Source organism: Streptomyces sp. NPDC045998 (assembly GCF_056430285.1).
The window spans coordinates 52062-106703 of sequence record NZ_JBWKLJ010000014.1 but is presented as its reverse complement, the minus strand read 5'-3'; the positions used below and the strand labels follow the sequence as shown (position 1 = coordinate 106703).

65 protein-coding genes and 1 tRNA gene (2 of these 66 running past the window's edge) are annotated in these 54642 nt (G+C 71.9%); 42 read left to right on the top strand and 24 right to left on the bottom strand.

Going from position 1 to position 54642, the window contains the following annotated elements; genetic code table 11:
* From AC07FJ_RS31765 to AC07FJ_RS31720, 10 genes are all read left to right on the top strand, one after another.
* A protein-coding gene (locus tag AC07FJ_RS31765; protein WP_479052661.1) for a phage tail tape measure protein crosses the window boundary here: on the top strand, positions 1-1317 show its 3' end. Its footprint begins 3870 nt before the window's first position; 1317 of the gene's 5187 nt are visible here — the last part of the coding sequence; its start codon lies beyond the left edge, outside the window; the stop codon is at positions 1315-1317.
* Complete coding sequence (locus AC07FJ_RS31760; protein WP_479052660.1) at positions 1314-2210, top strand: phage distal tail protein; 897 nt, start codon at positions 1314-1316, stop codon at positions 2208-2210. Before AC07FJ_RS31765 ends, AC07FJ_RS31760 begins: the two co-directional genes overlap by 4 nt.
* 12 nt (positions 2211-2222) lie before the next feature.
* Positions 2223-3155 carry a hypothetical protein gene (locus tag AC07FJ_RS31755; protein ID WP_479052659.1) on the top strand — a complete coding sequence of 311 codons (933 nt, stop codon included), beginning with the start codon at positions 2223-2225 and terminating at the stop codon, positions 3153-3155.
* Entirely contained in the window at positions 3155-4252 is a 1098-nt protein-coding gene (locus AC07FJ_RS31750) for a hypothetical protein (protein WP_479052658.1), read from the top strand. Before AC07FJ_RS31755 ends, AC07FJ_RS31750 begins: the two co-directional genes overlap by 1 nt.
* Positions 4249-7185, top strand: coding sequence for a hypothetical protein (locus tag AC07FJ_RS31745; RefSeq protein WP_479052657.1), 2937 nt, complete (start codon positions 4249-4251; stop codon positions 7183-7185). The genes AC07FJ_RS31750 and AC07FJ_RS31745 overlap by 4 nt, the downstream gene beginning before the upstream one ends.
* Before the next feature lie 190 nt (positions 7186-7375).
* On the top strand, positions 7376-8191 hold the full coding sequence (locus AC07FJ_RS31740; RefSeq protein ID WP_479052656.1) for a hypothetical protein: 816 nt from the start codon (positions 7376-7378) through the stop codon (positions 8189-8191).
* A gap of 11 nt (positions 8192-8202) precedes the next feature.
* Positions 8203-9411 carry a peptidoglycan-binding protein LysM gene (locus AC07FJ_RS31735; RefSeq protein ID WP_479052655.1) on the top strand — a complete coding sequence of 403 codons (1209 nt, stop codon included), beginning with the start codon at positions 8203-8205 and terminating at the stop codon, positions 9409-9411.
* 22 nt (positions 9412-9433) lie between these two features.
* Positions 9434-9691: a hypothetical protein gene (locus AC07FJ_RS31730; protein ID WP_479052654.1), complete on the top strand. Its 258-nt coding sequence runs from the start codon at positions 9434-9436 to the stop codon at positions 9689-9691.
* 19 nt (positions 9692-9710) lie between these two features.
* The gene (locus AC07FJ_RS31725) at positions 9711-9956 is read left to right on the top strand and encodes a hypothetical protein (RefSeq protein ID WP_479052653.1); all 246 of its coding nucleotides are present in this window, start codon (positions 9711-9713) and stop codon (positions 9954-9956) included.
* Positions 9957-9976: 20 nt separating this feature from the next.
* Positions 9977-10189 carry a hypothetical protein gene (locus AC07FJ_RS31720; protein WP_479052652.1) on the top strand — a complete coding sequence of 71 codons (213 nt, stop codon included), beginning with the start codon at positions 9977-9979 and terminating at the stop codon, positions 10187-10189.
* Positions 10190-10298: 109 nt separating this feature from the next.
* On the opposite strand, the gene AC07FJ_RS31715 is transcribed toward AC07FJ_RS31720, so the two are convergent.
* Both AC07FJ_RS31715 and AC07FJ_RS31710 read right to left on the bottom strand, forming a co-directional pair.
* Positions 10299-10964 carry a GntR family transcriptional regulator gene (locus tag AC07FJ_RS31715; RefSeq protein WP_479052651.1) on the bottom strand — a complete coding sequence of 222 codons (666 nt, stop codon included), beginning with the start codon at positions 10962-10964 and terminating at the stop codon, positions 10299-10301.
* A gap of 245 nt (positions 10965-11209) precedes the next feature.
* Positions 11210-12634, bottom strand: a complete 1425-nt coding sequence (locus AC07FJ_RS31710; RefSeq protein ID WP_479052650.1) for a transcriptional regulator — start codon at positions 12632-12634, stop codon at positions 11210-11212.
* Between the two features lie 565 nt (positions 12635-13199).
* On the opposite strand from AC07FJ_RS31710, the gene AC07FJ_RS31705 reads away from it, so the two are divergent.
* From AC07FJ_RS31705 to AC07FJ_RS31690, 4 genes are all read left to right on the top strand, one after another.
* On the top strand, positions 13200-14858 hold the full coding sequence (locus AC07FJ_RS31705) for an asparagine synthase-related protein (RefSeq protein WP_479052649.1): 1659 nt from the start codon (positions 13200-13202) through the stop codon (positions 14856-14858).
* The gene (locus tag AC07FJ_RS31700; RefSeq protein WP_479052648.1) at positions 14855-15583 is read left to right on the top strand and encodes a lasso peptide biosynthesis B2 protein; all 729 of its coding nucleotides are present in this window, start codon (positions 14855-14857) and stop codon (positions 15581-15583) included. The genes AC07FJ_RS31705 and AC07FJ_RS31700 overlap by 4 nt, the downstream gene beginning before the upstream one ends.
* A 107-nt stretch (positions 15584-15690) precedes the next feature.
* A complete protein-coding gene (locus AC07FJ_RS31695) occupies positions 15691-17583 on the top strand; it encodes an ABC transporter ATP-binding protein (protein WP_479052647.1) in 1893 nt (630 codons plus the stop codon).
* A gap of 1 nt (position 17584) precedes the next feature.
* On the top strand, positions 17585-18400 hold the full coding sequence (locus tag AC07FJ_RS31690; protein ID WP_479052646.1) for an SDR family oxidoreductase: 816 nt from the start codon (positions 17585-17587) through the stop codon (positions 18398-18400).
* 517 nt (positions 18401-18917) lie between these two features.
* On the opposite strand, the gene AC07FJ_RS31685 is transcribed toward AC07FJ_RS31690, so the two are convergent.
* Entirely contained in the window at positions 18918-19355 is a 438-nt protein-coding gene (locus tag AC07FJ_RS31685) for a hypothetical protein (protein WP_479052645.1), read from the bottom strand.
* A 398-nt stretch (positions 19356-19753) separates the two neighbouring features.
* On the opposite strand from AC07FJ_RS31685, the gene AC07FJ_RS31680 reads away from it, so the two are divergent.
* Entirely contained in the window at positions 19754-20659 is a 906-nt protein-coding gene (locus AC07FJ_RS31680; RefSeq protein ID WP_479052644.1) for a hypothetical protein, read from the top strand.
* Between the two features lie 110 nt (positions 20660-20769).
* The gene (locus tag AC07FJ_RS31675; protein WP_479052643.1) at positions 20770-21216 is read left to right on the top strand and encodes a hypothetical protein; all 447 of its coding nucleotides are present in this window, start codon (positions 20770-20772) and stop codon (positions 21214-21216) included.
* 27 nt (positions 21217-21243) lie between these two features.
* Here the strand turns inward: AC07FJ_RS31675 and AC07FJ_RS31670 are convergent, their stop codons facing one another.
* From AC07FJ_RS31670 to AC07FJ_RS31660, 3 genes are read right to left on the bottom strand one after another with little or no spacing between them, the layout of a single operon-like run.
* Entirely contained in the window at positions 21244-21432 is a 189-nt protein-coding gene (locus AC07FJ_RS31670; RefSeq protein WP_479052642.1) for a hypothetical protein, read from the bottom strand.
* Positions 21429-21818, bottom strand: a complete 390-nt coding sequence (locus tag AC07FJ_RS31665; RefSeq protein WP_479052641.1) for a DUF6415 family natural product biosynthesis protein — start codon at positions 21816-21818, stop codon at positions 21429-21431. The genes AC07FJ_RS31670 and AC07FJ_RS31665 overlap by 4 nt, the downstream gene beginning before the upstream one ends.
* The gene (locus AC07FJ_RS31660) at positions 21815-22333 is read right to left on the bottom strand and encodes a hypothetical protein (protein WP_479052640.1); all 519 of its coding nucleotides are present in this window, start codon (positions 22331-22333) and stop codon (positions 21815-21817) included. The genes AC07FJ_RS31665 and AC07FJ_RS31660 overlap by 4 nt, the downstream gene beginning before the upstream one ends.
* Positions 22334-22412: 79 nt before the next feature.
* Between AC07FJ_RS31660 and AC07FJ_RS31655 the strand changes: the two genes are divergently transcribed.
* Both AC07FJ_RS31655 and AC07FJ_RS31650 read left to right on the top strand, forming a co-directional pair.
* On the top strand, positions 22413-23654 hold the full coding sequence (locus AC07FJ_RS31655; RefSeq protein ID WP_479052639.1) for a helix-turn-helix domain-containing protein: 1242 nt from the start codon (positions 22413-22415) through the stop codon (positions 23652-23654).
* Positions 23651-24190 carry a flavoprotein gene (locus tag AC07FJ_RS31650; protein WP_479052638.1) on the top strand — a complete coding sequence of 180 codons (540 nt, stop codon included), beginning with the start codon at positions 23651-23653 and terminating at the stop codon, positions 24188-24190. The genes AC07FJ_RS31655 and AC07FJ_RS31650 overlap by 4 nt, the downstream gene beginning before the upstream one ends.
* A gap of 36 nt (positions 24191-24226) precedes the next feature.
* On the opposite strand, the gene AC07FJ_RS31645 is transcribed toward AC07FJ_RS31650, so the two are convergent.
* Positions 24227-24643 carry a MarR family transcriptional regulator gene (locus AC07FJ_RS31645; RefSeq protein WP_479052637.1) on the bottom strand — a complete coding sequence of 139 codons (417 nt, stop codon included), beginning with the start codon at positions 24641-24643 and terminating at the stop codon, positions 24227-24229.
* Complete coding sequence (locus AC07FJ_RS31640; protein ID WP_479052636.1) at positions 24640-25155, bottom strand: MarR family transcriptional regulator; 516 nt, start codon at positions 25153-25155, stop codon at positions 24640-24642. The genes AC07FJ_RS31645 and AC07FJ_RS31640 overlap by 4 nt, the downstream gene beginning before the upstream one ends.
* 887 nt (positions 25156-26042) lie before the next feature.
* Here AC07FJ_RS31640 and AC07FJ_RS31635 point away from each other — a divergent pair.
* On the top strand, positions 26043-26441 hold the full coding sequence (locus AC07FJ_RS31635; RefSeq protein WP_479052635.1) for an SPDY domain-containing protein: 399 nt from the start codon (positions 26043-26045) through the stop codon (positions 26439-26441).
* 309 nt (positions 26442-26750) lie between these two features.
* The gene (locus AC07FJ_RS31630) at positions 26751-27047 is read left to right on the top strand and encodes a hypothetical protein (RefSeq protein WP_479052634.1); all 297 of its coding nucleotides are present in this window, start codon (positions 26751-26753) and stop codon (positions 27045-27047) included.
* A gap of 8 nt (positions 27048-27055) precedes the next feature.
* Here AC07FJ_RS31630 and AC07FJ_RS31625 read toward each other — a convergent pair whose 3' ends face one another.
* Complete coding sequence (locus tag AC07FJ_RS31625; RefSeq protein ID WP_479052633.1) at positions 27056-27655, bottom strand: hypothetical protein; 600 nt, start codon at positions 27653-27655, stop codon at positions 27056-27058.
* 258 nt (positions 27656-27913) lie between these two features.
* The gene (gene lexA / locus AC07FJ_RS31620) at positions 27914-28576 is read right to left on the bottom strand and encodes a transcriptional repressor LexA (protein WP_479052632.1); all 663 of its coding nucleotides are present in this window, start codon (positions 28574-28576) and stop codon (positions 27914-27916) included.
* Between the two features lie 430 nt (positions 28577-29006).
* Here lexA and AC07FJ_RS31615 point away from each other — a divergent pair, with 430 nt between their 5' ends.
* The 10 genes from AC07FJ_RS31615 (at position 29007) to AC07FJ_RS31570 (ending at position 34418) form a co-directional block, all read left to right on the top strand.
* Positions 29007-29252 (top strand): hypothetical protein, encoded by a 246-nt coding sequence (locus AC07FJ_RS31615; protein ID WP_479052631.1) that lies wholly within the window; start codon positions 29007-29009, stop codon positions 29250-29252.
* Between the two features lie 277 nt (positions 29253-29529).
* Entirely contained in the window at positions 29530-29796 is a 267-nt protein-coding gene (locus AC07FJ_RS31610; protein WP_479052630.1) for a hypothetical protein, read from the top strand.
* Positions 29797-29883: 87 nt separating this feature from the next.
* Positions 29884-30216: a hypothetical protein gene (locus AC07FJ_RS31605; protein ID WP_479052629.1), complete on the top strand. Its 333-nt coding sequence runs from the start codon at positions 29884-29886 to the stop codon at positions 30214-30216.
* Between the two features lie 9 nt (positions 30217-30225).
* Positions 30226-30546, top strand: a complete 321-nt coding sequence (locus AC07FJ_RS31600) for a hypothetical protein (protein WP_479052628.1) — start codon at positions 30226-30228, stop codon at positions 30544-30546.
* Between the two features lie 104 nt (positions 30547-30650).
* On the top strand, positions 30651-31160 hold the full coding sequence (locus tag AC07FJ_RS31595; protein WP_479052627.1) for a hypothetical protein: 510 nt from the start codon (positions 30651-30653) through the stop codon (positions 31158-31160).
* A 128-nt stretch (positions 31161-31288) separates the two neighbouring features.
* A complete protein-coding gene (locus AC07FJ_RS31590) occupies positions 31289-31636 on the top strand; it encodes a hypothetical protein (RefSeq protein WP_479052626.1) in 348 nt (115 codons plus the stop codon).
* Entirely contained in the window at positions 31633-32346 is a 714-nt protein-coding gene (locus AC07FJ_RS31585; RefSeq protein ID WP_479052625.1) for a hypothetical protein, read from the top strand. Before AC07FJ_RS31590 ends, AC07FJ_RS31585 begins: the two co-directional genes overlap by 4 nt.
* A 137-nt stretch (positions 32347-32483) precedes the next feature.
* Positions 32484-33692, top strand: a complete 1209-nt coding sequence (locus AC07FJ_RS31580; RefSeq protein ID WP_479052624.1) for a site-specific integrase — start codon at positions 32484-32486, stop codon at positions 33690-33692.
* Positions 33689-33988, top strand: a complete 300-nt coding sequence (locus AC07FJ_RS31575; protein WP_479052623.1) for a hypothetical protein — start codon at positions 33689-33691, stop codon at positions 33986-33988. The genes AC07FJ_RS31580 and AC07FJ_RS31575 overlap by 4 nt, the downstream gene beginning before the upstream one ends.
* A gap of 175 nt (positions 33989-34163) precedes the next feature.
* Positions 34164-34418: a hypothetical protein gene (locus AC07FJ_RS31570; RefSeq protein WP_479052622.1), complete on the top strand. Its 255-nt coding sequence runs from the start codon at positions 34164-34166 to the stop codon at positions 34416-34418.
* 59 nt (positions 34419-34477) lie between these two features.
* Here the strand turns inward: AC07FJ_RS31570 and AC07FJ_RS31565 are convergent.
* The 4 genes from AC07FJ_RS31565 to AC07FJ_RS31550 form a co-directional block, all read right to left on the bottom strand.
* Positions 34478-34554, bottom strand: a tRNA-Met gene (locus tag AC07FJ_RS31565).
* 253 nt (positions 34555-34807) lie between these two features.
* Entirely contained in the window at positions 34808-36394 is a 1587-nt protein-coding gene (locus AC07FJ_RS31560; protein WP_479052621.1) for a 3'-5' exonuclease, read from the bottom strand.
* Between the two features lie 14 nt (positions 36395-36408).
* Positions 36409-36954: a hypothetical protein gene (locus tag AC07FJ_RS31555; RefSeq protein ID WP_479052620.1), complete on the bottom strand. Its 546-nt coding sequence runs from the start codon at positions 36952-36954 to the stop codon at positions 36409-36411.
* Positions 36951-37493: a hypothetical protein gene (locus tag AC07FJ_RS31550; protein ID WP_479052619.1), complete on the bottom strand. Its 543-nt coding sequence runs from the start codon at positions 37491-37493 to the stop codon at positions 36951-36953. Before AC07FJ_RS31550 ends, AC07FJ_RS31555 begins: the two co-directional genes overlap by 4 nt.
* A 302-nt stretch (positions 37494-37795) precedes the next feature.
* Here AC07FJ_RS31550 and AC07FJ_RS31545 point away from each other — a divergent pair, with 302 nt between their 5' ends.
* The 4 genes from AC07FJ_RS31545 (at position 37796) to AC07FJ_RS31530 (ending at position 42146) form a co-directional block, all read left to right on the top strand.
* Entirely contained in the window at positions 37796-39127 is a 1332-nt protein-coding gene (locus AC07FJ_RS31545; RefSeq protein WP_479052618.1) for an ATP synthase subunit B family protein, read from the top strand.
* Positions 39128-39158: 31 nt separating this feature from the next.
* Positions 39159-39713 carry a DUF6207 family protein gene (locus AC07FJ_RS31540; protein WP_479052617.1) on the top strand — a complete coding sequence of 185 codons (555 nt, stop codon included), beginning with the start codon at positions 39159-39161 and terminating at the stop codon, positions 39711-39713.
* Positions 39714-39796: 83 nt separating this feature from the next.
* Positions 39797-40435, top strand: coding sequence for a hypothetical protein (locus AC07FJ_RS31535; RefSeq protein ID WP_479052616.1), 639 nt, complete (start codon positions 39797-39799; stop codon positions 40433-40435).
* A 283-nt stretch (positions 40436-40718) separates the two neighbouring features.
* On the top strand, positions 40719-42146 hold the full coding sequence (locus AC07FJ_RS31530) for a hypothetical protein (protein WP_479052615.1): 1428 nt from the start codon (positions 40719-40721) through the stop codon (positions 42144-42146).
* Between the two features lie 46 nt (positions 42147-42192).
* Here AC07FJ_RS31530 and AC07FJ_RS31525 read toward each other — a convergent pair whose 3' ends face one another.
* The 10 genes from AC07FJ_RS31525 to AC07FJ_RS31480 all read right to left on the bottom strand — a co-directional run bounded on the left by AC07FJ_RS31525 (position 42193) and on the right by AC07FJ_RS31480 (position 47937).
* A complete protein-coding gene (locus AC07FJ_RS31525) occupies positions 42193-42816 on the bottom strand; it encodes a hypothetical protein (protein ID WP_479052614.1) in 624 nt (207 codons plus the stop codon).
* A gap of 207 nt (positions 42817-43023) precedes the next feature.
* Positions 43024-43242, bottom strand: coding sequence for a DUF6011 domain-containing protein (locus AC07FJ_RS31520; protein WP_479052613.1), 219 nt, complete (start codon positions 43240-43242; stop codon positions 43024-43026).
* A 72-nt stretch (positions 43243-43314) separates the two neighbouring features.
* Positions 43315-43821, bottom strand: a complete 507-nt coding sequence (locus AC07FJ_RS31515; protein ID WP_479052612.1) for a DUF6409 family protein — start codon at positions 43819-43821, stop codon at positions 43315-43317.
* A gap of 103 nt (positions 43822-43924) precedes the next feature.
* A complete protein-coding gene (locus AC07FJ_RS31510; RefSeq protein ID WP_479052611.1) occupies positions 43925-44320 on the bottom strand; it encodes a hypothetical protein in 396 nt (131 codons plus the stop codon).
* On the bottom strand, positions 44317-45186 hold the full coding sequence (locus tag AC07FJ_RS31505) for a hypothetical protein (protein ID WP_479052610.1): 870 nt from the start codon (positions 45184-45186) through the stop codon (positions 44317-44319). Before AC07FJ_RS31505 ends, AC07FJ_RS31510 begins: the two co-directional genes overlap by 4 nt.
* 2 nt (positions 45187-45188) lie before the next feature.
* Positions 45189-45824: a hypothetical protein gene (locus AC07FJ_RS31500; protein ID WP_479052609.1), complete on the bottom strand. Its 636-nt coding sequence runs from the start codon at positions 45822-45824 to the stop codon at positions 45189-45191.
* 77 nt (positions 45825-45901) lie between these two features.
* Positions 45902-46690: a hypothetical protein gene (locus tag AC07FJ_RS31495; protein ID WP_479052608.1), complete on the bottom strand. Its 789-nt coding sequence runs from the start codon at positions 46688-46690 to the stop codon at positions 45902-45904.
* A complete protein-coding gene (locus AC07FJ_RS31490; protein ID WP_479052607.1) occupies positions 46687-47025 on the bottom strand; it encodes a hypothetical protein in 339 nt (112 codons plus the stop codon). The genes AC07FJ_RS31495 and AC07FJ_RS31490 overlap by 4 nt, the downstream gene beginning before the upstream one ends.
* Positions 47026-47076: 51 nt before the next feature.
* Positions 47077-47544 carry a DUF4326 domain-containing protein gene (locus tag AC07FJ_RS31485; protein WP_479052606.1) on the bottom strand — a complete coding sequence of 156 codons (468 nt, stop codon included), beginning with the start codon at positions 47542-47544 and terminating at the stop codon, positions 47077-47079.
* Between the two features lie 159 nt (positions 47545-47703).
* Complete coding sequence (locus tag AC07FJ_RS31480; protein WP_479052605.1) at positions 47704-47937, bottom strand: hypothetical protein; 234 nt, start codon at positions 47935-47937, stop codon at positions 47704-47706.
* Positions 47938-48281: 344 nt separating this feature from the next.
* On the opposite strand from AC07FJ_RS31480, the gene AC07FJ_RS31475 reads away from it, so the two are divergent.
* The 8 genes from AC07FJ_RS31475 to AC07FJ_RS31440 form a co-directional block, all read left to right on the top strand.
* Positions 48282-48818: a hypothetical protein gene (locus tag AC07FJ_RS31475; protein ID WP_479052604.1), complete on the top strand. Its 537-nt coding sequence runs from the start codon at positions 48282-48284 to the stop codon at positions 48816-48818.
* Positions 48819-48904: 86 nt separating this feature from the next.
* Positions 48905-49876: an AAA family ATPase gene (locus tag AC07FJ_RS31470; protein WP_479052603.1), complete on the top strand. Its 972-nt coding sequence runs from the start codon at positions 48905-48907 to the stop codon at positions 49874-49876.
* Positions 49876-51138 carry a DNA cytosine methyltransferase gene (locus AC07FJ_RS31465; protein WP_479052602.1) on the top strand — a complete coding sequence of 421 codons (1263 nt, stop codon included), beginning with the start codon at positions 49876-49878 and terminating at the stop codon, positions 51136-51138. Before AC07FJ_RS31470 ends, AC07FJ_RS31465 begins: the two co-directional genes overlap by 1 nt.
* 57 nt (positions 51139-51195) lie before the next feature.
* Positions 51196-51405 carry a hypothetical protein gene (locus tag AC07FJ_RS31460; protein WP_479052601.1) on the top strand — a complete coding sequence of 70 codons (210 nt, stop codon included), beginning with the start codon at positions 51196-51198 and terminating at the stop codon, positions 51403-51405.
* Positions 51406-51416: 11 nt separating this feature from the next.
* On the top strand, positions 51417-52004 hold the full coding sequence (locus AC07FJ_RS31455) for a WhiB family transcriptional regulator (RefSeq protein ID WP_479052600.1): 588 nt from the start codon (positions 51417-51419) through the stop codon (positions 52002-52004).
* Positions 52001-52450, top strand: a complete 450-nt coding sequence (locus tag AC07FJ_RS31450) for a hypothetical protein (protein WP_479052599.1) — start codon at positions 52001-52003, stop codon at positions 52448-52450. The genes AC07FJ_RS31455 and AC07FJ_RS31450 overlap by 4 nt, the downstream gene beginning before the upstream one ends.
* Positions 52451-53236: 786 nt before the next feature.
* Entirely contained in the window at positions 53237-54592 is a 1356-nt protein-coding gene (locus AC07FJ_RS31445; RefSeq protein WP_479052598.1) for a hypothetical protein, read from the top strand.
* 22 nt (positions 54593-54614) lie between these two features.
* On the top strand, positions 54615-54642 hold the 5' portion of the coding sequence (locus AC07FJ_RS31440) for a hypothetical protein (RefSeq protein ID WP_479052597.1). The gene runs 257 nt beyond the window's last position; 28 of the gene's 285 nt are visible here — the first part of the coding sequence; its start codon is at positions 54615-54617; its stop codon lies off the right edge, out of view.

Sequence of the window (54642 nt, the reverse complement as noted above, 5' to 3'; positions counted from 1 at the left end):
GGCATCCGCAGCTTCGCCAACGGCTCCCCGGGCCGCAGCGAGAACCACATCGCGCAGATCGCCCCGGCCGGGAGCTGGAGGGTGTGGGGTGAGCCGGAGACTCAGGGCGAGGGCTACGTGCCTTTTGCCAGGTCGAAGCGCCCGCGCTCCCGGCGCATCACCGAGGAGATCGTGCGGCGCCTCGGCGGCGACCCCTCGGGCATCCAGTGGTACGCCGACGGCGGCCTGTCCGACTTCTCCTACACCCCGGCCTCGTACACGACGCTGTCGCAGATCGCGAGCGACTCGCAGAACAAGAAGGGCAAGTTCAGCCTCGACATCTTCGTCAAGAAGCTGCACCAGGCGTCCAAGGAGATGGCCCGGTGGCGGCGCGACCTGTCCACGGTCGCCCGGCGCGCCGGCACCGACGTGGCCAAGGCGCTCGAGGACATGGGCGAGGACGGCGTCGCCCTGACCCGGAAGATGGCCACCGGCTCCAGCAAGTACGTCCGCCAGATGACCAAGGAGCTCAAGGCCCTGGCGGAGGCGTCCAAGGCGAACCTGGGCGACTACACCGGCCAGCTCAAGAGCGCGGTGAAGGACCAGACGGCCTTCCAGCAGAACCTGGCCAAGCTCGCCGCGGCCGGCTACGGGGACCTCGCCGCGCGGCTGGCCGAGCAGGGCGACCAGGACGCCGCCGACCTCGCCGAGCAGGCGGTGAAGGACAAGAAGAAGGCCAAGGCCGCCAACGACGCCTCGAAGCAGGCCAAGGGCACGCTCTCCGACGAAGAGCTGGGCACGCTCGTGCAGATCATCAGCGCGACGAAGTCGGCGAAGACTGGCATCCACGACATCGCTGATGCGACCGGCCTAGACGAGGAAGAGATCATCACGGTGGCCGGCAAGGCCACCGCCCAGATCAAGAAGGCGCTCGGCTCGCGCGCCGATCGCCTGCTGTCCGACCTGTCGAAGGCCAAGAAGGGCCTGGCCTACGCCGACGGCGGCATCCGCGAGGGCATCTACGCGACCAGCAGCGGTCTGATCCGCTTCGCCGAGCCGAGCACCCAGGGCGAGGCGTACGTGCCGCTCGCGCTGAGCAAGCGCCCTCGGGCGACCGCCGTCCTCGCCGACGTCGCCGGCCGGTTCGGCTACGCCCTCACCGGCCTGCAGGACGCCGCGGCCGGCCGCGTGCAGGTCATCGTCGTCCAGCAGCCCGCACCGCTGATCGGCACTCAGACCATCCAGATCGACCGGCCCGGCGCCACCGAGCAGCAGATCGCCGCCGCGGTCGGCTACCAGCTGCGCCGGGCCCAGAGGGGCGGGGTGCAGCGCCGGTGAACGCCATCCTCAAGGACCACCAGCACGAACTGGGCGGCGTCGTCATCGGCGCCGGCACGCAGGTCGTCATCGCCAGCATCGAGGGCCTCGGCCGGGCGGAGGTGCGAACCGCCGACGTCGACCCGCCCAGCGGCGACGGCGTCTGGCTCGGCGCCGACTACTACGCCGGCCGCACCGTCCGCATCGACGCCGCGATCAAGACCCCTGGGGACCAGGCCACCGCGCTGGACGTCCTCGCCGCCCTGCAGCGCGCCCACGACGCCCCCGCACTGCGCCTGACCGGCGGCGCCACCACCCAGCTGCGGCTGAAGTTCCCCGGCCGGGACGTCCGCGTCCTCAACGGCCGCGTCCGCAAGATGGACGCGGATCTCGCCACGCTCGTGCACGGCTGGGTCCCGGTCGACATCGAATTCCTCGCCGCCGACCCCGTCTACTACGGCGACACCCTCCAGCACGCCACGCTTCCGCTCGACATGATCTCCGACGGCGGCTTCACCGCGCCGCTCGTCGCGCCCATCGTCGTCAACCCCGGCCCGAACGGATCCACCCGGCCCGGCTGGATCCACGTCGACGGCGCCCTGCCGACCTGGCCCGTCATCCGCGTCTACGGCCCCTGCGCCAACCCGCGCATCCTCCACGTCGAGACCGGGCGGGCCCTGCAGCTCAACACCGTCATCGACCCGGGTGACTGGATCGAGATCGACACCCGGCCCACCTGGCGATCGGTCCTGCGCCGCAACGGCGGCAACGCCGCCGCCGCGCTGACGGCGGCTTCCCGCATCGACACCTTCACCCTGCCGCCCGGCCTGAGCGAGCTGCGCTGGAGCGCCACCGACCCCACCAACACCGCCCGCCTGACCGTCACCTGGCGGCCGGCCTGGCCCACTCTGTAGAGGAGCGAGACCATGACGTTGGCCCAGGCGCCGCTGCTCACCAACGGCGCGACCCACTCCGCCCAGACCTTCCGCATGATGATCCGCGACCTGTCGCGCGGATCGGAGGGCGTGACCGAGGGCAACGACCTGAAGGTCACCCCGCTGACCGTCCCGGCCGGCGGAGTCCTGGTCGGCGACGGCTCCGGCATCATCCGCGGCCGGGCCGTGCCCTGGCAGGGCTACTACACCGCGTACAACATCGGCACCGAGCAGGTGCCGATCGCACCGACCGGCTCGACCCCGCGCACGGATATGGTCGTCCTGCGCGTCCTGGACCCGGAGTACGAGGGCAACCGCAACCCGGCCACCGACCGCATCGTGTTCTTCGACGTCATCTCCGGCGTCTCCAGCACGGCAACGACCCCGCCCGCCGGGTACTCCGCGATCCCGCTGGCCCGGGTGAGCCTGCCGGCGAACACCGGGACCGTCACGGCCGCGATGATCACGGACCTGCGGCGCATCGCCAACCCCCGGCGCGACCGGATCCTGCTGCCGTCCTTCCCGTCCGCCGCCAGCTCGCTGACGTACTCGGACAACAAGTGGCACACCTGGCCCGCCGCGGCGGCCTGGAACGTCGCCATCCCGTCCTGGGCCACCACCGCGAAGATCGTGCTCACGATCGCCGGGCTGCGCCTGACCAAGGCCGACGTGTTCGCGCAGATGCGGCAGAACCTCGGCAAGGACGTCGGGCAGGCCACCGTGATCGACGACGACCAGGGCAACAACACCCGCCGCAACACCGTCGTGCTGGGCGACACCATCAGCATCTCCGCCGACGCCCGCGGTACGACCCAGCGCCTGTACGTCGAGACGTACATGTACAAGTCCCCGACCGGAGACCTCACCGTCGACGGCGGCACCAGCATCTTCGCGGACATCGAGTTCAACGAGGGCGTCATCTGATGACGGCCTACCGCTACTTTGCCCAGCACGCCCTCACCGGCGAGATCATCGCGCCGGACGTGCCCCTGAGCGACGTCGAGTTCGGCCCCGAACTCAACGGCCCCGGCTCGCTGACCGCCAAGCTCGCACCCCGCTTCGCCCGTTCCCTGCCCGAGGTCGCCGACGAGGGCAACGTGCTGCTGTACGCCGAGCGCGACGGACACCTGCGCTGGGGCGGACTGCTGTGGCAGGCCACCCCCGAGAACCGCACGCTCTCCCTGGAGGCCGCCAGCTGGTCGTCGTACCTGCAGCGCCGCCACGACATCCACGGCGAACTCAACGGCCGCGGCCCGTACGTAAACGCCGACCCCTGCAAAGTCATCCGGGACATCTGGGCTTACGCCCAGTCCCTGCCCGACGGCGACCTCGGCGTGGTCGTCGACCCCACCACCTCCACCGCCAAGGTGGGCACCACAGCCGAGCCGCTGAAGTTCTCCTGGTGGGAGGAGCCCGTCCTCGGCGACGCTATCGACGACCTCGTCTCCGCGGACGACTCCCCGGACTACACCTGCGACACCTACTGGGGCCCGAACGGCACCATCGTGCGCCGCGTCCGCCTGGGCTACCCGCGCCTGGGCACCCGCCGCACGGACGTGACGTTCTCCAGCGGGGTCAACATCCTCGACGCCCCGCCCGTACCGCGCTCCGCCGACGAGTACGCCAACACCGTCATCGCCACCGGCGCAGGCGAGGGCCGCTCCAAGCGCCGGCACATCGACAGCGTCCGCGACGGTCGCCTGCGCATGGAGACCGTCCTGGCCCTGCCCGACGTCAAGGGCAAGGACATCCTCGCCAAGCGGGCCGCCGCCGAACGCAAGCGCCGCCAGGTCCGCGGCACCGTCGAGCAGATCCGCATCCGCCCCGACCACCCGGCCGCCCCGCTGGGCTCCTTCCAGGTCGGCGACGACATCTTCACCCGGGTCCACAACGACTGGACTTCCTACGCCGGCTGGATGCGCGTCACCGGCTGGACTGTCCGCCCGGGCGGCAACGACGGCGAGACCGTGACCGTGACCCTCGCCCGGGCCGACAGCTTCCACTACGGGGCCGCCGCATGAGCAGCTTCGACATCGGCGCGCGCCTGGCCCGCATCGAGCGGCAGCTCGTCAACCTGCAGCGGGCCAGCCGCCTGAGCAGCGCTTCCCTGGAAGACACCGCGCTGGAGGTGTACGACGGCGACGGCTCCCTGCGCGCCGTCATCGGCCAGCAGCCCGACGGCACCACCGCCGTCACTATCGTCAACGCGCCGCCCCCGCCCGCCCCCAGCCAGCCGACCGTCACACCGGTGCTCGGCGGGGTGGCCGCCGCGTGGGAGGGCACCTTCGCCGACGCGGTCGCCGCGCCGCTCGACTTCGCCCGCATCGAGGTCCACGCCTCCGCCCAGGCCAACTTCGAGCCCACCGCCGCGACCCTGCGCGGCACGCTCGAATCCCCGCGCGGCGGCACGCTCACCGTGCCGGCCGACCAGCCGCTCTACGTACGCCTGGTCGCCCGCAACACCTCCGGCGCCGCGTCCAGCCCCTCGGTGCAGAGCGGGCCGGTCGGTCCGGCCCCCGTCGTTGCGCAGGAGGTCCTCGACGGCATCATCGACGAGACGGCGCTCGCCGACGCCGCCGTGTCACAGGCGAAGCTGCAGATCGGTGCGGTCGGCCACAACCAGCTCGCCATCGGCACCGGCAACCTCATGCCGGACCCGAGCTTCGAGGGCCCCTTCACCGAGCAGCTCGTCGCCCAGAACCCCCAGTGGCGCCTGGTCGCGGGCAACGGTTCCCCGCGGGCCCTGCGCGTGGACGGCACCAGCCCCACGCCCATCTCCCCGAGCATGCTCGTCACCGAGCTGGCCGTCTCCCCCGGGGACCGGTACTTCCTCGCCTTCGACTACCGCGTCTCCGCCGACTGGGCGGGCAACTCGGTCCGCTTCTACCTGCGCTGGCAGGACGCCACAGGAGCCGTCCTCGGCTACGGCACGGTCATCGCCACGCCTACACCCGGCGCCGAGTGGGCCCGCGCCAGCACGCAGGTGCAGGCCCCGGCCGGCACGGTCGCCGCCACCGTGTGGCTGCAGAACTTCCAGGGCACCGCGGGCACCGCCGACTTCGACAACGCCCACATCCGCAGCGTGATCGCCGCCGGCATGGTGCTGGCCGAGTCCATCGGCACGTTGGAACTCGCCGCGGGCGCCGTGACGGCAGACAAAGTCACGGCGAAGACGCTCACCGCCCGCGAGGTCAAGGCGCTGTCCCTGACCGGCGACGAGATCGCCACCAACACGCTGGTCGCCCGGCACATCGCCGTCGGCGCGCTGAACGCCTCCCACCTGGCCATCGGCACGAACGGCAACCTGGTCGCGGATCCCTCGTACGAGACCGGCTACATCGCTGCGCTGCTGAACAATCCGGCGCTGGCCGCGGTCGAGGCGGGCGGCAACAACTCCGCGAAGTGCCTGCGCATCACCGCGACCGCGAGCCAGTACGTCTACGTCCAGCACGCCACCTCACCAGCGCTTCCCGGCGAGCGGCTGTGGCTGGCGGCCGACTACAAGGCCACCGCCGACCTGGTCGGCGGGAAGGTCCAGCTGTACGCGGGCTTCTACGACGAGGCGGGTACCCGGCTGTCCTCCGACGGCCTGTCGGTCACGACCCCCGTGGTCGACGGCACCTGGCAGCGCATCGCGAAGATCGTCACCATCCCGGCCGGGGCCTCCCGGGTCAACATCCGCGTCGGCTACGACGCCTCCGCCTCCACCACCGCGGCCGGCAACGTCTACTTCGACAACCTCGAACTGCGCCCCCTGCTGGCCGGCCCCGGCACCGGTGCGCGGGCCGAGCTGTCCCCGATGGGCCTGCGGCTGTACGACGAGGACGGCGAGGAAGCCGTCAGCCTCGTGACGGGGATGCCGAACTACCTGACGCTGCGCACCAACGGCACGTCGGTCGCCACCATCGACCAGGACGGAAACGCGGGATTCGCCGACCTGGCGGTGGCCGGCGATCTCACCATCGGCGGCGACCCGATCGACAAGTATTTCGGCAACGCGCCCCGCGGCCTGGTCGCCGTCGACTACCAGGCAACCACGGTCACCGCGGGCACCACCGACTACGGCTTCGTGGAGCTGTCCTTCACCGCCGACACCAGCCGTATGTACCGGGTGGTCCTCGACGTCTACTCCCAGGGCTCCGCCGCCGGCGGCGATCTCGTCCTCGCGCTGAGGGACGGCGGGGCCAACACCCCGGCCATCGGCTCGCCACAGATCCAGTCCGCCATCTACCCCATCACCAGTACCAGCCTGAAGCGCGTCCGACTGGAGACGATCCGCTCCGGGGCGTCGTTCGGCGCCGGCCTGCACCGGCTGCTGGTCACCTTCCGCTGCCAGGGCGGCCCCTCTGGGCAGACGGTGAAGCTGACCGGCGGGTCGTCGTACCCCGGCGTGATGTACATCGAGGACGTCGGCCCGTACATCGCCGAGACCGGCCAGTACAACACGGGTGGCGGGACGACGACGCCGCCCAAGCAGACGTACACCAAGACGTACTCGGCCAGCTGGTCGGGCAGCTACGCCAACCGCTCCGGATACAACTCGTACTACGGCAACCAGTGCCTGCAGGGCTACTACTCGAGCACCAACGGCATGCAAGCCGCCTTGATCGGTTTCCCGTCGTCGCTGGCCACGGACCTGTCCGGCGCCGTCATCCAGAAGGCGGAGGTGTACTTGTACTTTGCACACTGGTACTACAACGACGGCGGAAAGGCCGTGATCAAGGCCCACAAGCACACCTCGAGGCCCAGCACGTTCAGCTGCGACGCCGAGTCCCAGACCATCAGCTGGGGCAAGAACGTGGGTAAATGGGTTGATATCACCGCCGTTTTCGACTCCACGTCGTGGCGCGGGATCGCACTGGACCCGAACAACTCCGACAAGACGTACTACGGGCGGGCCATGGGCGTCGGCGAGACCTACCCGCCCAAGCTGCGCGTCACCTACGTCAAGTAGCCCGCCCTGCACGCGGGGCGGGCCCCCACCGGGCCCCACCTATCATTGATCACGGCACCTGCGGGCGACCCTCCGCCCGGACGCCACCGCTTCGCGGTCCGCACCACACCCCGAGGGATCTGCCCGAGCTCGCCGAACGCGAGCCGGGGGACACAGCCCACCAGGGCGCGGGGGAGAAGCGGAACAGTCGGTGCCCACCACGCACGGCGTTCTCGTACGCCACTACACCCCACACCCGGCGCTCGGCCGCCACCAGGTCCTCGACGCGCGCTCGCTCGCCTACCGGCGGCGTCACCGCGGCGAGGCGCTGCGCCCGGTGCACTGGCAGCCGGCCATTCCGGTGCTCAACCAGCAGGACCTCGCCGCGCAGGGCATCCGCACCTCCGCCGAGGTCCCCGGCGCACCCGACGTCGACGCCCTGGGCTCGTGCACCGCGAACGCCGCGGCGGCGGCCCTGTCCGTCCTGCTCGCCCCCGAGGCCCTGAAGCGGGCGGGCCTGCCCGTCGACGACGCGGCCGACGCTGAACGGTGGGCGATCCGCCTGTACTCCGAGGCCACCAAGGTCGACGAGTTCCTGCCCTACCAGTGGCCGCCCGCCGACAGCGGCAGCTCCGGCCTCGGCGTCGCCCGCGCCCTGAAGGCCCGCGGTCTGGTCCGCTCCTATTCCCACGCCCTGGACGCCGACGCGATCGCCGCGGCGCTGCAGGACGGGCCCCTCCTGCTCGGGCTGCCCTGGTTCAACGCCTGGTTCACCCCGGGCCCGGACGGCTTCGTCGACGCCGTCCCGTACTGGCGCACCTCCGGCCTGGCCGGCGGCCACGAGGTGTGCGCCATCGGCCTCGAGGAGGTCGCCCAGTACGCCAACGGCAGCGTCATCCCGGAACGCACCGTCCTGCGGGTGCGCAACTCCTGGGGCCCGGGCTGGGGCAGCGGCGGCGACTTCTTCCTGCGCCTTTCCACCTACGTCGCACTGCGCGAGCAGATCGACGCGATCCAACTCCACTGACGAGGAGCGTCATGACCACCTTCCACGCTGCCGTCGTCCACCCCGACCAGTCCGTCACCTACTGCGGTGAGGTCAGCCAGGAGCACGTCGACGAGGCCCGCGCCATCGCGGCCATCGAGAGCACCCCGCGCTTCGCCCGCGAGCACCCCAGCCGCCCCGGCTCGGTCTTCGTGCTGCGCGAAGACGGCGACCTGGACTGGTACGAGCCGGTGGGCGCCGAGCCGTTCACCGTGCGGGCCCCGGCGACCGAGCCCTCCATCGGGATCGGCTCCCTCACCTCCGACGACGTGCCCGCCGCCGACGAGCTGCCGCGCGGCGCCAGCGGCACCGTGTGGATCGCCGGCGCGATCCGGTTCGGCGACGGCGTCATCGGCGGCGCCATGGACACCCCCGGCAACCCGCCCCGGGTCGTGCACCACACCACCGAGTCCCCGGCCGGCGGCAAGTACCTGGAGTCGGTCGCCTCCTACCTGATGAAGGTGGCCTCCGAGCCGCAGCTCATCTACTGCCCGGTCACCGACCGGGTCGGGCAATTCGGGCCGCTGAACCAGAGCGCCCGGGCACTGCGCAACGACGGCAGCCGCCGCACCAACAGGGAGGGCCGCGTCTGCATCCAGATCGAGGTCCTCGGCCGCGCCGCGCAGCCCTGGACCGCTGGCTGGGACCCGGCGAAGAAGCCGGGCTGGCAGAAGATCCTGGCCGCCGCCCGCTCCTGGGGTGTCCCGGACGTCTTCCCGGCCGGACCGCCGCCGAAGTACCCGAGCGGCTTCTCGGCACGCTCGCGCAGCATCTGGCAGTCCAAGGGCGGCCACTTCGGGCACGTCGACGTCCCGGGCAACGACCACGGCGACCCCGGTTCCATCGACGTGGTCAAGGTGCTCTACAAGGCCACCACCCCGGCCCCCAAGCCCGACCCGGCCAAGCCGAAGGTCAGCGTCGCCCACCTGGTCGCCGCCGCGCGCAAGGACGTTCCGGCCGCGGACGGCCACACGACCTACCCGGGCGAGGTCCGCATCGTCGAGAACGCCCTGGTGGCCGAGGGGCTCCTCGCGCGCCGGTACGCCGACGGCTCCTTCGGCTCCAAGACCGTCGCCGCGTACGCCGCCTGGCAGCGCAGCAAGGCCGGCGGCTCCTACACCGGCGACGCCGCCGACGGCATCCCGGGCCTGTCCTCGCTGACCCGCCTGGCCGCCCGGCACGGCTTCACCGCAGCCCCCTGACAACCCCCACGGGAGATCACTCATGTCGCAGAAGTCCGCCACCGGCGCCCTCGCCGACGTCGCCGAGCGCACCGTCCTGACCTACGTCGAGGCGTTCCTCGGCCTGCTGCTGGCCGGCGCCACCACCGACATCGTCGACCTGTCGGTTCTGCAGTCCGCGGCCGTCGCCGCGATCCCGGCCGCGCTCACCGTCGTCAAGGGCGCCATCGGCACCCGCCTCGGCCAGATCGGCACCGCCTCCTGGCTGCCGGCCAAGTCCGACCCGACCATCCGCCTCTAGCCGAACAAGGAGTCCGCCCATGCCCGACGGAGAGGTGGCTCTCGCGCTGTCCGAACTGCGTCGCAGCCTCGAAGTCGGGCTGGCGGGCATCGACGGCCAACTGGCCCTCCTCGTCCAGCGTCACGACCAGACCGATAAGGACGTCGAGGACCTCCAGCAGCGCGTCGCCGCGCTGGAGCGGAACCGCTGGCCCCTGCCAACCCTCAGCGTCCTGATCGCCCTCGGCGCCCTCCTGGTAGGCGCCTGGGGAGCCTTCGGCCGCTGACCTCATCGCTAGGAGTCCTCGTGACCTGGGCCGATGCCATCTGGGGCGCGCTGCTGCTGGTCGGCGCCGTCTACGAGGCGTTTGCCATCGGCAACCGCCTCGACGGCGACACGCTCTCCGAGCGGCTGCGGGCGTGGCTGCGCACCCGGACCCGCACCGGCCGGGCGGTCTTCCTGGCCGTCTGGCTGGCGCTGGCCGTCTGGTTCCCCCTGCACATCACCGAAGTCATCTGACCCACACCCCCAGAGAGGCCCCGCTGCGTTTCCGTATCCGCCGCGCCGCCGCCGCGCTCGTCGCGTCCATCGCCCTGCTGCTCACCACCTCGGCTGACGGAGGCAGCAGTCAGGGTCGGTAGACCAGCGTGTAGCGCTCGGCGAGCACGATCGTCTCCAGCACGCGCGCCGGGCCCGCCTTCGGCCGCTCCACGCGGGTTGCCACGGTGACCGGCTGGCCGACCACGCCCTCGAGCGCACGGGCCTCCGCGTCCAACGCCGGCCGGGCGGTGATCTCCTCCTCTACCTCGGCGGCCTCTGCCTTCCCGCTCGGCAGCGCGTGCACGGTCAGCAGCTGGACCGCCGCCCCGTCGTGCCGGAACAACCGCACGGTGCGCCTGACCTTCCGGCCGGCCTTGATACCCAGCGCCCGGGCCACGGGCGCAGGCGCCGGGACGCTCGCCTCCGCCTCCACCTCGACGACGTCCGGGAACAGCCCCGACTCGCCGACCTCCAAGCGGAACACCGGCTGCTCCCGGCCCTCCGGCTCCTGGTGGACCAGTCGCTGCGGCTCCGGCCGCTCCCGAACGTACGTGCCGTCGCCGGTCCGGGCAATGAGCAGCCCCTCCGCGACCAGGACCTTGCGCGCCTCCAGGATCACGGTGTCCGAGACGCCGAACTCCTCCTGCAGCTCCGTCAACGACGGAATGCGGTCACCCGGCTGGAGCCGCCCGTCAGCGACACGGTCGCGCAGTTCCTGGGCGACGCGCCGGTAGGCCGTCGTGCGCCTGGCCACAGAGTCCCCTCGCTCATCTCACACGTCTCACGCAATCGCACAGGCTCTGGGGGTGGGCACCACCCCACACGAGGACGCGCCCACCCCCAGAGCCTGCGTGATTGCGCAGCACTGCGGGCACAGTGCCTGACGGACGGGTGTGTCCGGCCGTCATGTCGTCTTAATCATGGCACGGAGGCCGGGCGGCAGAGGCGCATCTACTGCGTGACCAGCCGGGTGCCCGAGGCGGACGTCGGGTCACGCGGTCACCCTGCGGTGGCCAGGTGCTCACGGATCTGCTCCCGCAGTTCTCGCCCAGGGGCTGCTCCGGAGAACGGCTCCGCCTCCTCGTACAGTTCGCCGAGGCGATCAGCGACACGGCGAGAGCGGACGGAACCGAGCATCTGCAGGCAGTGCGTGGTCTCCTCGCTGGCGCCGTCGACATCGCCGGCGGCGAGGTGGGTGCGTGCCAAACCAAGATGGTCGAACGCCCGGCTGCGCTGACGGTGTTCCGGCCGGGCGATGAGGGCCGCGCCCACGAGGTCCGTGGAGCGACGAACATGCCGGGTGCGGGCTGTGCCGTGGTCAAGGTGCTTGGCGGCGATCTGGTGCGCCATGCCCAGGGTGGCCTGCAGCTCGGCCGCGTCGAAGAAGGCCACGTGGGGATCTTCGTCGGCCGAGTTCACCCGGTCGAAGGCGGTGATGGCGCGGTCGGCCGCCGTCTCGCTGTCGTCAATCCGGCCGAGGATCGCCAGGAAGCGGGCTTCCAGCGCGGCGAGCATCGACGTCGTGGCGGGGGAGAGGTGCCGTCGAGCGCCGTACTGGGCAAGGGCCACGAGGTCGAGGGCGTCGTCGATGTGGCCAAGGTGAGACATCTGTCGGGCCATGCACTGCAGGATGTGAGCGCCCAGCCGCTTGTCGCCGCCCTCCGCGGCAGCGTGGAGGGCGGCCACGAAGGTGCGCTGCGCGCTGGCGTGGCGTCCTGCGTCGAACAGCATCCAGGCGGCGACGCCAGCCAGGTCACCAGCGGCCGAGAACAGGGCCGCGCCGACGACTTCCGTGTAGGTATCGGTTTTCAGGTGGGACAGGACGGTGTTGGTCTGGGCGAGGACGGCGGAGGGGGCGAGGACACCACCGTGCCGGTTGTCGAGGTCGCGGAAGGTGGTCGTGATCTGGCGGATCCCCTCCACGTCGGACATGCCGACCCGCCTGCCGCCTTCCGGCGCAGCGTCCTGGGCAACAGTGGGGCGGGAGAACGCCCACTCCTGCAGCGGGGCGAGGAGCTGGTCGCCGGTAAGGATCTGGGCGGCCTCGGGGCCGGTTCGGGTGTCGGGCAGCATGATGTGGCTCCGGGTGATCTGGTTGAGAGCTGCGAGAGCGGCAGCGCGAGTCCATGGGGCGCGCGGGCCGACTAGCTCTCCTTCACCGGGCATTCCCACATCGGCGAAGGTGAGGTCCAAGCCGCTCTCGTCGCTGAGGACTTCCACGATCAGGCGTGGTACAGGATCGCGCGGCACGGATCCCTTCAGCCACGCCCGTACGCGGCTCTCGTCCGTGCCCAGTCCGGTGACGCCTTGCGCGGCTCCTCGCGCGGTGACGAGGCGGGCGAGCTTCTTGTTCGAGATGTTGCACCGGCGCATCCAGTGCGCGAGCGAGGCGTTCGGCTGTTGATGGAGCGGGGGCCTGCCCATCGGTGTGCCTCCATGGCCACGGCGGACCAACCAGGATACGGCTCAGCCCCCAAGTCGCCCAGTGCACACAGTAATTCGCCGCAAAGCACCGCCCGGTCGCTCTGCCTGCGCCGAGGGGCGACCGTGCTCGTTGTGCCGGTGGAGCGCCGCCGTTCACCGACCTGGCACCGACTCCCGCACGTCCGTTCGAGGCGATGTGCTGTGAGTGCGCCGGAAAGCCCGGCGCGATGGATGCGGAGGACCGCCCATGCAGCAGGACCAGCAGCGCCTCCCCGTACTGCACACGGAGGACATCGACGCGGTGACCCTCGGCCGCGACCAGGAGGGGTACCGCGAGGGCGCGCTCGAGTGGTACGCGCTCTGAGCTCGTCCTGACGTTCTCCGCTGAGCACGTCCGTACCACTGCACTGCACCACCGGCCGCGCCGCCCCAGGCGTATCCGCAGACAGTGAGGAGAGTGGACGCGATGGAAGAAGCGGAGTGGCTGGCAGGTGGCGCCTTCGACGCCCCCGCGGGCACCTTGCGGACGGGCCGGGTGTGGCACCCGTCCGATACCGGCGTACGAATGGTGACGACTGGACCGGTCACCGCCGTGGTGGCGGGCGCATGCCGTGGCAGCGACGCCGAGGTCAGCCGCGTCGCCGACGCGGTGGCCAAGGGACGGTTCGAGGAGATCACCAGCCTGGGCGGCTCCTACTGGATGGCAGTCGAGGACGCCGAGTCGCGGCGCACGGTAGTGGCCGGCGACCTCGCCGAGGGACGCGGCCTGTTCACCGCGCAGACCGGCCGCGGGCCCGTCTGGGCGACCGAGGCGGGGCTGCTGGCAGTGCAGCTCGGCCGTGACCCAGACCTGGAGCTGCTGACGGCCCGGGTTGTGCTGGGATCGGCGGAGCACTGGCCGCAGCGGTCGGTGTGGACGGGCATCGAGCGGGTGCCCGGCGGACACGCGCTGGTCCTTCAGGACGGTGTCGCCCGCACCGCGGACATCCGGCCCCGCCCGGACGGGCGGACGCTCGAGGAGGGCGCTGGGGACGTTGGGGCCGCCTTGTGGTCGGCGGCGCAGGGCTACGCCCGCGCGGCGGGACCGCGGGTCAGCGCGGATCTGTCCGGCGGCCTGGACTCCTCGACGGTCGTCATCGCCGCAGCCGCCGTGAGCCGGGTTGTGGCGGTCACCTACGGCGGCCCTCTCGCCGACGGCACGGACACGGACCTGGCGCGGCGGGTGGCCGAGTACGTGGACGCCGAGCACCACATCAGCAGCGGCGGGCCTACGACCGCGCACTTCTCCCGCTGGCCGGCTGCGCTCCCGCACGCGCCGGTGCTGCCCGTCTCGTCGTACCCGCTGGACGCCGATTACCTGCCGCCGGCCCGCGGGATCGCCGCAATCCACCTGACGGGGCACGGCGGCGACGTCGTGCTGGAGTCCTCGACGGCCGCGTGGACCGCGCTCGCCCAGGACGGGCAAACTCGGCGAGCGCGGACGGCCGTGACCGCGCTGGCCCGCCGGGTCAACACCGGACCTGGCCCGCTGTGGCGCGCGGTGAAGACGGCCACGCGGGGACGCCCGTACGCGATGTCCCGGGCAGCGGAGGCAGTCGCGGCCGGACACACCTACTGCGACGGGCTCCGGGTCTGGACGTGGTGTTCCGTTGGCGCTGCAGTCCAGTGGCTCACCCCGTACGGGCGGCAGGTGCTCGCCGCGATGCTGGACGCCTCCGGGCGCACGATCGGGGACGTGCACGCCGGCGAATGGGACGACTGGAGCGCGCTGCGCTACAACGGCTCCGCGATGCGCGACAGCGCGCCGCTGTTCGCCGAGCACGGCCCGCGCCAGGTCAGCCCGTTCCTGGACAACGAGGTCGTGGCGGCGTGCCTGCGGATCGGGGCGGGGGAGCGCCGCCGGCCGGGCCTTTACAAGCCGCTGCTCGGCCTGGCTCGCCCTGATCTGCCGCGCTGGCTGACGGGCCGCCAGTCCAAGGGGCATTTCACGCCGCTGCTGTATGAGGGCCTGCGCGCCCGCCGGCAGGAGCTGCACGAGGTGATCGACGCGAGCGTGCTCGTCTCCTGCGGGCTCATCGACTCCGCAGCCGTGCACACGGCGCTGGACGCGGCGACCGAGGGCGTCGGCAGGCCCCCGCTGCCCGCGCTGGAGGCGTTCTTCATCACCTCCTGGTGGCTCGCACGCACCATGGTCTCGCTCGCCCCGGCGGGAGGTGTCCGGTGACGCTGCTCGTACCGCCCGGCGTGCACCGGGCCAGCCTTGGTGACGGCGTCGTGGCGGCACTGAATACGGCCAACGGCACGTGGCAGTGGATGAACACGGCCACGGAGCGGATCTGGTCGGCGGCCCTCTCCGGCACCGTGCCGGAGCTGATCAACCAGATGCGGGCGGAAGGGGTTCCGGGCGACGTCGACCGCATCGTCACCGCCACCGTCGAGCAGCTGACACAGGCGGGGCTTCTCACCGACTCCGGGCGCGGGTCGGCGGTCCTGCCGCCGCCGATGCCGGCGGTGACCGCCCCTGCGGTGCCATGCGACCAGCCGGGACGCGCCGTCCGCGCCCTGGCGAGAGTGGGCCTGGTCCTGGCGCTCGGCATGATGCGCTTGCCGATGCGCACCCGCATGCGGCTGCTGAGCCTCCTGCGCCATCTGCCGCCGGCACCCGCCACCGTGGCCGCCTCCGCCGCGGCTGCCGTGCCGCGGATCCGGCCCACCTGGTGGCCGGGACGGATCGCGTGCATGGAGGTGTCGCTGGCCACCGTCCTGACGATCGCGCTGCGCGGTCGGCGGGCGCACTGGGTCATCGGATCGAGGCGCATGCCGAACGAGGCCCACGCCTGGGTATGGACGCCCGCGGGCGCGCTGGGCCTATCCGGCCGAGACGCCGACGACCCCCGCCGCCCCTGGGTCGGGGTCGCCGCCATACCCCCCATTCACTCGAACGGGTGAACCGCAAGGCGCGAAACTGACGCATCCGGCGGCCCACCTGCCCTCGACGGCAGGGGGCCGCGGAAACCGGCGTGCCGGACGGCGGGCAACACCCCTACACCAGACGGGTGACCGCAGAACCCACACCCGCCGCAGTCGGCCCCGCGCCCATCATGCGGTACGTCGAAGACCAGCGCGAAGACATCGGCCTGGTCGCCACCGCACGTCGGCTGCCCTCCGTCCTGGCCCGCACCGTACGACTTGCCTGGCACGCCGACCGCCAAGCCGTGATCGGCATGCTCGCCGCGCAGGCGGCAGCCGCCGTACTGGCCGCGCTCGCCCTCACCGCCACCACCACCCTGATCACTCATGTCCTGGACGCAGCCGCCGCCTACGGCCGCGGTGAACCGACCGGTCCCGTCCTGCACCGCACGGTTGCGCCAGCCGCGTGGGTGGCCACCGCGCTCGCCGGAGCCGCGCTCGCCAACACCGCCGCCCGCGCCGCCGCCGCCCGCCTCAGCCCCCGCGTCTTCCGCGAGGCCGACCTGCGCGTCCTGGATGCCGCGGCCAGCGTGGAGCTGATCGCCTACGAACACCCCGGATTCGAGGACCGGCTCGACGCCGCAGGCAAGGGCGCCGAGTCCGCCCGCGACCTCGTCCTCGACGTGCAAAGCTCCATCTCCGTCCTGGCGCAACTGGTTGCCGTCGCCGCCGTCATCGCCACCCTCGATCCCCTTCTGATGGGTCTGCTGGTGCTGACGGCCGCGCCCCGCGCGTACGCCTCGCTGCGCGCCGCGCGCCTGGAGCACGCAGCAGTGACCGCCGCCCGCGCCGACTCCCGCCTGCGCCAGACGCTGCGGGGCTACAGCACCACCCGCAGCACTGCGGCTGAGATCCGCGCCGCAGGCATGGGCCGCTTCCTGTCCGTCCGCTACCAGCAGGTCTCCGACCGGCTGGAAGCGGAAGCGCTCGCGGCAGCGGTGCGCGGCCTGCGCGTCCAGCTCGCCGGCGACACCGTCTCGGCGCTCGCGCTCCTCGGTGCCTTCGCCGCCCTGGCTGCGCTCGTCGTTGTCGGCCGCCTGGAGGCGGCCGGGGCTGGCACCGCGCTGTTCGCGCTGCGCACCGCGACCGCATCGCTGACCACGCTGACTCGCTCGGCCGCGCGCGTCTTCCGTACCGGCCTGTTCCTGGACGACTGGGCCAGGTTCCTCGATGAGGCGGCCCGGCACCGCACTCACCGCGGCACCCGTCCTTTGCCGGACGACGCACCCGAGGTCATCAGCGCCCGCGGCCTGACCTTCTCCTACCCGGGCAGCGACCGCCCGGCCGTCGATGGTGTCGACCTAGACCTGAAGAAGGGCGAGATCGTCGCGCTCGTCGGGGAGAACGGCTCGGGGAAGACCACGCTCGTGCACCTGCTCACGGGCCTGTACCTGCCCGACGCCGGCGAAGTGACCTGGGACGGCATCAGTATCGCCGACGCGGCGCCCGGCGACCTGTGGCGGCGGGTCGCCATGACCCCGCAGGAGTACACCCGCTGGCCGCTCACCGCCCGCGAGAACATCACCCTCGGCACACCCAGTGAGGGCGGCGACCGCGCAGTGCTCGACGCCGCCCGCGCCAGCGGAGCCGACACCGTTCTCGACACCCTCCCCAACGGCCTGGAGACATCGCTCGCCCGCTCCTGGTGGGGCGGCCACGATCTGTCTGGCGGGCAGTGGCAGCGCATCGCGCTCGCCCGCTCCTTCCACGCGGACGCCGCTGTGCACATTTTGGACGAGCCGACCGCCGCCCTCGACGCCCGCGCCGAGCGCCAGGTCTTCGACCGGTTCCGCGAACTGGCGGCTGGGCGGACCGCTCTGGTGATCACACACCGGCTCGCCAACGCCCGCGTTGCCGACCGCATCGTCGTGATGGCCAGCGGGCGGATCGTCGAGTCCGGCAGCTACCAGGAGCTGCTGGCCCAGCCCGGTGGACTGTTCGCCGAGCTCCACCGACTCCAGGACGGCGCGGAGGACTGACATGACGACTCTCATCGTGGGCGGCAGCGGTTTTCTGGGAGCGGAGCTACTCCGGCAGGCGACAGCGGCCGGGCACACGACGGCCGCGACGTACACGACCAAGCCCGGCGACGCCGCCCAGGCCGCGTGGCACCACCTTGATCTGCGAGACGCGGAACGCCTGGACACCGTCCTGGCCGAGGTGAGCCCCCACCTCGTGGTCAACGCATCGAGCGGCGGGGCCGACTGGGCGGTTACGGCGGAAGGCTCCGTCCGGCTGGCGATGGCCACGGCCAAGTGCGGAGGCCGCCTGGTCCACGTGTCCAGTGATGCCGTTTTCTCCGGCGCCCGTGTCCACTATGACGAGACCTGCCTCCCGGACCCTGTCACGCCGTACGGCGCGGCGAAGGCGGCGGCGGAGACGGGGATCCGCGCCGTGTATCCGGAGGCGGTTGTCGCCCGCACGTCGCTGATCATCGGTTACGGGCGTTCTGTACACGAGCGCCTCGTTCACGAACTCGCCGCCGGAATCCGCGACGGCGTGCTGTTCACCGATGACGTCCGCTGCCCCGTGCACGTCTCCGACTTGGCCGCCACCCTGCTGGAACTCGGTTCGAGCGACGCTGCCGGCGTCCACCACCTTGCAGGCGCCGACGCCGTGAGCCGTCACGAACTCGGCATCCTGATCGCCCGGCGAGACGGTCTCGACGCCTCACGGCTGCCCACGGGACTGCGCGCTGACAGCCCACTTCCCGGCGCACTCGACGTACGCCTCGACAGCCGGGAGACCCAGCAAAAGCTGCGCACTACGCTGCGCGGCGCTCGTCAGTTCTGCTGACGAGCCGGGCTCGAGGGGCGAGACGCAGCGCTCGATACCCTGGATTCCCGCTCGCGAAAGGCCCCTCTCATGCCCGTCCACTACAACGACCCGATCCTGACCTGCGATGGCTGCGGCGCCACCAGAGAGCGCCCGCGGACGAGGGGCGTCGGCCTGGAGGTCTACAAGGCCGAGGCGAGAGCGTTCCACGAGTCCGGGTGGAGGGTGGCTTCCAACCCCTACGAACGGCCGCTGCGGCTTGCTCCCCACACCAGTATCGTCTCCTGCCCGAACTGCCCGGCGGTGGAGCCCGGCGACCCGCAGGGCCGGTACCGGTCCGCGGGAAGCAAGGCTTCCCGATCCCGGCTCGGCGGCGCCGAACTCACGGCCGCCCCGGGGGACGTCGCCTAGAGCCGGTCTTCGGAGCGCGGGCCGTCACCGGACTCGCGAGTGCGGACCGGCAGTGGCCATCCCGGCTGGCCCAACGCCCGGGACGGCCTGGCGCGCCGCCGACTGAGCCTGCCGGCCGGTGGGGCGTTCAGTCGGCCCGCAGGACCTCGCTGCGCAGGGCGCGCAGCACAGTCAGGGCGTCCTGGTCGTCGGCGTCGGTGAACGCGTGGATCGCCAGGAGGATGGACCGGCCGATCAACTTTGCGGTGGCGGGGTCGCGGCCGGCGAGAGCCGCCTGATTGTGCAGGGCGTCGGTGAGGACGAAGACGATGCGGGCCATGGGATCCGCGTTGATTTCGGCGACCAGTCGGCCCGTTTCGTCGTGGTCCATGGTGGCGTCGATGCCGAACGCGGAGATCAGGATGCGGTGCAGGGTGTGCTGCCCGTAGGCGGCGAGCAGCGCCGGCAGCGGGCGCTCATCGGGGCCGCCCCCCAGGACGGCCAGGGCATCGTCGCTGCCGCCGACGACGGCCTCCAGTGCTGCCAGTGCGCGCAGGTGCTCATCGTCGGTCAGCTCGATGTCCATGGACCGTAGGGTAGGCCAACGCCCTGAGCGCCCGGCGGGGTTTGCCGGGAACCACCCGAAGGTGGCTGGCAACCGCCAGGGAGCCCAGCTGCGCCCAGTGCGTCCGACCCCCGTGTATCGAAATAACAGCAAACAGCCGAACCCGCAGATGACTGGGTCGGTGACGGTCGGGGAGCGCGTGGCCGGGAGGCCGGAGGGCCGCATTGTCCGTACCGGACCGGCACGTACGACTCGATTCGACACGAGCCGAAACGATGGGCCAGCTGGGGGAGGAGGTACCCGTGATCGCTAGCTACTTGCTGTTATTTAGTGACACGGTGGTCGGACACACCTCATACTCAGGGCGAGGACCTGCAGGAGAGGCTCGCCGTGCGGCGGGCGAACACCAAGGAGCGCGCGTGCCGGCCACCGCGACGAGCGTCCCGCCCCGGGGCACCACCGCCGTGAACACCTTCCTCGCCACCCTCAAGGCCGCGTCCACCGAGCGGCAACGCCGGGCCTTCCTCGAGGAGTACGTCGCCTGGATCGCCGCCCACCGGCACAAGGGCGCCACCAGCAAGGTCACCACCGAGGACCTCCTGGACGAGGAGCACGCCCTCGCCTGGCTCGCCGCCGCCCAGCGCGGCGACACCCGCCGCCGCCCCGGCCTGGCCGGCCCCACCGCCCGGGCCTCGACCAACTCCATGGCCGCGCGCACCTCCGCCGTCAACGTCTTCTCCCGCTGGTGCGGCCGTCCCCTCGAGCTGCAGCCCCCAGCCCCCGAGTTCGCCGACCGGCTCACCCCCCGCGAGGCGCACCGCACCCTGCGCATCCTCGCCGGCCACCACCCCGCCGGGATGCTCGAAGCCACCTGGGAACGCTCCGTCGCCGTCATCGCCCTTGCCATCGCCAGCGGCCAGGGCCTGTCCGCCCTGCACCCCATGCGCCTGGCGGACCTCGACCTCGAGCGCAGCCCCCTGCCGCGCGTGCGCGTCGACGGCCGCTGGTACCCGATCATCGACGCCGTCAGCCGCCGCGCCCTTCTGCGCTGGAGGACCACCCACCGGGCGCTCACCGCCGGACACCTCAAGGTCCTCCAGGGCGGCAACGTCGAGGAACTGTGGGTCACCACCTCCCCCGGCCGCCCCCGCGGCGGCCAGCCCGCGCCCCCGGCCGGCCTGCCCGCCGCCATACGCACCCTGGAAGCCGCCCACCGCAAGCTCACCGCCACCGCGCTCGGCGCGCCGCTGCTCCTAGAGCAGTTCTGCGCCGTTGAGGACGACGAGGAAGAGCAGGCTGCCAGCTTGCTGCACGCCGTGACGTGAAGGCCGGGGTGCAGCAAGGTTCCGGACAAAACCGGGCCTTGTTGTTCAGATACGCCCGCACACCCGGCAATCTGCCCAACGGCCCGGACGGCGCCGCTACGCTGCCGCCCATGACGCACCAGGACGACACCATCGAAGCGACCGACAAGGTCCCGGACCGGCCCGGTGCGGCCCACATGATCGGCAACGCCCTGCGGGCGCTCCACATCGACCCCGACGGGGGCGGCGCCATCGAGCGCCCAGCCATCGCGGCCGGCCGCCTCCTCGCCGCCGCCGAGATCCTCGCCCGCACCATCGTGTCCGTCCCGAGCGACCCGGACGGCCAGCAGAGCACGGACGATCTGATGCACGGCTTCTACGGCATGGTCGTCGCGTTCAGCAAGGGGATGCCCGAGGGTGCCTCCTCGGCCCTGCGCGGCGCGCTCCTGGAAGACCGCATCCGCCGCGCCAAGAAGCAGGCCGATCTCACCGGCGAAGAAGCCGGCCAGCTCGCCGCCGCGCTGAGCATCGCCCTCTCCCAGACCCGGCAACTCCGTACAGAAGGCGGCGTCTTCTGAGCCGGCACGGATGGGGCTGATCACCGCTCATCGCGGGCCCTCCTCCTGAGCGGGCAAGTCGCTGATGTGCTCGGTAGACAGGACGGGCTCCGCGTGCCCGGCGGACAGCTCGGCGGCGCACCAGCCGACGAAGGCGATGCCGAGCACGTTGGCTGCGGCCAGCAGCCCGCCGACTAACCGGCCGTCGGTGCTGGGCGCAGCGTGCCGGCCGCTCATGTCGGGTCCGCGGCCTTGGCGGCGGAGAGCCGGTCGAGGCGCTCGTACAGGGCGCGTACCAGGCGGGCGCGCTGCTGTACGCAGGCCATGGTGCCCTGGAGCGGCTGCGACAGGCGGCCTTCGGCCTCGCCGAGGACCACCTCGGTCAACACGGCTGCGGGATCGTCCTTCGCCAACTCGCGGAGATGGCGCTCGACGTCGGCGGCGACGGCGCGGGCGTGGCCGGTCAGCTGCAGGGCAAACTGCTCGTAGTCGGCCGGCGGGAGCGCCAGCGGATCCGTCCACCCGAGCACCGCCTTGACCAGCAACTCGTGCGGCGCGCGGTCCAGCGGCAGCTCCGCGGTGAGCAGGCCCTGCGGGTCGTGGAGTACGTGGTGCGTGCTCATGACGCCACCGCCGGGAGCGTCGTCCGGTCCACGGCGGCCAGCGCCTGGTGCAGCTCGCGGGGATCCACCGAGACCGGCACCCGGCTCAGGCGCGGCTCTCCGGTGGGGTCGTTCCACAGGGCCGCGCTGTTGTTCTTCGGCTGGCTCAGCCACCGGGCGGCGAGCGCGCCCTCGCCGCCCGGCGCGGGTGCTAGGACCCAGGCGTTCTGTGACAGGACCCGCACGCCGGGGACGTCGTCCCACAGGTGCATCCAACCGTCCTCCACGAGCACGATCAGCTCCTGGCGGGAATGGTCGGCGATGACCGAGTAGCCGTCCTCGACAGGCAGGTCCAGGGCGTCGAGCACGGCGAGGCCGCGCTGCAGCGGAGTGATCACGACAGCGTCCCGGCCGTTGCCGCATCGCACGAGCCGGGTCGCTCCCTGGCCGGCCGTGAGCAGCCGCTGGCAGGTCTCGCTGTCGAGGTCGATCAGGGCGCCCCACGTAGGGGTGACGGAGTTCGGGGACTTGGCCATATGCGGACCGTAAGTGCGGTAGACCCAATACAGACCACGCAATGTGCGTGGGTTGGAACTCTCCGCTCCGGAGCCCTCTATGGACGATCTCCAGTTCGGACGTCGCGTCAACTACTGGCGGACCCGTCGGCGTATCCCCATGGCGGAGTTCGCTGCCCTGATGGGCAAGAGCCTGCGGTGGCTGGAGGACCTCGAGGGCGGGCGCCGCCAGGCCGATCCGCACTATTCCGTGATGGTGCTGGCCGCCCGGCACCTGGGCATCACCGTCGGGCGCCTGATGTCCGAGGCCATCGACGCCGAGTGCGCCGGCGAAAGCGAAATCGACGCCGTACGCCGCGCTCTGCAGCGGCACGATGTCATCACCGGGTCCTTCGACGACTGCCCGGACGACCCTGTGCCGGTCGAGGTCCTGCGCCGGTCCCTGGCGTATGCGCGCACCGGATTCCAGGCCGGCCATTTCGCGCAGCTGGGCAGCGAGATCCCCAGGCTCCTTGTCGACGCCACCCGGGCCGCCCACCGGCACCACGGTGACGACCAGCTTGGTGCGTACGAGGTGCTCTCCCTGAGCCTGGAGTTGACCGAGGCCGCCGCGATCAAGTGGGGCTCCACCGAGTTGGCCGTGCTGGCCGGGCACCGTGCGGTCACCGCCGCCGAGCGCTCGCAGAACCCGGTCATCATGGCCTCTGCGGCCAGACACCTGGGCGATGCGATGACCAACCACGGCCAGGCGGCTGCCGCCGCGGAGTTCGTTCTTACCGCTGCGCGGCGGCTCGAGCCGGACCTGCTGCGCAGTGGCCCGGACGGGTACTCCGTGCTCGGGATGCTCTACCTCAAGGCGGCGATGGCCGCCGCGGCGGCCTCCGAGGCCGAGGACCGCGACCCGGCCCGGTTCTCCCGCCAGGTGCCGGACTACCTGGACGAGGCCGACGAGCACGCCGCCCGGCTCGGCGGCGACGAGAACCGCCTGTGGACCAGCTTCGGGCCGACGAACGTGTCGCTGTACCGCGTCGCAGCCCACGTCTCCCTGTCCGAGGGCGCGGACGCCGTGGCGGTCGCGGCGGGTATCCCGGCCGAAGCGTTCCACGAGCTGCCGCGGGAGCGCCGGGCGCACCTGCTGACCGACCGGGCCATCGCCGAGAAGCAGGCCGGGATGCGGGACACGGCCGTGGAGACGCTCCTGGAGGCGGACGAGCTGGCGCCCGAAGAGGTACGGTGCCGGCCGCGCACCCGGTCGCTCGTTGAGGACCTGCGTGTCCTCGGCGTGGGTAGCGCCGAGGGGCGCTTGCGCTTGCTGGTCGATCGCTGTGGACTGCCCCGGTGACCAAGACCCTGTACCTGATCGCCTGTGCCGCTCCACCCGCCCGCCGCCTGCACATCCCCATCCGCGCCGCCCAGGCGGCCGGTTGGGACGTGTGCGCGATCCTGACCCCGTCCGCGTACCGGTGGGCGAGTGAGGACGCCGAGGGCGAGATCGAGGCCCTGGAGCAGCTCACCGGGCACCCCGTCCGCTGGCAGTACAAGCTCCCCTCCCAGGAGGACGTGCTGCCGCCGCCGGACGCGCTTCTCGTCGCTCCGCTCACGTCCAACACGCTCGCGAAGTGGGCCACCGCCGTTTCCGACACCCTGGCCCTGGGGCTGATCACTGAGGGCATCGGCCTGGGACTGCCGATCGTCGCCTTGCCGCACTTCAACGACGCGCAGGCCGCGCATCCGGCTGTCCCCGGCCACGTCCAGGTTCTGCGCGACGCCGGCGTGACGGTGCTGCTCGGGGAGGGCGGCTTCGTCCCGCACAAGCCGCGCCACGGCGATCTCGATGCGTACCCGTGGCAGGCCGCCATCGACGCCCTGCCGTCCTGAACTCCGCTGGCCCCCGCCGGTCGCCGGCGGGGGCCGTTACACGGGCCGGATCGTACGGCGGCGTCGGGCTTCGGTGTTGCCGACCTTCCGTGGCGCCTCCGCGCGGGCGTCCGGGGTGATGGGCGGGTCGCCGAGTGCTGCCGCGACCAGGCGCCGCAGGTCGGGGTTGGCGGAGAAGAAGTACCGGGCGTTGATGCGGTGCGCGCCGGTCTCGTCGCGGACCAGGAGGCCGAGCGCGGTGAGCCGGGCGAGCGCGTCGTACACGGTGGACTCGGAGTGCTCCACATCGTCGGCGACGGCGTCCACCGGCACGGTGATCGCCTGGAACAGCCCGCCGTGGCCCTCTATCCAGTCGAGCACGCACCGCTGCGCCGCGGTGAGGTTCAGGGTGTAGAGGGGCGGGGCGACGAACTCGTGCTCGGGGTCGAAGGCGTGGGTGGCGTGGGCGGTCATCGGCTCGTCTCCCCAGCAGCTCGTCGGATCGGAGTCGCCTTCGCCTCCCCGGCGGTTTTCGGCGCCGTCTTGGCCTTGGCCTTGTCGTCAGGGGCGATTCTAGGCGGGGCGAGCCGCTTGGTCGCGGTGACGTGCGTGCTGCCGGCGCCCTCCCAGTACCGGAGCGGGGTCAGCTGGTATGCCGCGGCCCGCGGGGAGGGCTTCAGCAGCAGGGCCATCTTCGTCAGCCGGGACAGGGCCTTCTTGCACGTCGACGGGTCGGCGTTGATCTCGGTGGCCAGGTCATCTGGGGTGAGGCGGATCGCGGCGTTCGCGGCGCCGTTCTCCCGGAGGTAGTCCAGGGTCGCCCACTCCGCTGCGGTGAGTCCCAGCTTGTACAGCGGGACCTCGGCGCCGATGGACTGCAGGGTGTAGCCGGTGCCCTCGAACTGGTGGGCCACCCGCGGTTTCGGCTCGACGACTTCGCCGGTGTCCTGGTCGACGAGCGCCAGTCGCCGTCTCCGTGTTGCCATGCCGCTCCGTTCGCGCACTCTAAGGGGCACTTTTTCGCCCCTTAGCTCCGGTGAACAACCCCTTACGGGCGGAACAGTAGCGGAACTCACTCCGAGGAACCGCCCCTTAGTGCCGTGCACTCTCAGGTTCTCGTCTCGCTCACCCAACTGGCCGCGTTCCAGGCGCAGCAGAGGGGCAGTCAGCCGTCCAGCACGCTAAGGGGGCGTTTTTCGCTCCCTACGGGTGGGTTTTCAGCCCCTTAGCTGTGCGTTTCCGCAGGTCACGGGCACGGGCTCCTTCTGTCGGTAAACGTGCGCGCGAGTAGCACACCAGCCCCACGCGCATCAACCACCCACCTAGTACTGCGTGTTGGCTGGCCCACCGGCGCGTCGGGGCGAGGACCCAGCCGCCAGCAGCAGGAGGCCCGCGGGCCGTCGTACGGCCCACAGCTTGTGGGGAGGTCGTGGGCTGAGCAGGCTTCGCGCGCGGCACCGTGCTCGGCCGCGCCCCGGTGGACGGCATCAGCGCTGCTGCGTCTCGGGTGGCTGGGACCGTGACGTTCAAAAGCATGGAGGCGTGGCTGATGCCGGTGGTGGGCGGGCCGAACCTCCCGTGCGCCGGACTTCGGCCGGCGGCCTTCGTCTGGGCGGGCGGTCGTGGGCTGAGGTATCTACGGGGGCAGTGGTTGGTTCGGCGGGGTGGGGAAGGTGGAGGCGGGAGTCGGGGGGTGGCGCGCGTGCGATGGGCGGCACGCGAAGAGCCGGCCCGGCCCGGTGGGGGCTCGCCGTGCCCAAGTCGCGTCTTTTGGGGTGGGTTGATGTGTTTCGCGTGGTCGAGCTAGGTTCCTGGCCACCCGAAACCGGCGGGCGGGCATTTCCGCCGGAACCTCACGAATGGACTCATGCCCATGACGACGCACGTCCCGGCGCTCCAGGCCGACGAGGGCGAGCCCTCGGTCGTGTTCGACCTCCTGGAGAAGGCCGGCTGGGTCGCGCACACCGACCCGTCGGCGAACAGCCAGGTGGTCGCGCCCGGCGGGCAGGCCCGGCTGGTGTTCCAGCCGGAGTCGGCCGAGTACGCCAACACCGATGTCCTGTGGAAGATTCAGGCGGTCACCTTCGCGGTGCCCGAGGGCCAGGAGCTGCTGGCCATACCGGCCAAGCCCCGCAGCTGGTCGGCCACGTTCAGCGGAGAGGTGCCGGTCGAGCTGATCGCCGCCTTCGTCGAGGGCCTGGTAGCCCCCGATGGCGTCGACCGCACGCCCACGGACCCCGAGCCGGACGGCCCGGTCGCGATCGCGGCCTGACGGCCGGTAGGCCCGGGTCCGGCCCCGCGGGTATCGGGGCCGGACCCAGGCCGCCATCGTAGGCCGGGCCGCAGGGGCGTCCTCGCTGCACCAAACGCGTGATGTGCAGATGCAGCGCCGCGCCTGTCGCCGTTTCCGGTCGTTGACCAGCGCATGGGACGAAAGAGTCAGGCTCGGCGGGAGGCTAAGGGCAAGCCGCCCAAGGACCGAAGCTGGCGGGACGCACCGCCGGTGTCCGGGCCCCGATACCCCTTCTTCGTGAGTCGGGACCGGGCGGAAGAGATCGATGGACGTGTCTACCCTCCCACGGTGCGGATCCGCATGCAGGAGACCGGTGAACTCCTGGAACTCGACGCCATCGCGACCATGTGCGCCATCGCCGAGGGCCGCCTCACTGGCGTCGATGCCCGCTACGCGGCAGCGCTGATCATCTCTACCGAAAGGGAGGCCGGCGTGCGGTCCGAGGGCGACATGGACCTCGACGAGTACATCGCGTCACACGCCCGTCTGCTGCAGGGCGGGTTCATCGGCCACGACGAACGCGGCGGCTACCTCAGTGCAAAGGTGTCGGACCCGGCCGCGCTCGCCACGCTGGTCGGTAGCTGAGCGACGCGTCAGGGGCTGTCTGCGACCGGCAGCTGTGCCAAGGCACTGGCGAGCTGGCGCGCGGACACCGAACCGGTCTCGGGTAGACCGGCCTCCAGCCAGGCCCGGCGCGCGGCGTCCTTGTCTCCTTCGGCCGCGGCCAGGACGTTCTCCTTGGCGCTGTTCTCGTGGATGGGGTCGGTGTCCGGGCCGTGGTCGGTGAGGTGGACGACGGTGCGGACCTGCAGCTTGGCGTTGGAGGCCATTTGCTCGTTGAGGCGGTACACCCGGAGCCGGTGTCCGACCAGGCCGCGGGCTCGCTCGATCATCGCCCGGCCTGCTTCGGTGTCGCCACGGTCGGTGCGCAGGTGCTCGAGTTCACCGGAGGTGTTGCGGATGACGAGGACACCGCGGGTGCTGGTGGCCTCCACCCGAACGGACAACAGCGTCGCCGTGAACTGCTTCGCGGCGTCCAGGCGCTGGAGGTCCTGGCCGACGGTGTCGGCGAGGGTGTACAGGGTGATGGCCTTGGCGCGGACCTGTTCGGTCCAGGTGGCCTCCTCGCCCGGCGGGCAGGGGCCGACCGCGCGGGCGGCGGCCAGGGTGAGTTCGAGGTCGCGAGTGTTCACGGGTCCATCATCGTCGTCCGCGGGACAGTTCCGTACGATGCGGGGGATCGTCGGAGGGGGAGCTGGTCGAGGTCGTCGTTCGTGTGCCCGGAGTGCGCGGCGGAGTCGTGGCATCCCCAAGACGTCGCGCAGGGGTACTGCGGGCGGTGTCACTTCTGGACGGGCGACCCGGCGATGTACGAGGCGTGGAAGGCTGAGCGGTCGCCGGCCGGGACGGGCGGAGGGGCGATTGCCGGGCAATCGCCCCTCGCCGCTCTGTCAGAAGGTGCGTAGGACGGCGACGACCTTGCCGAGAATGACCGCGTCGTCGCCGGCGAGGGGAGCGAACGCCGGGTTGTGCGGCATCAGCCATACCCGTCCCGCGTCCCGCTTGAGGCGCTTGACCGTAGCCTCGCCGTCCAGCATGGCGGCCACGATGTCGCCCGGCTCGGCGGTGGCCTGCCGGCGGACGGTGACCACGTCGCCGTCGCAGATGGCCGCGCCGATCATGCTTTCGCCCACGACCTTCAGTGCGAACAGCTCGCCCTCGCCGACGACCTGCCGCGGGAGCGGGAGCACGTCCTCGACCATCTCCTCCGCCATGATCGGCGTGCCGGCGGCGATGCGACCCACCAGGGGCACGTGGGCGACGACGGCCGGGCTCGCCTCGGTCCGGGTGGCCGGTAGGACGTAGGCGCGCGGGCGGTTCGGATCCCGGCGCAGCGCGCCCTTCTTTTCCAGGGCCTGGAGCTGGTGGGCAACCGAGGAGGTGCTGGACAGGTGTACGGCGGCGCCGATCTCGCGCATCGACGGGGGGTAGCCGTGGTCGGCGAGGAAGCGGGCGATGTAGTCCACGATCTTCTGCTGGCGGACGGTCAGCACTTCTCCGCGGGCGCGGGCGCCCGGGGGCCGCTCGGAGCTGGTTATGGCAGTGACGTGCATCGGTGTCTCCCCCCAACGTGCGATCTTGCTTCCACAGACGGTATCCGGACATTCACCGCATGGGAACAAGATTTCGAAGAATGGTCACCGCGCTGCCCCGCCCGCCGGCGGCCGAGGCCGCCTGGCCTCCGCACAAGACAACCGGCCCCACGGCGGCGGATACGCTGCCCTCATGAGCACCACCACAGCAGACGTCGCGGCGGCAGCCGCCCCCACCGTCACCTGCAGCGCGTGCAAGACGAGCGTGCCGAAGCCGGCCGACGCGCATGGAAGCCGCTGTGGGACGCGGGGTGGCGCTGGATTGGGACGTGGGAGCTGTACTCGTGCCCGGACTGCCCACAGGTCATCGTCGTCGACGAGCAGGGCCAGCACCGCCTGGGTCCCGGCGCGCAAGGTCGCACGGGCCCGCTGACCGGGTAGGTTCAGAGGTATGACCCCTTCCGTGCTGCTGGCTCTCTGGCTCACCAACTGGCTCGTGACGTCGAGCATCGTCGTCTTCGTCATGAAGAGCCGGCCCGCCGGGACGGAGAGCGCGGCCCTGCGCCTGCGCGGCCGGGAGGACAACCTGCCCGGGCTGCTGACGTGGCTGCTGCTGGCCTGGCCGGCGGCGCTGCTGCGGATCGTGCCCCTGGTGCTGCCCCTGGACCGGCGGGGCGGGGCAACGCCGCGGCGATGACCGGGGCGCCCGACGACCCGCGTTTCGAGTGGGTGGAGGTGACCACTGCCGGCGGGCCGCGGGAGTGGATCCGGGGGCGGTGCCACCACCTCGCGCCGCTTCCCGTACGGGCCTATCCGACAGGCGAGTTGGTGGCCCGGCTCTGCCCCGACTGCGACGCCCAGCTTCCCGTGCCTGTCGGGCCGGTGTGGGGGCCGGCCGCGTAGGGCGGGCACACGGCATCCCTCGATCGGACGAACGCCGCTGCCGGCCGCTGGCGGAGCACTACGCTCGCGGCATGCCGACCCAACGTGATCTCGACGGCCGGGCCATTCTCCCGCTCGAGCGGATCGAGGCTCTCGACGACGTAGTACAGCGGCGCGCCCAGGCGCTCGATGCCGGCGACCTGCCGTACCCGGAGGACTGGCCGCTGCCGCCGTGCCTGGAGTGCGGGGCCGCAGTTGTGCGGTGGCTTCGCGGCGGCGGGGGCGAGTATCCGATGACGTACCGCTTCTTCCCCTGCGGGCACGGTGTCGTGGCGGACCGCGTGAAGACCCTCGTATAAATTCCCTTATACGAGGCTGCTTGTCTGAGAGCGATTCTGCGCGGGGGACTGGCGGCCGCATCGCCCCGCGAAACGAATGGAGATGCAGTGCCGGAGCCCCTGCCGGACCGGACGGCCGAGACCGTCGCCTGGCTGCGAGAGACGATCACCGGCGCCCCGGCCGATGCGGCGCCCGAGCTGCACAAGGCGGTGCTGCGCGTCCTCGACCTGTACACCGCCGCCTCTGCCCAGGCCCGGCGTGACGACAGCTTCCTGCAGGCGTGGGCGCTCAACTTCGACCTCGAGGGCTTCACCCTGCCCAACGAAAGCGGCGCGCGATCGCTGCTGCCCGGCCTGACCGCCGTCATCCACCAACTCGCCCTCGCCTACGGCGACGACGCTCCGCCGCGCCACCTCGTCGGCTTGCCCTCGGAGCAGTAGGAGCAGCCGGTGCCTTCGAGCTTCGACGAGACAACCGGCCCTGCCCGCAGCCCGGCCGACGAGTACAGCGATGCCGAGTTCACCATGCTCGCCGACTTCCTGTTCGCACGTACCGACCCTCTGCTCCTGGCCCGGCCGATCGACGGAGAGGTCGACCGGGCTCTCCAGGCTCTCAACGACACAATCCGCACCCTGCTCGGGCAGGCCCGCGCGTTCCGCCAGTGGAACAACGAGGTCGCGCTTGCCGGCACTTGGGATGCTCTGACCGCCATCGCGCGCCAGTGGAATGGCCACCCCGACTTCGACCCGGACTGGGGGGCCGATGCCTGATGCGGGGGGACTGAGCAGCCTTCAACGATTGCGACAATACAACGATGCGTTGTATTGTTTCCGTGGCGCCTCGCCCCGCCTACACCATAAGAGAGGAAGGGCTCATGCCGGAGGAACAGCAGCCCGCGCTCCCTGCTCCCGTGCACCGCGTAGCCGAACCCGTCTCCCCCGACCAGCTGGATCTGAATACCGTTTACCTCCTGCGGCTGCCCAACGACGGCTTTGCGCCGGGTCGGGTGCTGGAGACGCACCGCCTGTGGGAGCTGCGCCTCGGAGATCCGGTGCCCCACGTGTCCACTGAGCAGGTTCCGTCGCGCAGCGAATCACGCGTCGTCGGATTCCTGGCTGTCGCCGACCGGACGGTGAGTGCCGGAAGCGCCGAGCACCTGGAGATCCTGCGTCTGACGCCGCGGCTGCTCCTGTCCGACGACCCCGATCATGCACGTCGTGCTGTCGCCGCTCTCGATGACGAGTTCTCCAAGGCGGGCGATCCGGTTCCCGTGGGCGGCACAGAGATGCAGGTTCGGACCTTCGTGCGGCGACCGACCGTGATCGACCCGAACGACATCCGTCGCCTGAACTCGCCTACCGGCAGCGCTGGTACGCAAAACTGAACCGCGCGACCGCGCGGCCCCAACGCGGCGCTCCGGCGGGGCTACCCCCGCCGGGGCGGCGCTCGTGCTCGCTCCCGCGCCGACCGGACCCCGACCGGCGCTCACCTCCCTGGAAGGACTGGCCCCCCATGGCCCTGCCCCCTCATGGGCTCACCACCGCCGACTGCCACGCGGTCCTCGGCTTCCTCGCCGACCGGATCGAGGAGATGGGCCCGGCCGCCATGGCGGAGCCCCTCGTCGCCGGCCTCAACGCCCAGCTCATCATCTACGAGGGCCTGCTGCAGCACCGGGACCACGGCGCGATCGACGGCCGCGACGCCGGGTTCATCGACGGGGTCGGCTTGGCGCTGCGCCACACCGCCGCCCGCTGGCGCGAGCACCCCGACTTCCAGGAGCACTGGGCGCCGCCACGCGTCCCGGTCGAGGAACTGCTGGTGTACGGCTCGCAGTACCGCGCCACGGCCCACCGGCGGTGAACGACCGCACCGTACGTCCCGCCCACCGGTGCGGGGCGGCCTGCCGCTGCCCGGTGCACCGCGCACCGCTGCTCTACTGGCCCGCTGGCGACGAACACGCCTGCCAGGACCCTCATTGCCGCTACGCGCACGGCGTCTCCGCCGAGGCGCTGGCGGCGGTCGACCACGGAGGTACCGTGTCCACGTCCGACGACCCCAGCGTCTTCGCCCGCTTCCTCGCCGCCCGCCGGGCCGACCCCGAGCGCGTCCTCCCGCCAGCCGTGCCCCTCGGTGCTGCCCTGCGCACGACGGTGTCGAAGAACCGCCTCGTCGCATCTGTCGTCGCCGACGACGAGCTGAAGCGGCTCCTCGACGAGCTGCCCGAGGACCCGACCCCAGACGGCTACGACCAGGACCAGGCCCTCGGGCGCCTGGCGATGACGGCAGAGACGCTCCGGATGGCGCTCGTCGTACGGGAAGTCGCTGCCGCGGACAAGCTCGGCGGTCACGATGCGGAGCTGCACCAGCTCGTCGGGGCGCTGCTCGCTGCGGTGGCCGTCTTGTTCTCCACGGCTGCGCCCTCCTTCGGCGGCGCGGCGGTGGAAGCGGAAGCCGTGCTCGGTGCGCTCGCGGTGCGTGAGGCCGGGGGAACGGACTACGACCACGACCTTCACCACCTGGTTCGGCGGGTGCTCGAGGCGCTCACCGCGGTGCTCACGAAGGAGTGCTGACCAAGTAGGGCACCCGGCCGTCACGCCGATGGGTGCGGTGTGCCGCCCCACACACCGCCACCACGCTCGAACAGTGATCAACTAGCACTACGGCGCTACTCCGGCGCCGCCCCGCTCCGTGAAAGGCTGCTCCGTTTATGTCCGTCGTCCCCGCCCTTCCAGCGGGCTCTGGCGTCGTCGCGCCCCCGGCCCCGGCCGCAACGGCCGCCGACCTCGAGGAGGTCGAGGTCGTCGAAGGCGAGCTCGTCGATGACGAGCCGCTGCCAGTCACCGCTCCAGCCAAGCCGGTGGTGGATCAACACACGATCCTCTACCCCGGCCAGGCGATGCCGACGACGGAGGACGGCCCGCGGTACACCCGGCGCGACTACGAGGTGTCGCCGGAAACGGCCCGGCGGCTGGAGAAAGAGTCGGCGCCGGAGAACACCGACCGCAACTACCGGAACCAGCGGAAGCTCTTTCAGGAGTGGTGCGACTCCATGGGCCGGGTGGCGCGCCCCTGCACCACGGCGACGTACGTGGAGTACTGCGCGCACTTGATCGCGCGGGAGATGCGGCCGAACACCATCAGCACCTACCTGTCGGCTGTCCGGACGTGGATGCCCGACGACAAGAAGCCCGGCACCAGTCTGGCCCGGGCGATGCTGCGCGAGTACCGGAAGAGCTGGAGCAAGCGCAACCGTGTGAAGAAGGCGCCGGCGATCACGGCCGCCATGGCCCGGGCGATGGTCGACACCTGCGACCTGCGCCACCCGATCGGGCTGCGGGACCGCTTCGTGATCCTCGTCGGCCGCAAGGCCCTCAACCGACGCAGCGAGCTGGCGCACCTGACGGTGGAGGACCTGCTCGTCGAGGACGGAGGCGTGGCCGAGTGGGTCGCGTACTCCAAGACGGACCAGGACGCCCAGGGCGAGGAGACCTGGGTGCCGGCCGACGCCGACGACCCGCGGTACGACCCGGTGGAGGCCACCCGGGACTGGCTCAACTGCCTGCACAGGCTCGGCGTGGACCACGGGCCGGTGCTGCGCGCCCTTACCGTCGCGGGCACGCTGCAGTCGAGGGCCACCGCGACGAAGAACGGCGACTTTGTCACCGGCGATGCGGTCAACGACTGGATCCGCGGCCGGGCGTTCGCCGCCGGCCTGCCGAACTGGCAGGACATCACGGCGCACGGGCTGCGTCGCGGCGGCGCCCAGGAGATCGCGGACGCCGGCGGTGACCCGACCAAGCAGGGTCGGTGGAAGGAGGGCTCCGCCACGGTGAAGAAGGAGTACCTCGACCGCGCGCAGAGCCGGGCCGACAACCCCTGGCACAAGGTCAAGCAGCGCGCCAGGGCTGCGCAGTGAGCGGTCCTGCCGACGGGGACGATCGGGAGAGGAACGAGGCGCAGCGGTTCTACGTCACGATGACGTTCCGGGAGGGTGGCCCGGCCGTGGAGGGCACGTGGACGAACGGTGACGTGGCGCTGGTGAAGTTCCGCAGCTTCGTGGGCTCGCACGGTAGTCAGGACGGGGTGACCATCACCTTGGCGGCGGAGGCCGGCGGGGAGCGGGCGCCGCTGCGGACGTGGACGAAGGAGCAGGGTGAGATCATCCACGCGCCGCCTGAGCACGGTGAAGTCGAGCACCGTCAAGACCTGTGAGGTCCTTCTGATTCGCAGGCGCCGCCGCGCGGCCACGCCTGCGAATCTACTGCTGCACACCATGCCCGCCTGTGGTTCGCAGGACGGGCCGCCCCGGTGGAAAACTCCGGGCCCGGTGTCAGTGGCCGGTGGCAGGATCGACCTGGTGATCCGCTCACGAACAGGGGGGTACGTCGTGACGAGTACGTTCGAGTGGCCGCGCGGCGCGAGCAGTGACGACTCCGCCGCGCTGGAGCAGTGGCTCGGCGAGCACGGCTGGGAAGTCGACCCGACGGTGTTCATGGCCGGCGCGCGGGGACCGGCCGTCCAGGTCCGCCGCATCGGCGCGGAGGACGGGGAGCCGGGGCTGCTGATCCTGCCGGGCGAGGTCGTGGAGTACGACGGCGGCCGGATGCGCATCGCCATCCGCCCGGCCGCGCCGGCCGCGTAGGGCAGGCGCCCCACATGCTTCCGGCCCCCTCGACGTTGCTGTCGAGGGGGCCGGTGCTTTGGTAGCGGGGACAGGATTTGAACCTGCGACCTCTGGGTTATGAGCCCAGCGAGCTACCGAGCTGCTCCACCCCGCGTCGGTATGAGCAGCTTACGGCATGGGCCCGGGTCGGGCGGCCACGACCCCAGATGGGGTCGCGCAAAGGTGCGCGCGAGGCGCCTGCAGGGGAATCGAACCCCTCGGTGGCACCGGAGGCCGGTGTACACGGCAAGCCGTCGTACGGCCTGCCCCTGCCTCAACTCCGGTTGGTGCGCAGGGCCTCGCGCACGTCCACGTTCGCGTGCCTGGCCCGCCGCTGTAACGGGGTTGTGGTGTCGCCTCGGGAACGGCTACACGGGCGCGGTCTCCTCTGCCGCCTGGCTCGGGACGGCGGCCAGGGCCGCTGCGGCGGACACGCTGGGGTCTGGGGTGCGGGGCGCCGGCGGCTGGGGCGTGAACGCGGTGCCGCGGCCGGCCGCCATCTCCACCAGGACGTCCCGGGCTGCCTGCGCATCGCCCAGCGCCCGGTGGCCGCCGCCCAGGCGGAGCCACCGGCCGGAGCCGAGCCATGCCGCGTACGAGGTCATCAGGCAGAACCAGTTGTCGGGGTCAGCCAGGTGCATCGGCCGCTTGCCGACGCGCAGGGCGTCGTTGGTGACCACCGTGCGGTCGAACTCCGAGTTGTAGGCGCAGATCACCCTGCCCCTGGTCACCTTGCGCAGCCTCGGCAGGATCTTGTCGAAGGTGCGGGCGCCGGCGGTGACGAGGTTCTCGTCGCTGATGCCGTGCACCCAGTACGCCCCCGGTGTGATCGGTGCCTCGGGCTGCACCAGGGTGTCCAGCAGCTTCTTGCCGCTGGCGGCGTCGACGACAGCCACCTCTACTGTGCGGCCGTAGAGGTCCGTGGTCTCGGTGTCCAGGACGACGGCCGCTCCCGGCTTCAGCAGCGCGCGGGCCCGGCGGGTGATCCGGCCCCACTTCGGGCACAGGGTGATCTCGTCGGCGTAGGAGCTGGCCGCCGGGTCCGCGGCCAGCTCGGCGGTGACGTCCTTCTTCGTCGGGGCGCCGTCGCGGCGCTCCCAGTCCAGCTCCCAGCCGCCGGTGTACGGCGAGCACCAGGCCCACACGGTCACGCCGTGCCGGTCGGCGAGCGCCTGCGCGAAGCAGCGGACCACGTCGGCCCGGGTTGGCGCCTTGGCGGCGTAGGCGCGCAGCGGGCTCGGTGCTCCCTTGGGCAGGCCGCGCACGGACTCCCAGTCCACGCCGGGGATCTCCTTCACCGCGCGGACGTCGGCGAGCCGGTACAGCGGCACGGTGACGGTGCGGTACCGGCCGGTGCCGACGGGCATCGCCATGGTGGTCACCGGAGCGAGCCAGCCGGCGGCTTCGACGTACCGCAGGTCCGTGGGGTATCGGATCTCCAGTTCGTCCGCGGCGGCCTGGCCGGTGATGTGCCGCTCGCCCTCGGCCTCGACCGGGAGCCGGTCGATGTCCGCGGTCAGGTAGCGGCCGAAGCGGCCCACCTTTACCCGGCCTTCGTCTCCCATGCGGGCGATGTCCCGCCAGTGCCAGCCGATGCGCTTCACGGCCTCGTCCCGGGTGACGCTGGCCTCCAACCACGCGGTGCGCTCAGCGACCAGGCGCTTCACCAGGTCCGGGTCCAGGGCGAGGGCGGCCTCCGTGCTGTACAGCGGCCACCGCTTGTACCAGTCGTAGACCTCGAGGTGCTTCAGCTCGACGAGCTGGTCGATGTCGTCGGCCTCCACCGGCACGCCGAGGCGCTCGGCCAGCAGCGCGGCGATCCGGCGCGCGCCCAGGGCCTCGGGCAGCGTTTCCTCGGGCGCCGCGGTCTCGTCCGGCGCGCTCTCCACGGCCGTGTCCGTCATCGGTGCGCCTCCCGGCAGTTCGTTGTCCTCGGTCGTGTTGTCCAACAGCATGGCGGCCACCACTGTCACTGCCGGGTCGACGCGTCGGCCGGCCCCTGCTGGGCAGCCACTTCGCGCAGCGCCGCGGCGGTGAGCGCGATGAAGCCGGCGATGGCCCGCGGGTCGTCTCGGAGTTCGTACACGATGTCGAGCATCCGCTGCCGGCCCGGCGTTCCGTACGGGACCTGCTCCAGCACGCGCCGGACCGCCGCTCGGGCCCGGCCGGTCCCGGCGACCTGGTCCTCGACGTTGCGCAGCTCCTCGGCGAGTGCGCTTCCGAACAGGGCCCGCTGGTCTTCGGCGGCGGCCAGGACGGTCAACGCGTCGGCGTCCTCGGGGACCAGGCGGTTCAGGTCCGGGATGCCGTCGTGGGTGCGTAGGTGGCCGGGGCAGTCTTCGAAGACGATGACGGCCAGGCAGCACTGGGCGACGTGCAGGGTGTGGAAGGGCGAGAAGTCTGCGGCGTGGGCGGCCAGCACGGGCAGGCCGGCCGTCAGGGGGGCATCGGGCCGGGAGTGGGCGAGGCTGTAGTTGGCGGCGCGCTGCTGCACGATCGTCCAGTAGGGGGTCACCAGCGGTCCCCGTCCCAGTCCTCGTCGCCGTCGTACTCGTCGTCGTATTCGTCGTCCGGGCCGTACCCTCCCTCGTGGTCCGCTTCGACCTCGCTGGGGTCCACGAACCGGTACGGGTCGTCGTACGGGTCGTACGGCTCAGCGGCCTCCGCCGCCATCTGCGCCCAGTACTCGGCCTCGTTCTCCGCCTCGTACTCCGCGCGCTCCTCCGGGGTGAGGGAGGCCAGCCACGCCTCGTGCTGTGCTCGCCGGGCCGCGTTCTCGGCATCGAAGTAGCCCCGCCAGATGAGGGAGGGGTGGTGGGGGTCGTGCGAGCACTGGCCCCAGCCGTCGTCATACCTGAGGTGGCCCGCCGGGCGGGAGCAGCGGCCCCCGTCGATGGGATGTACGAACCCCGAGCAGACCAGGACCAGTTCCTTCGACGGGGCACGGCGGCGTTGGCCGCGCAATTCGGCGAGAACGTCGGGGAAGCGTCGGCCGGTGTCCCGGGCGATCTGCCGGGCGCGGCGCTTGAGGTGGTCGCTGCCGGTCTTGGTCACGGTCGTCTCCACAGCGGGACCCCACGCCTCCCGCCGGACGTCGCGTGAATGGGCGCAGCCGGACGGACAGGTACTACTCGGTGGTGCTGCGCGGGACCCGACTTCGGTCCTTGTCCGGCGGCGCTGCCCCGGTGCGGCGTGGGCGCGGGGCGGCAGCGGAAACGGCGGTTCGCGTCATGCCGTGCTCCATACGGTACCGGCTGTCACCGACAGTCGGGCAAGACCGCACACCGGTGGCCGGATGTACCCGAAAGAGTTCTGGCGGTGCGTCAGGGTGTTGTCCGTAGGAGAAGGGAGTGGTGGTGGCGAGCAAGGCCCAGCAGGCGTGGGACGCGCTGAACGAGCGGCAGCAGGCGTACATGACGGTGCTGTACGACCACGACCAGGCGGTGGAGATCCAGCGGAAGAAGGACGCCGCCGCCGGGTACTACGACGACACGCCGGCGTCGGTGTGGCGTTGGCTCGACGTGGTCACCCCGGGCAGCAAGCTCACCTCGGTGCAGCAGGCGCTCGCCCTGCGCGATGTGCGGGACGACGGCACCGGGTCCACCCTGCAGGCGCTGCAGCGGTACGGGCTGATCGAGGTTCGGGAGGAGATCAAGGAGGGACGTCGCGGCCGGTCGAAGACGGTGCAGGCGAAACTCACGCGCGCTGGCCGGGCTGCGGTGCGGGCCGGGACCAAGGAGCCGTCCCGGCGTCGACGGGGGGAACTGGGCGAGTATCCGTGGAAGCTGCTGGTCCGACTCTGGCTTGCGGACCCCGCCTACCTCGAGAGCTGGAGCACCGTCCTCGACGAGGCGCTCATCGCCCGGCAGAACCCGCCGCTTGCTGAAGGCCGGTACGGGGCGTACAGGATCACCGAGGCCGGGCGGGAGCACTACCGCACCCACTGGGCCCGCTACGCCCAGCTCTACCCGGACGTGGCCGCGCCGGACCCGGACGGCGGCGCCGACCCATGGCCGCCCGAGGCGCAGCGGGTGCTGAACCGGCTGGAGCGCGCCATCGAGACCGCGGGCCGCGCACTGTGGTCGGCACACCGCCGGCGGGAAGAGGCGGAGAAGGACGCCGGGAAGAAGGACACGCTCCGGGAACACGAGGTCGACACCGAGTGGCACGCCCTGCTCGTGGAGCAGGCCCAGGCCCGGGCCGCCCTGGCCGAGCAGCACCTGGAGCGGGCCACGCAGGAGATGACGGTGGCGATCCGCCAGTACGCGCACGCGGCGCTGGCCGCCTTCACCGAGTCGATCGAGAACCGGCTGTTCGGCGAGGAACTCACCGCGGCGATCACCGCCGCTGCAGAGGCTGGCCGGGACGAGAAGGCCGCAGTTCCGCCGCCGCCCACCTGCGGGCTGCACCGCGTCGATACCGCCGTCCAGGACGCGTACGGCACGCTGACCGGCACCCGGAAGCGACGGCGGCCCCTGCCCAAGCAGATGCAGCCCACCCGCGGCAGGGTGCTGGGGGGCTGGACCGATCCGCCGCCGCTCGACCTCGCCGTGCGGCGCCTGGAGAACCTGGCCGGGATCGTGGCCTCGTACGTGGACGGCGGGGCGCTGAGGCGCGAACTGCACCCGCCGGCCGTCCCGGAGCCCGCGCCCGATACCCGCGCGGGTGAACCCGCGTCCACCGCGTAACCCCTGCTGGGCGGGGGCCGTCTCGTACGGCATGGGAGACATCAATGCCGGGCTGGTCTCGGAGCCCGGGCTGGCGATCGTGGAGATCGTGGCTGGAGACGAAGCGACGCTGCAGGCCATCGCCGGGCGCCTGGCAGCTGCGTGGGCGTCGACTGGGGTGCCGGCCAGCCGCAAGGCGGAGGGCAACGGCGCTGTGCGGGGACGGCTACACCTGGACATCCGGCTGCCTGCGCCGGGCGTCGTACGGACGCTGCCCGCAGAGTGGGTGCGGTTCCCCTCGCCGCCGTGGGGCGGGCGGCTCGGGTTCGACAAGCCGCTGTGTGTGCGGGCCCGGAAGGACGGCCGCGCCTGTACCCGGCAGTCGGCGGAGTGGCCGGAGGGCTTCGTCGAGGTGGACGACCCGGGGGCGTGCTGGTCGCACCTGGACGACGCAGAGCGGGAGTGGTGCCTGCGGGCCCGGGAGGCGTACCGGGCGGCGTTCTGGGAGCTGAAGCGGGCGCACTACAAGGCGGCGGGGCATGACGGGAACGGGTGGTGCGCGGACTGCACCTGGCCGTCTGGGCAGCAGCCGGCCACGAACTTCTGAACGAGGGCACCCGGCGTACTCTGAAGGTTCGCTGCGGCGGTCGGTAGAGTCGTCGGGTCGCCGTACGAGCACCAGGAGTTGCCGTGTCGCACCACCTCAAGCGCGGGCAGGTGTACGCGCCGTGTGGGCAGCCGGAGGGCACGACTCCCCGGTACGTACGGATCGTGCGCCCCCTGAGCGGCCGACGCGTGGTGATCGCGGACGCTGCCACCGGACGCCGAAAGCGCGAGATCGACGCCGACCGGTTGCACGAGTTCCCCACACGCAACGGGGTCCCTCGGCGCACCGGGTACGCCCTCGTGGAGACGAGCGAGTGGCTGTGGGAGCTGCTGGGGCGGGCCCTGCGTGAGTACCCGTACACCATCACGGCCATGTCGATGAACCAGGACGTCAGCCGTGGCGGGTTCGTGCGACTGGAGCCACAGCCCGTCCTGGAGGCGGTACGCATCCTGGTCGCCACGCTGGAGGCCGCGGCCTGGACCGTGGAGCCGGCCACGATCTACGCCGACGAGCTGCGCGTGCGCTACCAGGGACAGAACCGGTGCCCCTCCATGTACGCCGTCCCGTCCGAGGGGCGACAGTACTGCACGCGGTGGCGTGACCACCCCGACGAGCACCAGGACGACCGGACGCTGCACGAGTGGGTTGATGACACCCCGCAGCCTCCGGCCTGGTGGCTACCGGACCAGCCGCTGCCCGGTCAGCAACCGGCCCGGGCCTGACTCCGGCCGCCGAAAGGTTGGCGGCCGGCCGGGGGGGGAGTACGACGCTCCCCGACCGGCTGGCGCCGGCCTGGTGCAGCCGGACGAGGCGATGGCGGGGCCTGGAGCGGTAGAGTCAGGGACGGCGGTGCGCGACCGCCCGACTCCGTGAAGGGGACCCCGGCCCACGCCCGGTCCCGTAGCCGGACAAGACGTCTCCGACTCCTCGTGCGCAGCCAGCATCGCCCGCTCTAGATGACCGCGGCGTGCGCGTGGGGCATGCCGTCGTGACTGGAGTGTTCCGATGCCGAAGGACTCCCGCGCCCGCACCCAGGCCGTGCGCGCAGTGATGGCCGAGACGGGCCTGCCGTACACCCGGGCCGCCCACGAACTCGACCGCCGCACCGCCGCCGCAGGCGCCGGGCCCACCCCCGACGAGCAGCGGCTGCACGTTGTCCCGTTCGTCCTCTCCTTCACCGTGCCGGCCGACGTCGACCTGCGCGAGCTCGCGCAGGGTCTCGCCGACCAGCTGCACACCCTGCGCCGGGAGACGACCGGGGAGCAGTACGAGGGCAGGGCGGACGTGATCGTGCCCGGCCGCCCGTGGGGCCCGGAACCGAACCTGCCCGGGTACGCCAACGCCCTTCTGCTGGTACACGCCTGGGCGGTACGCCCTTGGGACCGCGACGGCGAGTGGGAGGCGGTGATCAGCGACTTCCACGCCGTGGCGAAGGCGTGGATCCTCGACCGGTACCCGGCCCCCGTCGGAGGTCACCCCGCCGCGCTGCCGCTCGGCTGGATGCGCGCGGAGGCCCTCGCCGCCGGCCTGGAGTTCACCGCGCACACCGCGGGCGAGCACGAGGCACTGCCCGAGGGCTGGGCCGAACTCATCACAGCCCGGCGCGCCGAGATGGCCGCCGCCGGGGCTGCCGGGCTGCCGGCCGGGGAGGCGGAGCCGATCACGGTGTCGGACGTCGTCGCCCTCGTCCCCAATGAGCGGGGCGGCGAGGGCAAGACCGTCTGGGTGCGCGACGCGGACGGCCCTGCCGACCTCACGGTCTGGAGGAGCGAGGAGGCGCCGGATCCTGGTAAGCGCCCATACCGGGTCGTCGACCGGGAGCTGCAGGGGTGGTACCGGCGCAGCAAGGACGGCCGGTACGACGCCGACTCCGGGCACGCCCGCGGCCTGGAGACGATGACGTACGAAGACCTCCACGCGGCGCGGGGTCCGCTGCGCCCGGTGGAGCCGCCGTCCCAGGAGGACTGCGACGCGGTGAAGGCCGCGCTCGCCGGGGCCGGGAGGAAGGCGGCGGCCTCGCTGCTGGTCGCCCTGTTCCGGCTGGTCGAGCAGGACGCCCGGGCCGGCCGTACGGCCGGGGCGAAGAACTGGCTCATCGCCGGGCGGGAGGGCTCGAACGAGAGCGCGGCCCTGGACCGCCTCGCCTGGGGCATCGGAGGCGACCTGGACGAGAAGCCCAAGCGGTACGACGCGGTGGCCGTGGCCGAACTGGTGCGAGTGATCGAGGGATGGGTGACCGGTCCGGACCGGTACGTCGAGGTCGCGGCCAACCTCGCCGACCTGTTCAGCAGGGTCGCTGACGAGGCCGGTGGCTGGCCGGCAGTCGCCGACCAGTACCTGCAGCGCCACCAGCGGGTGGGGGCGCCGGACCACGTTGTCGAGGCCGTGCAGCTCTACCTGATGTCCCAGAGCCAGACGCACGACTTCGGGTAGCAGCGCGGCGGGGCGGGCAGCGGCTGGGCCGGCCCGCCCCGTGCGCCTACCACCTGGAGCGGTCGAGTTCCGGGGCAGCGCCGATGGTCCAGGTGTGGTGGATGGCGGAGTCCTGCATCTCGTGCACGAGGTCGAGCACCTGGTCGTTGGTGACCTTGCCGCGCAGCGCCGCGAGCATGTCCAGGGACAGCGCGGCGTGACCGGCCCAGTCCGGCAGTCCGGGCCAGCGCTCGTTCAACGCGTTCTTGGCGGCGCGGTAGGCGTCGGTGGTGACGCGTTGGTCCTCTTCCTCCAGGTGCCACGGCCGGCGGGCAGTGACGAGGACGAACGCGCCGATGTTGCGCCAGCCGGCGGGGGCGTCCCCAGGCTGCGGTCCCTTCTCGGGCGGGCGGACGACGTACACGTCGAAGAAGGCCGGGTAGGGGCGGCCGTCCCGGGCGACATCGTGGGCGCTGCGCGCCACGTAGGCGGCGAACAGCTGCTCCATGGTGGCGCCGGGCTCCAGGCCGGGGTCCGGGGCGGTGGGGATCGCGGCGTCCAGCAGGAACGCGGTGGTGGCCACGGTGGGTTCGGTGGTGGTGTCGACCGTACGGGCGGCGCGGGCGCGGAGGGCTCCGGTGGCTTCCATGTGTGCGCGGGCGGCCCGGTCGCGGGCGCGGTTCTTCGACATCAGGTCCATCACTCCATGCCGGCACGCCCCACGCGCGTGCCGCTCAGAGCGGACGCTGGTCTTCTCGCGATGCGTCAGGGACGACTTGCCGGATGCCGGGGACTGGCGTGGGCTCATGTCCCCATCACGGGTGCCAGGCGGTCGCGTACCGCCGGGAACCACTCTACGACCCGGTGAACGTGCCGCCCCTTAGTACGCGCCGCATCTTCACCTCTCGGCGCCCGGTAGGGCGTCCTGCTCGACGTCGAACCGGCCGGGCGCCGGGGCGGTGACGACTCCGGTCCGGCACTTTCGGCCGCGCCCCCAGCGCCGGGAGTCGGCGTCGGTGAGCGGGGCGCCGCAGTCCAGGCACCGGACCACGGGGCGGTAGCGGGTGAGCGGGATGGGCAGGCTGGTCTGGGTGTCGGGGTCGGGGGCGGACGGCATGGTGCTCCTCGTCGGTGACGTCTGCCGCCCCGCGCGGCCCAGGGGCTGGCGGGGCGGACGGTGGTCGCAGGGTCAGCTCAGGATCTTGCCGACCTGGCTGATGTGGCGGTCGCAGGCGAGGGCCTGCTGACCCGTCTTGGTGTGGGTGACGGCCTGCAGCTGGACCGTGGGTTCGGTGTTGCCGCACTCGAGGCAAGAGCGGTGGTTGGGAGACCAGTCGGCGGGGACGGCCTGGACGCGGAGAACACGCTTGGTGAGGCGGAGACTTGCTGCCTTGTAGCCGACCCGGCTGGCGGCGTCGAAGGTTGCGGCTCCGCGCTCGATCTCAGTGATCATCCGGAGCGAGAAGTCCTCCAGGGCACCGATGTGCCTGAGCTCGCGGCCGAACATGAGGGACACCGTCTCCATGGAGGCGGGGCCCTTGCCGTACCACCAGACCAGGTATCCGCTGGAGGGGTCGTCTCCGAAGAGGCGGAGGACGATGCCCTTGCGGAGCGGCTGGGGCTCCCCCTGCTTGACCGGGCGGCCCTTGACGATGTCGCCGGTGTTGTAGGTGGTCTCCGTCGTGGTGTCGCCCATGCGGCATCCCTCCCTGGTCGGTGGCGGGGCCGGTCCCCACCAACACCACAACCTTACAATGCCTCGTTGTAAGGATGGAAGTTGGTGAGCGTAAAACCGCAGATCAGAGGCTTGCCGAGTCGGCGGCGTGCAGACCGCTGCCATCTCGGCGCCAGGTGCACTGGTGGATGCCGACGGCACGCTGCCGCTCGAGCAGGGCCGCTACCCATACCTGGTCGGGGGCGTGCAGGGCAAGGTCGGCCCACGCGCGGGCGTTCAGGAACAGCGGGTTACGCGAGTCGCCGCAGTCGCACGGGCAGTCGGGGACCGGGTCGCGCAGTACGTCGACGCCGTGGCAGCGGTGGTGGTGGTGCCGGGCGCAGGGCTCGCACGCGCCGCGGGGGATGACGAAGGTACGTACCCAGTGCGGCGGTTCGGCCGGCTGCGGGGGTCGGGCCGCCCGGGCGGTCCGGCGGCGCCGAGCGCGCCGGGCGGCCAGTTCATCGTGGGAGTCCCTCACTGGGCCTCTCCGAGCGCGTCCGGTGTGCCGCCCAGGAGCAGACGCAGCCGCCCGCGGGCGGGCACCGGGCTGGTCTGGCCGGGGGTGGGCCAGTCGTCGGCGGCCAGCCCGTACGTCGGCGGCTCCCATCGCTGCCCGGCGTAGTGCCGGTAGATCGGCACCCAGTCGGCGGCGAAGTAGCTGGGCAGCAGCCCGCCTCGGTTCGGGATCGGTGGCGGGGCGGACTCGTTCTGTGCGCGGACCTGTTCGGTGACGCGGTCGGCGTGCTCGCGGTGGCGGCGGCAGAACCACCGTGCGGTCACCCAGCCCGTGGCCGGGTCGCGTTCGATGACCCGGTGGTGGCTGTTGGCGCCGCAGACGTTGTCCTCGTTCCGCCAGTCGCGGGGCGGGGTGTAGCCGGGATCGACGTGGAGGAGCGGGGGCGGCGGGGTACGTAGCGGGGTCGGCGGTTCGACGCCGGGCAGCAGGTCCTGCGCCGGCGTCTGGCGGGGCTGGTAGCCGCGAGGCCGGTAGGGGCGCAGCCGGGGCGCTTCGCACGGCGGGGCCTGGCTCGGGCTCCAGTTCTGCGCGGAGCGCGGCGCCTCGTAGCGCGGGGCGTCGGCTGCTACCAGGGCGTCGAAGCGGGGCCGGCCGATGCGGTCGCGGCCCAGGAGGCGGGCGGCGACGTTCAGCGGGCCGCGGCCTTCCTCGGCCGGGGCGATGCCGACGGCGTACGCCACAGCCAGGAGCAGCTCCTTGGCCTCGTGGCCGGCGCGCTTGTCGGCGTAGATGCGGTGGACGGTCTCGATGTAGCCCTCGGGTCCGCGGCCTCCTCGCTTGGGCGGCGGGGCGGGTACGGCGGCCAGGTGGTGGGCTGCGGCTCCCATCGTCAGCGTTCCCCCTTCGGTGCGGCGCTCACTTCGAGCGTCTGCACCATGATCTCCCCGGCACCGGTGGTGAGGCGGGCAGCGAGGAGGTCCTCGGCGGTCTCGGTGAGGCGGACGAAGGTTGCACCGTTGCCCGCGGGTTCGCGGGTGGTGGTGGCCAGCCGGGAGAGGAACAGGGTCTGGAAGACGGCGGGGTCGGCGAGGCCGGTGACGTCCTGGCGGCCCGGGTAGTGGGTGACCTGGCCGTCGGCGATGAGCCGCAGGGCCTGCCACTCCTCCTCGGTCGGCTCCTCCAGGCGGCGGACATGCACGGCCTTGTTACCGGGGGGCGCCTGGTCGGGGATCTCTGCGGTGTATCCGGCGGCCTGCAGCAGGTGCTGGATCTCGCGGTCGCGTTCGGCTTCGATGCGCTCGCTGGTCGCGGTGTCGTCGCCTTCGTCGTGGACGTAGTGCACCCGAACCAGGGCGGTGTGCTCCTGGTGGGCGAGGAAGCCGGAGCAGCGCGGGGAGCGGACCCCGGTGCGGCCGACGCCGATCTTCTTCCGTCGCTGCAGGCGGCCAGCGCTGCTCTTGATCAGGAGGGTGCCGATGGTCTGTGCTCGGACGGGACGGTGGATCTGTGCCAGGGGGCTGGGCATGCTGCTCCCGTTCATGGGCGGGGCCGCCGCCGAGGACGGCGGCGGCCAGGGGTGGGGCCGGTCGGGGGGCGAGGGCGTCAGGCCGCGACGGCCTGGCGGCCGAGGCCGGCGCCGAGCAGCAGGCCGCGGACCGACATCTCGTAGTTGTCACCGCGGAGGCGGTCGAAGAGCAGCTCGCCGGCGACCAGGCAGGCGGCGCGCGTCCGGATCGCGGCAACGGCGTCGCTGCCGGCGCCGGCGTTCGTCGCGGCCTTCTCGGCGGCGGCCCGGGCAAGCGCGTCGGCCGTCTTCAGGGCGGCCTCCCGGCGGGAGTAGCGGGCGCGCCAGTACGCCCACTCGCTCAGCGCGCGGGTTCCCTGGACGCGCTCGCTCCAGGTGGCGAACCGGTGCCGGGAGCCGTCCGGGTCAGCGGCCCACTCCCCGGCCCACTGCCGGGCGAGGTCGGGCAGCTGGTCGATGACGCCCAGGACCCTTTCCCCGCGGTGGCCGAACGCTCGCCACCCGTCGGTTTCCTCGACGACGCGCAACTGGTGGGACATCAGCCAGTGCGGGGCGAAGTCGGCCCCCCAGTTGCCGGTCTCGCCGCGCGGCTCGACGATGAACAGCCGCACCGGCCAGCCCTCCTCGATGCGCTCCAGGATCTCGCCGGGCCGCTTGTACATGTGGAAGTAGCTGAACGGTTTGTCGGTGTACCACTTCCGGCCGGGACTGGGGTGGTCGACGACCTGGCCTACGTGGGCGGCGATGTTGACGGTCGGGATGGTCTCGCCCTGGGCGCTGTAGTACCGGGCGAGGTGTCCGCTGGTGGGCGGGACGGTGCCGTCGGGGCGGGTGGCCAGGTAGTGGATGACCGGTCGTGTGCTCATGACTCCTCCGGGAACAGGTCGAGTTGTTCGGTGTGGGTTGGAGCGGAGCTGGGCTCGGGAGCGGGCTGGTGGCAGTGGCAGTTGCAGCGGGTGCGGCAGGCGCGGTCGGCGAGGTAGACCGTGGCCTGGCCGCGGTCGAGGCCGAAGGAGCCGCGGCAGGGGAAGGGGCCGAAGCCGCGGCCGATGATGGTCTCCGGCTCGGTGCCCCACCAGGCGACCCACTGGTCGTGGCCGCAGTCACCGTGCTCGCCGTACCGGCAGGCGTTGGAGACGGCCCTGGCAGGGGCACTCGGCGTCGGCCGACGGGATCTCCTTGGGGGCGAGGACGTGGTCACGGATCCAGGCGGCCTGCGCCTCGGGCATCGTGGGCATGGTCGGCCGGGCGGTCACGCGGCGTCCCGCAGGTGCTGGAGGGGGGTCTCACCGCGCCGGGCACGGGAGCGGTCGACGCGGTGCCGGGCCAGGCCGACGTAGCGCGCGGTAACGGCCGGAGCAGCGTTCGCCCACTGCATGAGGACCTCGGCGTGGCAGCGCAGGCCCTCACGGCACGGACAGATGAGGTCCTTGCCACGCAGCTCCGCCAGGCGGTCGAGGACGCGGTCGCGCTGCAGGTCGTGTTCGTCGTCAGCGAGGTAGGTCCGGTCGCCGGCCAGCCACTTGCGGTACAGGCCGACCACGGCCTCGTGCGCCGCGGCGCGGTCGCCGGGCTCGGCCAGCTTCAAGTCGTATGCCCAGTCGAGCGTGAAGGGGTTGCCGAAGTCCCGGGTGGTGCGGTCGACGATGATGCCGTCGCCCTTGCGCCAGCCCTCGGTGCGCTTGCGGACCCTTCGCACGGGCGGGGCGGAGCTGCTCAACGGGTCCTCCGTTTCAAGTGAGTGAGGGGGGTGATTGCGGCGCAATCACGGCCTGCGGGAATTTGGGGCTGTGCCGTGAAATCAAGATCCGTTACGATGGCCGCGCGTACGCGGCATGAACTTCCGGGCCACGCCCCGCCTTGGGGCTGTGGCCCTTCGTCATGCTGCGGGCGGGCAGGCCGGCGTCTTGTCGCCCTGCAGGGTGTTCCAGGACCTCTCGCCGAGCGTCCACTCGGTCCACCAGTGCCGGGCATAGGGGTGCGGGCGCCTGTCGGCGAGCAGCTCGCAGTCCTGGCACTTCTTGCGGTAGTCGTTGATCGACCGCCAGCGGTGCCGCTTCCTGCGCGGAGCGCCCGCCTTCGTCGGTTCCCGCACCTGCTCGGCCTGACTCACGCGGCCCGCTCCACGGTGATGCTGTGCCGGGCGGTCCGCTCGAGGCAGGACGGTTCGGCGATGAGGTTCGCGAAGAACTCGCTGAGTGGCATGGTGGGCATGGTGGATGCGGGCGGAGCGGCCCTGTCCTCCTTCGCAGTCGCGGTGTGCCGGACGGCCACACCATAGCCGAAACCCGTTGCTTACGTATAGGGTTTTAGTTATCGTGGGGCCGCCGGGACGGTTGGTGCAGCACGCACCAACGGGCCACCCGGCACGGTTCTGCGAAAGTGAGGACACACATGTCGAACACCGCTGCGCCGGCCAGGGTCCGGCGCGGTCCGCCGTCGAGAGGATTCACCGCCGTGGCTGAAGAGCAGCCCCCCGTCTTCCGTCTGTCCGACGAAACGTCGTACGCCCTGACCGCCGAGGACGGCGTCGCCAAGCTGACGACCAGCTTCGGGGTGCTCGAGGGCAACGCCGCGGCATTCGGCGCGCTCGCAAATGCCGCGGGACGAGCGGTGTGGGCGCTGCGCGACGAAGCAGGCGACCTGCCGCCCCGGCCGCTGTACATCCCGACGGCCATCAAGGACGCCGCCGAGAAGAAGGCGCGGAGCGAACACCGCAACCTCGCCGACGTGCTGCGCGAAGGGTTCGCCAAGTACGTCAAGGGCGGCATCGAGCCGGTGAAGCCGGTGCGGGCTCCGCGCCGGGCGCCGGGCGAGAAGGCACCCAAGTCCCTGCCGAGCGTCAGCCTGCGCATGAGCGACGAGGACTGGAAGCCCATCGAGGCCCGCTGCAAGGCCGACAAGGAGCGCCTGAAGTTCCTCGTCAACCCGTCCCGGGTGATCACCCAGTACCTGCGCGACGACTACCTGGCCGGCGAGCTGGACCAGGAGTAGGCACCGCGCGGAGGCGCCCTGCGGGCTGGAAGCCGACACCGGCCCGGCCCTCCGCGAAGAGGACAACCACATAGGAGACCCACCTCATGGCGACCGCCGCCGAGGCCCCCGCAGGCGCGGGCGGCCTGGTTCCGCACACCCCTTTTCAGTTTTCCCCCGCCGAGAAGGAAGCCCGCCCCGTACGAGCTCTGCTGGACGGGCCGCCCGGATCGGGCCGGACCCTCACCGCCCTGCGGATGGCCTCCGCACTGGGTGAGTCGATCGCCGTCATCGACACCGAGCGCGGCAAGTCGAAGCAGTACGCCGACCAGGTCACCTTCGACGCCATCGAGTTGGACACCTTCCACCCGCGCGAGCTGTGCCTGGCCCTGTACGCCGCTGCCAACTACGACGTCGTCGTCCTCGACTGCTGGTCAGCTTTCTGGTCCGGCCCGGAGGGCATCCGCGACCAGGTCGGGAAGAAGGCCGCCGGCCAGCGCGGCGGTGCCGCGGCCAACAAGGATGCCATCTGGCACGAGATGAGGCCCCTGGAGCGCCAGAGTCTCGACGCCGTGCTGGCCTTCCCCGGGCACGTCGTCGCCACCCTGCGGAACCGCCTGGAAGTTGTCCTGGGGACCGACACCGACGGCCGGACCATCCCGGTCCGTACGGTCGGCCGCGCGGAGGCACGCGACGGAATCGAGTACGAGGTCGACTTCACCGGCACGCTCCTGCCCACCCACGAGCTGCTGGTCACGAAGTCGGCCACGCCGGGGATGAGCAACGAGCTGTTCACCGACCCCGTCGAGGTCGGCAAGCAGCTGAGGGCCTGGTCCGAGAAGGGCGTCGACCGGGCGCCCCGCGTGGACTTCCTGCACCGGGCCTACGACGGGGAGGCGACGTACGAGTCGCTGTCCGAGCTGGCCCGTGAAATCCAGACGTGCCGCGCGTCGAAGATGGCCGCCATCGACCACGCCGGCAACCCGACCACCCTGGGCGACATCGTCTCCTTCCGCCTGGCCAAGGCGTACGACCGCCAGCAGCGCGAGGCCAAGGCCATACAGCAAGGCGCGGCCTGATGGCGTTCGCCGTGACGTGGAGCGACCAGTTCGCCGGGGGCGGCGGGGCGTGCGAGGGCCTGGAGCGGGTTCCCGGCACCGCCGTCGTCCAGGCCGGCAACCACGCGGCCCACTGCGTGGCGACCTACCGGGCCAACCACCCCACCGTACGCGTGCACCTGGCCGACCTGTCCCAGGTGGTGCCGTCGGCCTGGCCGCGGACCCATGCGTTGTGGTCGAGCCCGGAGTGCACGCACCACACCGTGGCGCAGGGCGCGCCGCGCCTGCAGGGCGAGTTCGTCGACGGGCTGTTCTCCACGAACGGCACCGACGAGACGGCGATCCGCTCGAGGGCGACGATGCACTGCGTCCCACGCTTCGCCGAGTACCACCAGTACCTGTTCATCGTGGTGGAGAACGTGGTCGAAGCGCGCTGGTGGGGTCCCAAGCACAACCGCGGCGCCGCGTTCGACGCGTGGCTCGCACAGCTGCGGGTCTGGGGCTACCACCACCGCCTGGTGTACGCGAACTCCGCACACGCCGCCGCGTACGGGCCGGCCGCGCACACCAGCCGGGACCGCCTGTACGTGGTGCTCTGGCACGAGTCGGTCGGCCGCACCCCCGACTTCGACAAGTGGCTGCGCCCGCTGGTTCTGTGCGAGCGGCATGGCCGGGTGCAGGCGCTGCAGGCGTGGAAGTACACCGACACCTGCTCGCCCCACCGGCCATGGGGCAGGTACCGCTCCCAGTACACCTGGCGCTGCCCGCACCGGGCGTGCGCGACCGTGTCACTGGAGCCGTACGCGCTGCGGCCGGTCGCCGAGATCCTCGACGACACGGATCCCGGCCCGGTCATCGGCGACCGCTTCCTGGACCCGCGCCGAGCCCGGACCTGGCGGAAGATCCAGGACGGGCACCGCGTCTACGGCGGTGCCCCGTTCATCGCCGAGCTGCGCGGCGGCGGCTCGACGCACCGGCCCACGAGCCGGCCGCTGTCGACGCTGACCGCAGGCGGCAACCACCACTTGTGGGTCAACGGAACCGCCGAGGACGTCCGCGACCGGCACGCCCGGCTGCTGACGATCAACGAGCGGAAGGTCGCCATGGCCTTCCCCGAGAAGTACGAGCTGGTCGCCACCGCCGAGAAGCGCAAGGACCGCGACCAGCAGCTGATCTCGATGGTCGGCATGGCCGTCACCCCGAACACCGCCCGCGACCTGGGGGCGATGGCCTTCGAATTCATCACCGGCCAGGACCTCGACCCCTTCGGGCTGGCGGCATGACCGCCGCCCGCCGGGTCGCCCTGGCCCCGACCGCGCCGTGGACGGAGGTGAACCCCCATGCGCATCCGCTGGATCTCCGCTGCGGCACTGGCCGGTGCTGCCGCCTTGTGGTGGCACCGCCGCCGGGTCGACCAAGCCCTGGCTGGCGAGCGGCTGGACCTGGTCCTCGAGCGTGCAGTGCACCGCCGGACCCGAGCCGAACTGGCCGCGGCACTGGTCGTCGCCGAGGCCACCGACGTGATCAACCGGGCGCAGGCCCGCGAGTAGTGAGGATCCACATGCTCCACCAGGACCAGAACGCCGCACTCGCCGAACTCGAAGCCCACCCGCACTGGCCCCTGCGATCCTGCGCGGCCACCAACGAACTCGGCGAGCCCCTCGTCGACCCCGACCTCTTCTTCACGCCCGGCTCCGAGAACGAGAGGGAGGCAAAGAAGATCTGCACCGGATGCCCGCTCCTGCTGGCCTGCCGGGCCTACGCCCTCGGAGGCAACGGCTGGTGGGAGGCGGACGGCGTGTGGGGAGGCATGACCGCCGACGAGCGGCGTGCCGAGCGGCGCGCCCAGAAGAAGCGGCGCGCCCGCATCGCCCGCCAGGGCGAGCGCCGGCCCGAGCCGGTGAAGGACTGGGAGCCGTCGCCGGCGCAGGCGTCGCTGCTGCAGGCCCTGGCCGACCAGCCGGACCTGCGTGCCGCGGCCGACACGATGAACATGCCGTTCCCCAACGTGCGCTGGGTCTACGCCCAGATGTGCGAGCAGCTCGGCTTCCACTCGGACGAGCTGACCGTGCCCGAGCTCCTGGAGGTCGCCGCCGCACGGATCTCGCAGGACCGGCCGGCCGCCCTGGAGCTGGGGGTCGCGGCATGACGACGGCCCTCCTCCCCCTCCGTGCTGTGTGCGACGACGACGTGCCCAGCCCGCGGCCGGACGCCGCCCCGGTGCGGCGCGGCCGGGGGCGTCCGCCGGCCTTGACCAGCCCGGAGCGGATCGAGCAGCTGCTCGCCGACATACGCGGCGGCGCCACGGTTGCCGAGGCCGCCGCCGCGGCCGGGCTGTCCCGGACCCCCGTGTACAGCCTGCGCCGCAACGACCCGCTGTTCGCCGACGCGCTGACGCGGGCTCAGGCAGAGGGGAAGAAGGCCCGGCGCGCCGCCGGGCCGCAGCGCCAAGTCGACCAGCACGGCACGGAGTCCAGCTACACGAAGCGCAACTGCACCTGCGACCGCTGCCGGAGCGCTGGCACCCAGGCCCGTGCACGCCGCCGGGCCGCGGTCGCCGCCCCCGCCGACAACCCCGCCGCAGACGCGGCCTGACCAGGGAGGACACCCGAATGAACGGCGCCGAAAAGTCGTACCGACACGTCGGGGTGAAGGTGGTCGCAATGCAGGGCACCGCAGAGGTAGGCTCAGCCCTGGCCATATTTGGGGATCACGATTCCGGTGGCCGCACAAGTCCGAAAACGCTAATGGCCCCCGCCACCCCCGGAGTAGCAGCCGGGGTAACGAGGGCCGTAAAGCGCCGAGACCGTGATTGGGACGGCCGAGGCATGAGCCATGGTACCCGTGCACCCAGTGCACGGCACAAGGAGACCCACCCGGGCAGCGCACACACGCTGCGCCCGCGGGCGGGCCTTGGTCTGTCTCGGTCTGTTCTTCTGCCCCTCCGCGCCCGCCGCGCCTGCTTCGGCGCCGTTTCGCAGCGCAAGAGGGATGGCCAGGTCCTCCCCCGGAGGGGGGCTGGCATGACGTAGGTCTGCCGCGGAGGTGATTGCCCCGCAATCACGAGACCCTCCGCCGGCCGCTGCTTCTCCCCGCCAGGTTGATTGCCCGTCAACCCGAGCCGGGACAGCTCCGCGGCCACTTCCAACGGTGGTTCATCAGGTTGCCCGCCTGACTTCCCACTAGGGCCCGATTGGTCCGGTCGCTACTCGGCCGCTCGGGACTTCACCGCCCGTACCAGGGGCGGAGTACCGCTCTTTCACCCACCTTCCGAGCACTTCGCGAGGCAGTTCCCACCGGCCCGCTTCGTGTTCGTAAGGCAATCGAGCCCCCCGCAGGGGTCTCGTTTTGCCGCCTTCCGGAGAGGACGACGAGCCCATCATGCAGCACAGTGCTGCCCTTTGTCAGCTTGACCCTGCCCAGACGGGGGGTGTCGAGCCGTTCACCACCCCTGCGGGCGATACGTCCGCGCCCAAACTCACCTCCTCCGCGCCGTCCGCCGGCGTCGTCCCGACGGCCTGCTTCGAGCTGGTCCGCGGCAACGCCCAGGAGGTCCTGCACACCGCCTCCCGCCGCTGCGAGCCCCGCGACTGGCTCGTTGCCCTGGACTGGCTCATCTTCGAGGCGCAGCTCCACCCGAAGGCCAACCGCACCACCGCGCGGGTCGCCATGGACCTCGCGTCGCGCATGGACTACCGGCGCGGCATCGTGCTGTACGACCTCGTCGGCACCGCGTCCCGCCTGAAGGTCTCCGAGGCGACGGTCAAGCGGCACGTGGCGTACCTGCGCGAACTCGGCGCGCTGGTCTGGCTGCAGCACGGCTCCAAGCGCAACCTGCGCCTGCCGGGCCGGAAGTACACCGCCACCGCCACCGTCTACGGAGCAGTGATCCCGCCGGTCTTCGACGCCGCGAAAGGCCACCGCCTCAACGGCACCGGCTACAACGCGAGGGTCATCGGCTTCACCGAGGCCGGTCGGAAGCAGGCTGTGGATAACGCCGCTCAGAAGGCGGCCGGGAAGCGCCTTGCGCCCCCTTCTCGTGGTGGTTACCCCAGTGGACCTGTAGCTGAAGTGGGTGGGAAAGAAAAAGCTACGCGCGGCGCGCGGGCCTCCAAGAGCACGCCGCCGAAGAAGACCACCCTGGGGCACAAGGTGACCGCCGCGCTGTTCCAGGCCGCCGACCGGCTCGCCCGCCGACTGCGCCCGCTGCACAACTGGACCCAGCGAGCCAAGATCAGCGAGCTGTCGTGGGTGCTGGTCGACAAGCTCGCCGAGGGCTGCACTGCGGAGCAGGTGGACGCCTGGCTGCGGGAGATCTCACCCTCGGTCGCGATCGGCCTGGACTGGCGGCCTTCCCGCCCCCACGCGTACATCGCCAGCCAGCTGCGCCGGGAGCAGGCCGAGCGGCAGGCTGACGCCCAGCTGCAGCACGACTGGGCCAACGCCTCGCCGCCGAACGCGGAGTTCGCCGCGGCCGTGGAGGAGACCCGGCTGCAGACCGGCGCGGAGGAACTGCCCGCCTGCAACGGCCTCGAGGACCTGGACCAGGAGACCCGCACGCAGATGCGGGCCGAGGCGTGGGCCGCCTACAAGTACGCCGGCGACCCGGGCCTGGTCCTTGCGACCTACGAACTGGCCGGCCCGAGCGTGGCGTACGCCCTCTACGGCCGAGAGCTGGTCGACCGGTGCATGAAGCTCGACGCCAACTCCAACAACCCCCGAATCCGCCTGCACTGAGGCGCCGTAAGGAGAGTGCCGTATGTCCCACCAGCAGCTCACGGCCAGCT

Coding starts and splice junctions, on each gene's coding strand:
- AC07FJ_RS31515 (WP_479052612.1), bottom strand. CDS start 43,821: ATGGGCGACACCACGACGGAGACCACCTACAACACCGGCGACATCGTC.
- AC07FJ_RS31560 (WP_479052621.1), bottom strand. CDS start 36,394: ATGCTGTTGGACAACACGACCGAGGACAACGAACTGCCGGGAGGCGCA.
- AC07FJ_RS31590 (WP_479052626.1), top strand. CDS start 31,289: ATGGCCCTGCCCCCTCATGGGCTCACCACCGCCGACTGCCACGCGGTC.
- AC07FJ_RS31670 (WP_479052642.1), bottom strand. CDS start 21,432: ATGAGCGGCCGGCACGCTGCGCCCAGCACCGACGGCCGGTTAGTCGGC.
- AC07FJ_RS31445 (WP_479052598.1), top strand. CDS start 53,237: ATGCAGCACAGTGCTGCCCTTTGTCAGCTTGACCCTGCCCAGACGGGG.
- AC07FJ_RS31615 (WP_479052631.1), top strand. CDS start 29,007: ATGACCCCTTCCGTGCTGCTGGCTCTCTGGCTCACCAACTGGCTCGTG.
- lexA (WP_479052632.1), bottom strand. CDS start 28,576: ATGCACGTCACTGCCATAACCAGCTCCGAGCGGCCCCCGGGCGCCCGC.
- AC07FJ_RS31705 (WP_479052649.1), top strand. CDS start 13,200: ATGGTGACGACTGGACCGGTCACCGCCGTGGTGGCGGGCGCATGCCGT.
- AC07FJ_RS31500 (WP_479052609.1), bottom strand. CDS start 45,824: ATGCCCAGCCCCCTGGCACAGATCCACCGTCCCGTCCGAGCACAGACC.
- AC07FJ_RS31460 (WP_479052601.1), top strand. CDS start 51,196: ATGCGCATCCGCTGGATCTCCGCTGCGGCACTGGCCGGTGCTGCCGCC.
- AC07FJ_RS31645 (WP_479052637.1), bottom strand. CDS start 24,643: ATGACCGCCCACGCCACCCACGCCTTCGACCCCGAGCACGAGTTCGTC.
- AC07FJ_RS31745 (WP_479052657.1), top strand. CDS start 4,249: ATGAGCAGCTTCGACATCGGCGCGCGCCTGGCCCGCATCGAGCGGCAG.
- AC07FJ_RS31710 (WP_479052650.1), bottom strand. CDS start 12,634: ATGGGCAGGCCCCCGCTCCATCAACAGCCGAACGCCTCGCTCGCGCAC.
- AC07FJ_RS31655 (WP_479052639.1), top strand. CDS start 22,413: ATGGACGATCTCCAGTTCGGACGTCGCGTCAACTACTGGCGGACCCGT.
- AC07FJ_RS31520 (WP_479052613.1), bottom strand. CDS start 43,242: ATGCCGTCCGCCCCCGACCCCGACACCCAGACCAGCCTGCCCATCCCG.
- AC07FJ_RS31675 (WP_479052643.1), top strand. CDS start 20,770: ATGACGCACCAGGACGACACCATCGAAGCGACCGACAAGGTCCCGGAC.
- AC07FJ_RS31530 (WP_479052615.1), top strand. CDS start 40,719: ATGCCGAAGGACTCCCGCGCCCGCACCCAGGCCGTGCGCGCAGTGATG.
- AC07FJ_RS31455 (WP_479052600.1), top strand. CDS start 51,417: ATGCTCCACCAGGACCAGAACGCCGCACTCGCCGAACTCGAAGCCCAC.
- AC07FJ_RS31755 (WP_479052659.1), top strand. CDS start 2,223: ATGACGTTGGCCCAGGCGCCGCTGCTCACCAACGGCGCGACCCACTCC.
- AC07FJ_RS31470 (WP_479052603.1), top strand. CDS start 48,905: ATGGCGACCGCCGCCGAGGCCCCCGCAGGCGCGGGCGGCCTGGTTCCG.
- AC07FJ_RS31495 (WP_479052608.1), bottom strand. CDS start 46,690: ATGAGCACACGACCGGTCATCCACTACCTGGCCACCCGCCCCGACGGC.
- AC07FJ_RS31685 (WP_479052645.1), bottom strand. CDS start 19,355: ATGGACATCGAGCTGACCGACGATGAGCACCTGCGCGCACTGGCAGCA.
- AC07FJ_RS31525 (WP_479052614.1), bottom strand. CDS start 42,816: ATGTCGAAGAACCGCGCCCGCGACCGGGCCGCCCGCGCACACATGGAA.
- AC07FJ_RS31635 (WP_479052635.1), top strand. CDS start 26,043: ATGACGACGCACGTCCCGGCGCTCCAGGCCGACGAGGGCGAGCCCTCG.
- AC07FJ_RS31735 (WP_479052655.1), top strand. CDS start 8,203: ATGACCACCTTCCACGCTGCCGTCGTCCACCCCGACCAGTCCGTCACC.
- AC07FJ_RS31665 (WP_479052641.1), bottom strand. CDS start 21,818: ATGAGCACGCACCACGTACTCCACGACCCGCAGGGCCTGCTCACCGCG.
- AC07FJ_RS31690 (WP_479052646.1), top strand. CDS start 17,585: ATGACGACTCTCATCGTGGGCGGCAGCGGTTTTCTGGGAGCGGAGCTA.
- AC07FJ_RS31750 (WP_479052658.1), top strand. CDS start 3,155: ATGACGGCCTACCGCTACTTTGCCCAGCACGCCCTCACCGGCGAGATC.
- AC07FJ_RS31725 (WP_479052653.1), top strand. CDS start 9,711: ATGCCCGACGGAGAGGTGGCTCTCGCGCTGTCCGAACTGCGTCGCAGC.
- AC07FJ_RS31450 (WP_479052599.1), top strand. CDS start 52,001: ATGACGACGGCCCTCCTCCCCCTCCGTGCTGTGTGCGACGACGACGTG.
- AC07FJ_RS31505 (WP_479052610.1), bottom strand. CDS start 45,186: ATGGGAGCCGCAGCCCACCACCTGGCCGCCGTACCCGCCCCGCCGCCC.
- AC07FJ_RS31540 (WP_479052617.1), top strand. CDS start 39,159: ATGGGAGACATCAATGCCGGGCTGGTCTCGGAGCCCGGGCTGGCGATC.
- AC07FJ_RS31610 (WP_479052630.1), top strand. CDS start 29,530: ATGCCGACCCAACGTGATCTCGACGGCCGGGCCATTCTCCCGCTCGAG.
- AC07FJ_RS31660 (WP_479052640.1), bottom strand. CDS start 22,333: ATGGCCAAGTCCCCGAACTCCGTCACCCCTACGTGGGGCGCCCTGATC.
- AC07FJ_RS31640 (WP_479052636.1), bottom strand. CDS start 25,155: ATGGCAACACGGAGACGGCGACTGGCGCTCGTCGACCAGGACACCGGC.
- AC07FJ_RS31730 (WP_479052654.1), top strand. CDS start 9,434: ATGTCGCAGAAGTCCGCCACCGGCGCCCTCGCCGACGTCGCCGAGCGC.
- AC07FJ_RS31465 (WP_479052602.1), top strand. CDS start 49,876: ATGGCGTTCGCCGTGACGTGGAGCGACCAGTTCGCCGGGGGCGGCGGG.
- AC07FJ_RS31595 (WP_479052627.1), top strand. CDS start 30,651: ATGCCGGAGGAACAGCAGCCCGCGCTCCCTGCTCCCGTGCACCGCGTA.
- AC07FJ_RS31580 (WP_479052624.1), top strand. CDS start 32,484: ATGTCCGTCGTCCCCGCCCTTCCAGCGGGCTCTGGCGTCGTCGCGCCC.